This is a genomic window from Blastococcus litoris (assembly GCF_003075095.1).
GTDB lineage: Bacteria > Actinomycetota > Actinomycetes > Mycobacteriales > Geodermatophilaceae > Blastococcus_B > Blastococcus_B litoris.
Genome location: NZ_QCZF01000012.1, coordinates 56136 through 113806, shown reverse-complemented (window position 1 = coordinate 113806; position 57671 = coordinate 56136). Strand labels below are relative to the sequence as shown.

The window sequence follows — 57671 nt, the reverse complement described above, 5'->3', positions numbered from 1 at the left end:
CCCCGGGCGCCGCGGCCGGTGTCGTCACCGTCCACGACCTGTCCTTCCTGCGCACCCCTGCGACCGTCACGCCGGCGGCACGGGCCTACCGGCACCTCGTGCCGCGCAGCGTCGAGCGGGCGAGGACCGTCCTGACCCCCAGCGCAGCGGTCGCGGAGGAGCTGGTCGACACCTACCGCCTGCCGGCCGACCGCGTGCGGGTCACGCCGCTCGGTGTGGACGAGGACTGGTTCGCGACGCCGGCACCCGACCCGGCGCTCCGGCGGGCGCTCGGCCTGCCGGAGCGCTACTTCCTCTTCGCCGGGAACCTGGAGCCGCGCAAGAACCTGCCCGTCCTCCTGGCGGCCTACCGCGCCGTCCTGGCGAGCGAGCCGGACGCGCCCGCCCTGGTCCTGGTCGGACCGCCCGGGTGGGGCCCGGCCCTCGACCGCGGCGGCATCCCCGACGACCGGCTGGTGTTCCTCGGCTACCGCCCGGACGCCGAGCTGCGCGCCGCGGTGGCCGGGGCCGTCGCGCTGGTCTACCCCTCGTCCTACGAGGGGTTCGGCCTCCCACCGCTCGAGGCCTTCGCCTGCGGCGTGCCGGTGATCGCGTCGGACCTGCCCGTGGTGGAGGAGGTCCTCGGTCCCGACCGCGCGCTGTCCACGCGGGTGCCGGTCGGCGACGTCGATGCGCTCACCGCCGCGCTGCTCTCCGCATCCGCGACAGGTGGTGCGGATGGGGCTGGAGTAGCCCGGCGGGAACGCGCACGGGCTTTCACCTGGGAAAACACGGCGATGATTACGCTCCGCGCCTATACGGATGCAGAACGGTGCTAACTTTGTGACGGACCGGTGCACAGCACCGCCTCGACACTCCTCCTCCCTCGTCCGACCGGCCTGAGCACCACGCGGGCGGCCCTGGGCGGAGCTGCGTCGATGCACAGGTCGGTCGCCACGCAGTCGCGCGGATGACCGGGGGCGCGACGCCGGCACGGGCGTCGCGAGTCATCCACGCACCGCGAAAGGGTCGCGACCATGACCAGCACGATCTCCCGGACCCCGGACGACCTGGACCCCGGTACCGACGGTGTCGGTGTCGTCGCGATCCCGGCGCCCCGCAGCGGCGGGCCGCGGACCGACGAGACCCCCGCCGACGTCCGCCGCCCCGCCCACCGGACCGGGCTGCGCCGGCTGCTGTCGCCCTCGGTGCTGGCGCTGATCATCGTCACCGCCCTCAGCGCGGGCCTCGTCGCGCTGCACATCCAGGCCTACCAGCAGCTCTCCGTCTACGACGAGCCGCACCACGTCGACTTCGTGAACCACCTGCTCCAGGGCACCGTGCCGAAGTCGGGTGACGTCTGGCTCGCCCCGACGATCGACTCCGTCGCCTGCCGCACCATCGACTACCCGATGTCGGCCTACCCGCCCTGCGGCGGGCCGGCGACCCAGGAGGTCCTGCCCAACTCGGGGCTGATGACCGCCTTCATCCACTCGCCGCTGTACTACACCGGCCCCGCCGCCGCCGTCTGGATCGCCGACCAGCTGTCCATCGACGTCGACTCGGTCAGCGTCATGCGGGCGACCGGGGCGCTGTGGCTCGCCGTCGCCCTCGGGTTCATGTGGCTGCTCTGGCGCGAGCTGTCCGTGCCGTGGGCGGCCCGGGCCGGGCTGGCGCTGCTGCTCGTCGCCTCGCCGGTCGTGCTCATGGCCAACGCCACCGTCACCAACGACGCGACCGGGCTCGCCGCGGGGGCCGCCGTCACGCTGCTCGCGTTCCGCTGGGACGCCCGCCGGGCATCCACCTGGCTGGCGCTCACCGTCGCGGTCGTCGCCCTGCTGCTCAAGACCACCACGCTGCTCGTGCTGATCATGGCGTCGGTCTTCGTGCTCGTCCGCTGCCTGCAGCGCGCCGACCTCACCACCAGGCCGTGGTGGCAGGCGTTCAGCCGCCGCAGCATCGTCCTGGTCGGCGGCTTCGCCGTCGCCTCGGCGGTCGTCGGCCTGGGCTGGTCGATGTTCGAGAACGCCCGCGCCACCCTCGACCCGCGGGCGATCCCGCAGGTGATCGTGCAGTCCCAGACGGAGTTCGACCCGAGCTGGCTGCCGGGCTCCCTGCTCAAGGTGGTCACCCCGCTGGAGCCGCAGTTCCTGCAGTCGGCGCTCCAGGGGACCATCGGCTCGGGTGTCGGGGCACTGATCAACGTGGCCGTGCTCGCCCTCGCGATCGTCGGTGCGGTGCGCTCGGCCCCGGGCAGCTCGGTCCGTGCGCTGGCCATCGCGACCGCCGTCGCCGCGCTCGCCTTCCCGCCCATCCTGACGCTGATGAACTACCAGTCGCTCGGCATCCAGTTCAGCATCCCCGCGCGCTACGGGCTCACCCTCGTCCCGGCGATGCTGGCCATCGGTGGGACCGTCCTGCGCTCCCGGGCGATGCAGATCGCGGTCGTGGCCGTCGGCGTCCTGATGTACGCGGCGATCGCCGTCCGCCTGCTGGGCTGACCTCCCGACATCCCCGAGCGGATGCCGAGCACCACCTCCGTCCGGCCGAGGCCGGCGGCGCGTCCTCCGACCGCCGCCGGCCTCCGTCGTCCTCCGGGTCGAACCCCTCGGCCTGCGCGTTGCCACGTCCGGCGCTGAACGCCGTCGAGGCGCCCGGTCCTGATGACGCCCGTGGAGTGGTCCCGTTCCGTCGGAGACATCGACTGGTCGGAGCTGGACGACGCGTACGGCTCGACGGTCCAGGTGCCCGAGGCACCTACGAGCGCTCGTTGCCCCTGGACGAACGACCCGGCGTGCCGCGCTCACGGTGCTGTGGGGCACGGTGTGGCACCAGGGCCACCGTCTACGGCTGCACCCCTGTCGCCGTGCCGTTCCTGGCCGACATCGCCGCGTCCCCTGATGTGGATGACGCATCGCGCGCCGAGGTCGCCGCTCTCCTCGCGTCCATCGCGTCGGCGGACTCGTCCGTGCTCCCTGGACAGCGAGGGATCTCGCGGCCCCGCTGGTGGCCGGCCGTCCGACCGCCCCCCGGTGCACCGCCGGGTCGGACCTCGCAGAAGAGTGCCGCCTCGCTCTCGCCCGCGAACTCGATCAGCTGACCGCGGTCTTCGTCGACGCACCCCGCGCGGTACGGGCAGGCTTCCTGACGGTGTTCGCCACCGTCGCCGAGGAACTGCCCAGGGCGGTCCTCGTCGCGCTCGCAGAGCTGGAGCGCGATCGGGGTCCTCGGCCGCCCAGCTCGTCCGCGCCCTCGCCGCCGGCCACGAGCTCCCACCGGCGCGACCGGCCCAGCTGACTGCCTGCGCCCCGGACGTCGGGGACTTCCTCGGCGACATCACGCAGTGGCCCACCCGGGTCCAGAGATGGTGGAACTGGCACGCGAGCTGTGCTGCGACGCCATCTCCGGCAACCGGGCCCCGGAACGACTCCGGGGCGCGGCGCCTCTCGGCACCGCGCCCCGGAGGCGTCGTCCCCAGTGGTCAGCCGACGGTGCGGCAGCCCATCAGGGGGTTGGTCGTGCCGAGGCCGACGTTGATCGAGTAGACGCACACCTGGTGCCGGCCCGGCCCGACCACGACACCCGTGGTGAACCCGTGGTTGGCCCCCGCGGCCGGGAAGGCCGCCCCCACGTCGGGCCGGGAGTCGGTTGCCCGCACCTCGGTCCGCCAGATCCCGTCGACGTACACGTGGAGCATGACGCCGGAGGTCTGGACGTCGGGATCGATGACCCAGCCGCCGAGCGTGGCGGTCGTGCCGTCGGACGCCGCCCACTCGAGGTTGCCGAACGGGTTCCAGGCGGCCGGGTCCACGGTGACGGTCCGGCACCCGAGCGACGGGTTCATCGATCCGTACCCGCTGTTGATCAGGTAGAGGCACACCTGGTGCGTGCCGCCCGGCAGGTCGATCGGGATCTGGAAGCCGTGCTGGTCACCGAAACCAGGGAAGGCCGCCCCGACGTCCGGCCGGTAGGTGCCGGCCTCGTAGGCGCCGCCCCACCTGCCGTCGACGTAGGCGTGGATGGCCGTCGCCGTCGTGGGGGTGTCGGCGTCGAGCGCCCAGCCGGTCAGCGTCACCGTGCGGCCGCTGAGGCCCGCCCAGTCGATGCTGCCCAGCGGGTTCCAGCTGCTCGCGTCCACGGTCGCCGTCAGGCAGCCGACCTGCGGGTTGGTCGTGCCCTCCCCCTGGTTGATGGCGTAGGCGCACACCTGGTAGCTGCCCGGTCCGCCGAGGTCCAGCGACCAGTTCCAGCCGTGCACGCCGCCGGCTGCGGGGAACGCGGCCGCGATGTCCGGGCGCCACGCGTCGGCGGTCAGGGCGGTCCCCCACTGGCCGTTGACGTAGAGGTGCACGGCCACCGGGGAGCCGAGGGCGTCGGGGTCGAACGTCCAGCCGCCCACGGTGAGGGTGCGCCCGGAGACCTTGAGGACGTCCATGTTGCCGACCGGGTTCGGCGGCGGGCCCACGTTGATCGTCTGGCAGCCCAGCAGGGTGTTCGTGTAGCCGGCCCCGACGTTGATCGCGTAGGCGCAGATGGTGTGCACCCCCTCCGGCGCCTGGAAGGTGCCGAGGTAGCCGTGCGCCGCACCTGCCGTGGGGAACGCGGCACCGATGTCGGGGCGCCACTGGTCCGCGGTCAGGGCACCGGCGAAGACCCCGTCGGTGTAGAAGTGGACGCCCAGCGGGGTGGTGAGCGCGTTCGGGTCGAAGGTCCAGCCGCCGACCGTGACCTTGCCGGGGCCGCCGACGGCGCTGTCCAGCGTTCCGCCCGGGGCGTCGACGTCGCGGCCCAGGGTCTGGGTGCTGCCGAACCAGTCGGTGAAGTAGTTCCAGAAGTTCCGGTTGCCGTAGGAGGAGCAGCCGTCGCTGGCGGCGCCGTAGCCGGCCGCGAGAGCGGCCGCGTTCGGCTGGTACGGCGTGTAGTTGTAGAGGCTCGCCGTGGCCTGGTTCTCGATGTAGACGACCGAGCTGCCGCAGGCGGAGTTGGGGTGCCAGCGCACGTAGTTGTTCATCCGCGGCGCGTGGCCGTAGCCCGTGGGGTTGGCGGCGTAGCGCTGGAACTGCTTCGCGGCCGTGTAGAGCTGGTTGAACAGCCCGTTGTAGGTGCTGTCGCAGGTGCCGCCGGTGGTGTCCGGGCAGCCGTAGCCCATGGCCCGCGTGTAGGACTTCGCCGTCGGGGACGACGTGGTGACCAGGCCCATCTCCTTCTGCAGCGTCACCAGGAGCACGCGCGGGTTGATCCCGCAGGCCACGCCGACCTTGGCGATGATCGTCGCCGCGGACTCGCCCCCGGAGCCGTCGTACTGGCGCGTGCAGAAGCGGTCCGCCGCACGGGTGGGGGTCGCGATCACGTAGTCCTTGAGGCACGCCGTCCCGTCGGCCGCCGGCCGGCAGGACGCGCCCTTGGCGTTCAGGAAGGACTGGATCTGCCCGACGCTCATCGAGGCGCTGTCGTAGAAGACGGCGTCGCTGATGATGTTCCCGGCCCGGAACATGGACGTGTCCGCGGCGACCTCGAGCTCCGGCGTCCCGAGGCTCGTCCCGTCGGGGGCGGGCGCGACGGGCGAGACGAGACCGGTCAGGACGCAAACCAGCGCCAGCAGACCCCCGACCAGCACACGGGACAGGTGGACGCGGCTCATCGGGCGACCTCGATGGTGACGGGGTCGGACGAGCCGACGTGCTGCGGGGACTCGTAGGACAGGACGGCTTCCCAGGCGCCGTTCCCGAGCTGCGAACCCGGGACGACGACGGCGCCGCAGGCGGTCGACGCGGCGTCCGGTCGCGCGGTGGAGGTGCCGGTCACGGTCTGGCCCCCGAGGCGGAGGGTGAGGGTGCACGTGCCGCCGTCCTCGACGACCCCGGCGACGTAACCGCCGGCCTGGGCCTGCTGCGTCACCGGGTCCCAGCCGTAGAAGGTGATGCTGACCGGCGACTCCCGGGTCGTGACGACCACCGGGTCGTCGGTCGCCAGGGTCTGACCCGACATCGGGTCCGGCGTCAGCACGCTGGCGGCCCCACCGGCCGCGTCGCTGGGCACGCTGGGCATCGGAGCCGCGCTGGTCGATGCCGCGGCCGGATCACCGTTCTCCGTCCCGCCGTCGCCGGTCACCTGCCAGGCCACGACCGCAGCGACCGCGGCTGCGGCCGTCCCGGCGAGCAGCAGGCCTGCCCTTCTCGTCAACACGTCAGTGCCCTTCGTTGCCGATCGATGGTGGTTCCCCTTGCGAAGGACCACGCCTCGTCGAGGGTCGCTAACGCACAGTGATGCTCGCACCCGCCACGCCGCATCCGGTATCGACTTGTGCACGAATCGTGACCATCGACGTCTCCTGTCCCACGCGTCCCACCCGTCCCGGCGGGTCCGCACGGGACCGGCACCGGCCGCCGGGGCACGCGCGGGGAGGGTGTGACGGAACCGCATTCGTGTGCCGTCGACCTCGCCCGACGTCCACGGACCGGGCGCTTGCACGTCGTATCGTCGTGAGGACTCTCCGCCACCGGACGCCGAGCTCTCGCGCTCCGCCCGGGCAGGCCGGCCCTACGTGAGGACCCGCACGTGACCAGCTCCCACCCGCACGACCCCGAGCGGCCCCCGCTGCCCGCCCGGCTCGACCCGCGCGCCGGTCGCCCCTCGGCCCGCCGTGGCGGCGGGGACGGCGGCGGGCACGCCCCGACCGGCGAGCCGCAGCGGCGCAGCGGACGGGCCCGGGCGGCCGGCGTCACCCGCGCCCTCAGCGCGCTCGTCGCCGTCGCCGTCCTCGCCGCGAGCGGCTGGGGCTGGTACCTCGGTCAGGTGGCCGACGCGAGCGTGAACCGCACCGACGCCATCCCCACCGAGGGCAACGAGGGCATCGGCAACGGCGAGGCCATGAACCTGCTGCTCGTCGGGAACGACAGCCGGGCCAGCGCCACCGAGGACGAGCTCGACGTGCTCAACACCACGGCGCACGACGGGATCAACACCGACACGATGATCCTGGTGCACGTCCCGGCGGACGGGTCGAAGGCGTCGTTCGTCTCCTTCCCGCGCGACTCCTACGTGGAGATCCCCGGGTACGGCTGGGACAAGCTCAACGCCGCCTACGCCTACGGCTACCAGTACGAGGCTGCCGACAACGCGACCGACGCCGAGCGGCAGTCCTCGGGCGCCCAGCTGCTGATCCAGACGATCAGCGGCCTCACCGGTCTGCAGATCGACCACTACGCCGAGGTCGACCTCCTCGGCTTCTTCCAGCTCTCCGAGGTCGTCGGCGGCGTCGAGGTCAACCTCTGCGCCCCGGCGAAGGACGGCTACTCCGGGGTCGACCTCCCCGCCGGCGTCCAGACCATCACCGGCGAGCAGGCGCTCGCGTTCGTCCGCCAGCGGCACGGGCTCCCCCGCGGCGACTTCGACCGGATCATCCGCCAGCAGACCTTCATCGGCGGCATGGTCCGCAAGATGCTCAGCGAGAACGTGCTGCTCGACCTGGGCAAGCAGCGCCAGCTCGTCCAGGCCGCCGCGGACGCGCTGACGGTGGACCAGACGATGGACCTGCTGGGCCTCGCCACGCAGATGCAGTCGGTGACCGCGGGGTCGGTCGACTTCCAGACCGTCCCCTACGTCGGCGACGACACCGACGAGGCCGGGCGCTACATCCTCCGGCTCGAGGACGAGGACGCCCTGCACGCGTTCTTCGCCGACCTCTCCGCCGAGCCCGAGGCCCCGGCCGCACCGTCGGAGCCGGCCGCACCCGAGACGGTGGCCCCCAGCGAGGTCTCGGTCGCCGTCTACAACGGGTCGGGCATCTCCGGCCTGGCCTCCTCGACCGCGGCCTCGCTCGAGGCCGAGGGGTACGTGGTCACGAGCACCGGGAACGCCGACAGCAGCCAGTACACCGGCACCGAGATCCGGTACGCCGCCGGCGACCAGGCGCTGGCCAACACGCTGGCCGCCTCGATCCCCGGCGCGACGACGGCCCAGGCCGACGAGCCCACGCCCGGCACCCTCGAGCTGGTCATCGGCTCCAACTTCAACGGCGTCGGCCAGCCGGTCACCGCCCCGGAGCCGGTGGAGCCGGTGCTGGGCGAGGACGCCCGCACGGCGGCCGACGTCACCTGCATCAACTGACGCAGCCCGGTGCCCGTCCGCCGACGGCGGGCGGGCACCGGCATGTCAGGCTGGACGGGTGCCTCCCGCCGCCTCGACGCCCGCGGACCTGCTCGCTGCTGCCCTGCGCGACGCCCCCGCGGCACCCCTGCTCACGTGGTACGACGACCCGGCCGGCGAGCGGGTCGAGCTGTCGGCGGCCACCCTCGCCAACTGGGTCGCGAAGACCGCGAACCTCCTGCAGGACGAGTTCGACGTCGGCCGCGGCAGCCGGGTCGCCGTCCTCCTCCCCCCGCACTGGCAGACGGCCGCCGTCCTGCTCGGCGTGTGGAGCTGCGGCGGCAGCGTCGTCAGCACCGCCGGCGAGGACGTCGGGGCCCTGGCCGACGTGGACGTCGTCCTCGTCTCCCAGGACCGCCTCGAGGCCGTGACCGACGCCCTCGGCGAGGGGGCCGGGGACGGCACCCCGGAACTGGTGGGCCTCTCGCTGCACCCCCTGGGTGCCGGCATGGCCGGCTACGTCGGCCCCGCCCGCGACTTCGCCCTGGAGGTCCGGACGCACGGGGACCACTTCTCCCCCTACGACGCCCCCGAGCCGGGGTCCCCGGGTCTGGCGGCAGGCGGGCTCGAGCTCTCGCTGGGCAGCCTGGTCGCCGCGGCGCAGGAACTGGCCGGCCGCTGCGCCCTCGCCGCCGGCGACCGGGTGCTGGTCGACGGGGCGGCTGCGGAGGAGGCCGGACCGGTCGCCTGGCTGCTGATGCCGCTCGCGGCCGGGGCCTCCGTCGTGCTCTGCCGGGACCCGCGGCCCGAGCGGCTGGCCGGCCGCGCCCAGGAGGAGCGGGTCACCGCGAGCCTCGGCGTCCGGATCGACGGCGTCCGGGTGCTCGGCGCCGCCTGAGGCGGACCGGGACCGGTCAGCGCAGCAGGCTGCGCGCGATCACCAACCGCTGGACCTGGTTCGTGCCCTCGTAGATCTGGGTGATCTTCGCGTCGCGCATCATCCGCTCGACGGGGAAGTCCTGGGTGTAGCCGGCGCCGCCGAACAGCTGGACGGCGTCCGTGGTCACCTGCATCGCGACGTCGGAGGCGAAGGCCTTGGCCGAGGCCGACACCCGGGTGACGTCGGGCCGGCCGGCCTCACCCGCGGCGGCCGCGACGTAGACGAGATGACGCGCGGCCTCGATCTTCATCTCCATGTCGGCGAGCATGAACTGCACGCCCTGGAAGCTGCCGATGCTGGTGCCGAACTGCTTGCGCTCCTTGACGTAGGCGACCGACGCGTCCAGCGCGCCCTGTGCCACGCCGACCGCCTGGGCGCCGATCGTGGGCCGGGTGAAGTCGAGGGTCCGCAGCGCGGTCTTGAAGCCGGTACCGGGCGCCCCGATGATGCGGTCGGCGGGGATCGTGCAGCCGGTGAAGTACAGCTCGCAGGTGGGCGATCCCTTGATCCCCATCTTGCGTTCCTTGGGGCCGACGGCGAAGCCGGGGTCGTCGCGGTGGACGGCGAAGGCGGAGATGCCGTTGGCGCCCTTCCCGGGGTCGGTGACCGCCATGACCGTGTACCACTCGGAGACGCCGGAGTTGGTGATCCAGGCCTTGGTGCCGTCGAGCACCCAGGAGTCGCCGTCGAGGCGGGCCCGGGTCTTCATCGCGGCGGCGTCGGAGCCGGCCTCCCGCTCGGAGAGCCCGTAGCTGATCATCGCCTCGCCGGAGGCGATCGAGGGCAGCACCTTCTGCTTCACGTCCTCGGACGCGGACAGGATGATCGGCATCGAGCCCAGCTTGTTGACCGCCGGGATGAGCGAGGCGCTGACGTCGACGCGGGCGACCTCCTCGATGACGATGCACGTGGCGATGGCGTCCGCGCCCTCGCCGCCGTACTGCTCGGGGATGTGGGTGGCGTGGAACCCGGCCTGCGTGAGCGCTTTCTGCGCCTCGACCGGGAAACGCGACTCGGCGTCCACCTCGGCGGCATGCGGCGCGATCTCCCGTTCGGCGATGTCCCGGACCGCTTCGCGGATCGCCTCGTGCTCCTCGGTGAGGGCGTAGAGCCCAGCGTTGTTACCCACGGGTAGATCGTAAGCCCGGAACCCCTACCCGTCCGAGGCGAGCCGCTCCTGAAGGGTGGTGTCGCGGTCCACCACGGACTCGGCCAGCTCGGCCTGGAAGCGCTCGACCGCCCCGCGCAGGGCGTCGTCGGAGGCGGCCAGGATCCGGACGGCGAGCAGGCCGGCGTTGCGGCCGCCGTCAATGCTCACCGTCGCGACCGGCACGCCGGCGGGCATCTGCACGATGGACAGCAGGCTGTCCATCCCGTCCAGCCTGCTCAGGGACCGCGGGACGCCGATCACCGGCAACGGCGTGGCCGCGGCGACCATCCCCGGCAGGTGGGCCGCCCCGCCCGCACCGGCGATGATCACGCGCAGGCCGCGCCCGGCGGCCGACTCGGCGTAGTCGAGCATCCGCCGCGGGGTCCGGTGGGCGGACACCACGTGCGCCTCGTACGCGACGCCGAACTCCTCCAGCGCGAGGGCTGCCGGTTCCATCGTCGGCCAGTCGGAGTCGCTGCCCATGACGATGCCGACGATCGGGGTGTCGCTCGGGTCGGTCACGCTGCTCCTCAGTGGTGCTCGTCGAAGGCGAACGACGGGTCCACGACGCCGTCGGCGAGGTAGCGCGCGGCGGCGACCGCCCGGGCCCGCACCTCGTCGAGGTCGCTGCCCAGCGCCGTGACGTGGCCCAGCTTCCGTCCCGAGCGCTGGCCCTTGCCGTACCAGTGCAGCTTGACGTCGGGCCAGTGCGCCATGAAGTGGTGCACCCGCTCGTCGAGCGCCGGCCCGGCCCAGTCGGGTGCGGACGCGACCCCACCGAGGACGTTGGCCATGACAACCACCGGTGCGGTCATCTCCGTCGAGCCGAGGGGGTAGTCGAGGACGGCGCGCAGGTGCTGCTCGAACTGGCTGGTCCGGGCACCCTCGATGGTCCAGTGACCGGAGTTGTGCGGACGCATGGCCAGCTCGTTGACCACGATGCCGTCGTCGGTCTGGAAGAGCTCGACGGCCAGCATGCCCACGACCCCCAGGCGGTCGGCGATCCGGATGGCGAGCTCCTGGGCCGCCGTGGCCAGCGCCTCCGGGAGATCCGGCGCGGGGGCGAGCACCTCGGCGCAGACCCCGCTGCGCTGCACAGTCTCGACGACCGGCCACACGGCGACCTGGCCGAACGGGGACCGGGCCACCTGGGCGGACAGCTCGCGCACCATCGCCACCCGCTCCTCGACCAGGAGGGTGCCGTGCCGCTCGAGGAGGTCGGCCACCTCGTCGGGGCCGTCGACGACGAACACGCCCTTGCCGTCGTAGCCGCCGCGCGGGGTCTTCAGCACCACCGGCCAGCCCACCTCGTCGGCGAACGCGGTCACCTGGTGGACGGTGTGCGCCTCGGTCCAGGCCGGCTGCGGCTCGCCGGCGTCGGCCAGCGCCCGCCGGAGCACGAGCTTGTCCTGGGCGTGCACGAGGGCGGCCGGACCGGGGGCGATGCGGTGCCCCTCGGCCTGCAGGGCGTGCAGGTGCTCGGTGGGCACGTGCTCGTGGTCGAAGGTCAGCACCGTGGCGCCCTCGGCCAGGCGGCGCAGCGCCGCGAGGTCGTCGTGGGCACCGATCTGCACGTCGGCGGCGACCAGGGCGGCGGACTCGGCCTCGCTGCCGGCGAGGACCCGGACCGACTGCCCGAGGGCGATCGCGGCCTGGTGGGTCATGCGGGACAGCTGGCCCCCGCCGACCATGGCCACGACCGGCAGGCCGGTGCGGCTGTCGACTGTTGTGGTCATGGTGGTTCCTGAGGCTAGATCCTGGGTCCGCTCCGCCCGCCTGCCGGGGTGGACTCCCCCGTCACACCTAGCCTGCAGCGGTGACGGTGTCGACACTCAGCGTGACCTCGACGTCGGCGCGATCGTCCGCGCAGCGGATGGGCTTCCTGGACGGGCTCCGGGGTCTCGCCGTCGCCCTGGTGCTGGTGCAGCACGTCGGGGAGAGCCTGTTCCCGGCGTTCGGGGAGTTCACCCAGACCCGCTTGCTGCTGGGTCAGATGGGCGTCATGGTCTTCTTCCTGTGCAGCGGGTTCATCATCCCCGCCAGCCTGGAGCGCGGCGGCCGGGACGGGCGCCTCCGTGGAGTCACCTCGTTCTGGCGCAGCCGGTTCTTCCGTCTCTTCCCGCTGTACTGGCTGAGCCTCGGGGCGGCCGCCGTCCTCGCCGCCGTCGGCGTCTTCACGCCGGCCGTGCCGATGTCCTCGGGTCAGTGGCTGGCCAACACCGTGATGTTCCAGCTGCTCCTCGGGGTGCCGAACGTGCTGGTCGCCTACTGGACGCTGGCCTTCGAGCTGCTCTTCTACGCCGCCCTCTCGGTGCTCTTCCTCCTCGGCCTACACCGGCGCAGCACGGAGCTGTCGCTGGCCGCGTCCGCGCTGTGCGTCGCGCTCGCGCTGGGTGCGGGACCGCTGCTGTCGGCCACCCCGCCGACCGGCGCCTTCTGCGTGGCCACCATGTTCACCGGGACGGTCTTCTACCGCTGGCACCGCGGCGACGTCGGGCTCGCGACGCTGACGACCTGCGTCGTGGCCGCGATGGGCTCCGGGGCGCTCCTGCTCACCGCCGCGATCCCGGGCAGCCCCCAGGCCGGGACGCCCGCCTTCCTCGCGATGCTGACGGCCTGGCTCGGCGCCTACGCCGTCGTCGTCGCCGGCATGCTGCTGCGGAACCGGCCCGTGCCGGCGCTGCTGCGCCGGCTGGGCACCATCAGCTTCTCGGTGTACCTCATGCAGGCGCTCGTGCTGGCGGCCGTCCCCCCGCTCGGCGGTCCGGTCCTCACCGCGCTGCTCTGGGTGGCGCTCACGATCGCGGTCAGCGAGCTGACCTACCGGTTCGTCGAGGTGCCCTCGATCGGCCTGGGACGTCGGCTGGGCCGCAGGCGCCCCGCTCCGGCGACGACGACCGGACGGGTGCTCCCCGTGCCGCGGCGCTCGGTCGACACCCCCGCGTCGATCCCCGCCTGACGCCGGTCCGGCCGGCGCGGCTCCCACCGGCGCCGCCGGGACCCACGCCCCCGTCCCGCCGGCGGGCCCGGGCGGAGCAGCTCACCCGACGGCACCGGTCCCCATGCCCCATGGAGCCGCCGGGAGACGACGACGCCCCTCCCCCGTCCGTGGACGGGAGGAGGGGCGTCGCGGTCGGCAGTGCGCCGGGCGCCGTCAGCCGTCCGGCTGCCCCGGCTCGGCCGGAGGTGCGGGCGGAGGTGCGGGCGTCGCCGGCGCCGGGCCGCCCGGGGCCGGACCGGCGCCGTGGGCACCGGCCGTGCTGTTCGCGGAGACCTGGGTCCGCTCGGGAGCGGCGGTGCCGCCGGCCGCCGGTCCGCTCAGCACCGTGCGCGACTCCAGCTCCGCGGCAGCCCGCGCCTCCGCGGTGGCGGTGGCCGCGGCCTCCGCCATGCGCCGGTAGTCGATCGTCATCGGGCTGTCCGGGCTCTCCTGGATGTCGAGCATCAGTGCGTAGAGCAGCATCTGCACGCCGACGAGCAGCGGGGCCACGGAGAGCAGGACCGATCCCGCCGAGGCCACCGGCGGGCCGAGGGTGTTGACGATGACGAAGATGCCCCACCCCGTGCCGAAGAGGCTGAGGAAGAGCCCCGACAGGACGAAGAGCGCGATGGGTGAGAACGACCAGAGCACGTACTTGAAGAAGAACCTGCGCCAGAACCCGAAGATGAGCAGCCGCATCAGCTCGGGGATGACCCGTCTGAGGCTGATGCTCGACACCTCTTCGCCGTAGACGGCCGGGATCGGCACGTCGATGGCGGGTATTCGCAGGATGTTGAGGTGGATCAGCAGGTCGTTCTCGAACGAGTAGCGCGAGGCGATCCGGTCCAGCGGCAGGCGGCGCAGGGTGTCCTGCGTGATCGCCGTGTACCCGTTCTGCGGGTCGAAGAGGTGCCAGTAGCCCGACGCCAGCTTGGTCAGGAACGACAGGATGATGTTCCCGAAGATCCGGTACCGCGGCATGCTCTGGAACGACTGCAGCGAGAAGAACCGGTTGGCCTTGGCGAAGCCCAGGCCGCCCTCGATGATCGGCTCGAGCAGGTCCGGCAGGTACCTCGGGTCCATCTGCGCGTCGCCGGCCATGACCACGTCGATGTCGGCGCCGAGCTCTCCGGCCTTCTTGTGGCCGGTGATGATGGCGCCGCCCACGCCGGTGTTCACCTCGTGCCGGATCACCGTCACGCGGGGGTCGCCCACGGCGCGGGCGACCTCGGAGGTCCGGTCGGGCGAGCAGTCGTCGACGACGACGATGTGGTCGACGTAGTCCGGCATCGTCGTGATGACGGTGCCGATCAGCGCCTCTTCCTTGTAGGCGGGCACCACGGCGGCGATCGAGCGGTTGCGGTACATCGTCGGTCCTACCGGATCGGCGCCGCGGCCACGCGCAGCGCGAGGTCCAGTGCCCGCAGACCGTCCTGGCCGGTGACCCGGGGGGTCGCGCGGTTCGTGACGCACTCGGCGAAGTGGCGCAGCTCCAGCGCCAGCGGCTCGCCGCGGTGCTCGAGGAACGGCACCTCGACGACCCCCATCTGGCGGTACCGGCGGCCGTGGTCGGAGGAGAACTCGGACTGCTGCACGCGCTGGACGGTCACGTCCTGGCGAAGCAGGTCGAGCGTCACATAGTTCTCCGCCTGGGTGAGGTCGATCTGGCGGATCTTGTTCTGGCCGACGCGGCTGGCGGTCAGGGACGCCGTGATGCCGTTCTCGAAGGCCACGAGTGCCGAGGCGATGTCGGCCGACGCCGAGCGGGGCGCCCGGACGACGGACATGACCTCCGCCGCGGCCCCGCCGGCGATCATCGTGACCAGGTCGAGGTCGTGGATCATGAGGTCGATGACGACGTCGTCCCGGATGCGCGGCGAGTAGGAGCTGATCCGGCGCGCGTCGATGTGGATCACGTCGTCGAGCAGCGAACCGAGCTCCAGCACCGCGGGGTTGAACCGCTCGACGTGCCCGACCATGAGGACCCGGCCCGCCGCCTCGGCGGCGTCGACCAGCCGCTGCGCGGTCTCCACGTCGGGCGCGATCGGCTTCTCGACGAGCACGTCGACACCGGCCTCGATCAGCTGGTGGGCGATCGGCGCGTGGAACTCGGTGGGGGTGGCGACCACGGCCGCGTCCACCATGCCGGCGAGCTCGGCGATGTCGGCCGCCGCCGTGGCGCCGAAGCCGGTCGCGAGGTTCTCGGAGCGGTTCCGGTCGGCGTCGTACACGGCGACCAGGTCGAGCTCCGACATCGCCGACGCGACACGGGCGTGGTTGGTGCCCATGATCCCGGAGCCGATGACACCGAGGCGCAGGCGTCCGCTGTCAGTCGACATCGAGCGCACCCCGCACGGCACGGACGACGGTGTCGACGTCGCCGTCGCTCAGCGCCGGGTGGACGGGCAGCGAGATGACCTCGCGGCTGACCCGCTCGGTGACCGGGTGGTCCTCGACGATGACGCCGGGGTGGTCGCGGTAGCAGTCGTAGTCGTAGACGGGGCGCGGGTAGTAGAAGCCCGACCCGACGCCGCTCTCGGTGAGCCGGTCCGCGACCTTCTCGCGGGTGGTCCCCGACTCCTCGGTGATGCGCACCGTGTACTGGTGCCACACGTGCTCGCGCCCCTCGGCGACGGCCGGGAGCACGAGACCGGGGATGCCGGCCAGGCCCTCGGTCAGGCGCCGGGCGTTCTCGACCCGCCGCTTGGTCCCGGCCTCGAGGCGGGACAGCTGCGGGAGGGCGACGGCGGCCTGGAGCTCGGTCATGCGGAAGTTGTGGCCGGCCAGCTCGTACTGGTACCGGGCCCGCATGCCCTGGTTGCGGATCAGCCGCAGCCGGTCGGCGACCGCGGCGTCGTTGGTCGTGACCAGACCACCCTCACCGGACATGAGGTTCTTCGTCGCGTACAGGGAGAAGGACCCGACGCCGAAGGAGCCGACGCGGCGGCCGTCGATCTTCGCCCCGTGCGCCTGGGCGGCGTCCTCGACGACGGCGAGGCCGCGCGCCTCCGCGAGCGGCATCAACCGGGTCATGTCCGCGGCCTGGCCGTAGAGGTGGACCGGCATGACGGCGGAGGTGCGCTCGGTCACGGCGGCCTCGACCGACTCCGGGGTGAGCGCGAAGTCCGCGGGGTCGATGTCCCCGAAGCGGACCACGAGACCGGCTTCGAGGATGGCGTTGACCGTCGCCACGAAGGTGAACGGGCTGGTGACGACCTCCGTGCCCCGGGGCAGCTGGAGGGCCTCCAGCGCGGCGACGAGGGAGACGGTGCCGTTGGACACGGCGATCACGTGCTCGGCGTCGGACCACGCCCGGAACTCGGACTCCAGCTTCTCGACCATCGGTCCCTGCGCCAGGCGACCGGACCGGAGGACCTGGAGGACGAGCTCCTCCTCCTCGGTGCCGATCGCGACACTGGAGATGGGGATCATGAAGGCTCCTCCTGCTGATCGATTCCCCCGAAAGGCAGCGAGGGCGGACGCTCCGCATCCCGGCTGACCACTTCACCATGCACGTCGACCCAGCCCAGGGTGCGGGCCGGGTTCCCGGCGACCAACTCGTTCGGCCGGACGTCGCGCGTGACGACCGCGCCGGCGGCGATCGTGCAGAGCTCCCCGAGCTCGATGCCGCACCGCAGCGTCGCGTTGGCCCCGATGGAGGCCCCGCGCCGGACGAGCGTGCGCACTTCCTCCCAGGCCCCGAAGGCCCGCGGGAAGCGGTCGTTGGTGAACACCGCGCTGGGCCCGACGAAGACGTCGTCCTCGAGCACGACGCCCGAGTAGACCGAGACGTTGTTCTGGATCTTGCAGCGGGCGCCGACCACCGCACCGGCGTCGACGTAGACGTTCTTGCCCACGACCGAGCCTGGTCCGATCACGGCACCCGCGCGCACGTGCGCGTGGTGCCAGATGGAGGCACCGGCCCCGATCTGCGCGCCGTCCTCGACGATCGCGGTGGGATGGACCCGGTAATCACTCACGGAAGACCCACTGTCTGTAGGCGATGAAGTTCACGATGCTGAGCACGGCGACGGCGATGACCTTCGCGACCACCGCCGGCAGGCCGACGGCCACCAGGCCGGCGACGATGCCCAGGTTGGCCAGGTAGTTCAGGCCGACGAGGACGCAGTAGCGGATCAGCTGCCGCGCACCGTGGGCACGGGCACCGAAGGTGACGTACTTGTTGGCCAGGAAGTTGACGGCGAAACTCAGCCAGAAGCCCGCGGTGGTCGCCAGCCACAGGGAGGTGCCGGCGCCGTCGTACAGGAGCCACAGCGTCCCGGCGTCGACGACCAGGCTGAGGACGCCCACGGCGACGTAGCGGACGAGCGTCCCCGGGGTGTCCCGGCCGGCGCTCACGGGGGATTCGACAGTCACAACGGGCGCCACGTTAATGCACGCGGGAGCGCTGCGAGCGACTGCTCGGGGGACCTCGGCTCACCGCACCCATTCGTCACACAGGAACCACCTGGGACCCCTGGCGCCGGCTGGAACGGGTCCCGGGACGGGCCCGGGCCGCCTAGCATCGCGGCATGCCTGCACGGGGTGGCACGACCGCCGGCGCCCGCCGCGACTGGCGGCTGCTGGTCCGGGAGATGGGCATGTTCGGGGTCGTCGGCGCCGTGTGCTTCGTCATCGACGTCGGGGTCTTCCAGCTCCTGTACGCGGCGGCGGGCACCGCCGCCGTGGCGGCCAAGGCCGTCTCCGCGCTCGTGTCGATGACGGTGGCCTACTTCGGCCACCGGCTGTGGTCGTTCTCGCACCGCGCGCACACCGGCCTGCGCCGCGAGTACGGGATCTTCTTCGTCGTCAACGGCGTGACCCTCGCCGTCGGGGTCGTCGCGGTCGCCGTCGCCCACGACGTGCTGGGCCAGGACAGCGCCCTGGTCCTCCAGGCCGTGAACGTGGGGGCGATCGCGACCGGGACGGTGATCCGCTTCCTCGCCTACCGGCGGTGGGTGTTCGTGGCCGACGACGCCCCCGCGGCGGTCGCCTACCGGGAGCAGCAGGCGGTGCGCCGTTCCGCGGCGCCCGTGCGCCAGGAGGTCTGACCCGCGGGCTCGGCGCCTCGATCCGGTCACGTCACCCGGCGAGCCGCGAGCCGTGCCGCTCGCTCACGACCTCGAGCCGCGTCGGGATCCGCATGCGCAGCTCCTCGACGTGGCTGATCACCCCGACCGTCCGCCCGCCGCGGCGCAGCTCGTCCAGCACCGTCATGACCGCGTCGAGCGACTGCGGGTCGAGGCTGCCGAAGCCCTCGTCGACGAAGAGGGTGTCCAGCTGCACGCCGCCGCTCTCGGAGGTGACCACGTCGGCCAGCCCGAGCGCCAGCGCGAGGGAGGCCATGAAGCTCTCCCCGCCCGACAGCGTCTTGGTCGCGCGGCGGACGCCGGTGTGCTCGTCGAAGACGTCGAGGCCCAGCCCACCCCGTGCACCGTGGCGGCCCTGGGCGTCGCTGTGCAGGAACGTGTACCGCCCTCCGGACATCTCCAGCAGGCGCGCGCTGGCGACCTCGGCCACCTGCTCCAGGCGCGCCGCGAGGACGAAGGACTGCAGGCGCATCCGGAGCGCGTTAAACCCCCTGCCGTTGACGAGGTCGGCCAGCGCGGTCACCTGGTCGGCCCACGCGCGCAGCTCCGCGAGCTCCATCTCCGCCGCGGTCACGTCGCCGGCCAGGTCCTCGAGCGACCCGGCGCAGCGGCGGGCCCGCTCGAGCTCCGCGACCGCGACCTCCCGCCGTCGGGTCGTCGCGGCGCAGCGCTCGTCCATGGCCGGGAGGTCGGGCCGTTCGTCCAGGCCGGTGAGCTCGGGCTCCGCCAGCCGGGCCCGCACGAGCACCAGCTGCCGGTCGTGCCCGTCGAGCTCCCGGTCGAGCCGGGCCAGCCGGCCGGCGTCGAGCAGCGCCGTCCCGGCGTCCAGCACGTCGTCGAAGCCGGCGGACGCGGCGCGCTCCTCGGCGACCTCCAGGGCGGCTGCCGCGGCGTCCCGCGCCCGCGACTCCTCGGCGACGGCCGTGACCAGAGCCGCGCAGCGCGCAGCCGCATCGGTCAGGCGGGCCACCCGGGCGGCGAGATCCGCGTCGCCCCCGCGGGCAGCCGTGAGCCGCAGCTCCAGCTCCGCGAGCGCCGCGGCGAGCGAGTCCCGTTCGGCGGTCCGGGCGGTGAGCTCCTCCCGGTCCGCTGCCAGGCGTGCCGCGGACGACTCGCGCTCCGCCGCGAGCGCAGCGAGGCGCCCCTCCGCCGGGACGAGGGTCCCCGCGAGCTGCTCCAGCTCCCGGGCGGACGACGCCAGCCGGTCGAGCGCCGCCGCCTGCTCCTCGACCGGATCGGTCCCGGCCTTCGCCCGCAGGCTGACCAGCTCGCGCTCCCGGTGGTCGAGCTCCGCCGACGCGGCTGCCAGCGCCTTCTCCGCGGCATCGGCGGCGGTGTGCGCGGCCTGCTCGTCCTGGGCGGTGACCACCGGCCCGGTGTGGGCGGCCGGTCGCGGGTGCTCGGTGGCGCCGCAGACCGGGCAGTCCGCGCCGTCGGCGAGCTGCAGGGCCAGCTCGGCGGCCATGCCGTCGAGCCGCTGGGCGCGCAGATCCAGCCAGTGCTCGCGGGCGTCGGACCACGCGACCCGATGATCCTGCACGTCCCGGCGCCGGGCGACCAGCCCCGCCTCCAGCACCTCGGCGGCCCGCGCCGCCTCGAGGGCCGCGGCCGCCACCGCGCACGCGTCCCGGACGGCCGGGAGACGGACACCGGCGGTCCGCGCCGACGCCACCCGGTCCTCCTGCTCCGCGAGCCTCCGCGGCCAGGACTCCGCGATCCGGGCCGCCTCGTCGCAGCCGTCGGTCAGCTCGGTGATCCGGCGCTCCAGGACGGTGATCCGGCGGCGCAGGTCGCGGGCCCGGGCGACCTCCGGCAGCAGCGCCCGCGCGTGCGCCGCCGCGTCCCGCAGCTCGCCGACGAGGTCGTCGGTGGCCTCCCTGCCCTCGGCGACCTCGTCCCAGGCCGCCCGCGCGCGCTCGACGGCCGTGGCCGCCAGCTCGGCCGCCTGCGCGGTCCGGCCGGCGGATTCCAGGCAGTCCCGGAGGGGCTCGGCCAGTCGTCCGGCATCCCGCTGGGCCCGCACCGCGGCGAGCTCGGCCTCCCGCGCCGTCAGGGCGGCCAGCTCGGCGAGCGAGCGGTCCCGGCGGTCGTGCCGGTCGGCCAGCGCACGGGCCGCGGTCAGGTCCGCGTCGGCGTGGGCGGCCCCCTCGGCGGCCTGCTCGGCGTCCGTGACGGCCGCCGCGAACCGCTGGGCCGCCGTCGCGCGCACCGTGTCCACCCACGGGCCGATCGATGCGCCGCCACCCCCGCCGACCAGCTCGGGAGCGAGTTCCTCCGGCACGTCCACGTCGGCCACCTGGGCGACCCGCGCCAGCAGGGCCCCGACCCGCGCCTTCTGCGTGGTCACCCGTTCGCGGGCGGCCGCGCGCTCCTCGGCCAGCCAGTCCTCGGCGGAGGCGAAGCGCCCGACGTCGAACAGGGTGCGCAGGAGCTCACCGCGGTGCTCGGGTTCGGCACGCAGGAACCGCGCGAAGTCGCCCTGCGGCAGGAGGACGACCTGGCAGAACTGGTGGACGTCGAGACCCAGCCGGGTCCGGAGGTGCTCGGACCCCTCGTCGATGCGGGTGCTGACCGGCTCCCAGCCACCGTCGGTGAGCCGCTGGACGGTCAGCCTGGCCTGCTCGGTGGTCATGCCCTCGCCACGCTTCTTCGGCCGCTGCTGCTCCGGCCGCCGGGTGACGCGCAGCCGCTCCCCACCGAGGGTCAGCTCGCACGCGACCTCGGTGCGGACCGCCGCGTCGGCGTGGTCGCTGCGCAGCCGCTTCTCCTCGCCCCGGGCGCCGGGGACGGTGCCGTACAGCGCGAAGACCACGGCGTCGAGCAGCGTCGTCTTGCCCGCGCCGGTGGGACCCCAGAGGAGGAAGAGCCCGTCGCGGCCCACCTCGTCGAGGTCGACCTCCTCCGTGCCGGCGAACGGGCCGAAGGCCGTGAGGGACAGCCGGTGCAACCTCACCGGCGCACCTCCGCACGGTCGGCGGCGCCCAGCGCGAGGGCCAGCAGCTCCCGCTCCGCCGCGGTGGGGCCCACGCCCCGCACGTGGCCGACGAACTCGGCGGCCACGTCGAGGTCGCTGCGGCCGCGCAGCCGCTCCTGGTAGCTGCGCCCGTCGGCCACGGCCCCGGCACCGGCCCACTCGAGGTGGACGCAGTGCGGGAACCGCGTGCGCAGGCGGCGCATCGGGTCCGCGGGACGGACGGCGTCGGTGAGCCGGGCGGAGACGAAGTGGTCCTCCACCGCCGAGTGCGACGGGTCGGCGAGCAGCTCCTCGAGGGTCCCGGTCAGGACGCTGAGCTCGCGCGGGGTGGGGAGGACGACGGGGCGGACCTCCCCCAGCCCGTGGGCGTCGAGGTCGACGAGCCAGGCCTGCTTCTGCTGGCCCGCCTCGCCGAAGGAGTACGCGAGCGGGGAGCCGCTGTACCGCATGCGCGGCGACAGCGTCTGCGGCCGGTGCAGGTGGCCCAGCGCCACGTAGTCGACCCCGGCGAAGACCGATGACGGGACGAGGTCCACCCCACCGACGCAGATGTCGCGCTCGCTGTCGCTGGCCACTCCCCCGCCCACGAACGCGTGCGCCAGGACGACGGAGCGCGCTCCGGGCCGCAGGAACAGGTCGGCGCGGACCCGCTCCATGGCCGCCCCGAGCACGGCCTCGTGGCTGCGGCCGCCCTCGAGGCCGAGCTCGTGGCGGGCGACCTCGGGCTCGAGGAACGGCAGGCCGTAGATGGCGACCTCGCCGTGCTCGTCGGCCAGCAGGACGGGCTCGTCCAGCCGGGTCGTGGACGCCTGCACGTGCAGCCCGGCCGCCGACAGCAGACCGGAGAAGGTGCCGAGCCGCCGGGCGGAGTCGTGGTTCCCGGGCGTCATGACCACCGCGGCGCCGGCACGGAGGAGGCGACCGACGACGCGGTCGAGGACGGCCGTCGCGTCGGCGGAGGGCACCGCCCGGTCGTAGACGTCACCGGCGACCAGCACCACGTCCACCGACTCCTCCGCGACCACGCGGGCGAGCCCGCCCAGCACCGCCTCCTGCTCGGCGAGCAGGTCGGTGCCGTGCAACGTCCGGCCGAGGTGCCAGTCGGAGGTGTGCAGCAGGCGCATGGCCGGAAGGTAGGCGGCGCCACCGACAGAACCGGCCGAGGCGCGCCGTGACGGACCGGTCACAGGACCGGGCGGGGTCAGAGGTACGGCTGGGGAGCGGTGTCCCGCGCCTGCCACGTGCGGTCGTCGCGGTGGTCACCGACGTAGCCGGCGCTCTCCTGGGCCCGGCGGTCGGCGTCCTCCTCGATCATGTGGTTGAGGAGCTGCTGCACGCCGTCGCTGTCAGGGATCTTGCGGAGCACCGTCGCCCCGCCGTCGCCCGCCGACTCGATGGTCAGCGTCCCGGACCGGATGATCCGTTCCCACAGCGTCTGCCGGTAGGAGACGTCGGTGATCCGGGACAGGCCGAGGTCGCGACCGCGGCGGGCGAGGATCCCCTCCCGGAACAGCAGCCGGTGCGTGGTGACGACGTAGTGCGTGGTCCGCCAGCGGAGCAGCGGGACCAGGAGCAGGACCAGGAGCACGACCGCGACGGCGAGGACCAGCATCCGGAGGATGCCCTGCTGCCGCCCGTCCGGGATCGCGGCCAGGCCGAACGTCGTGGCGCCGACGAGGAGCAGGAGGCGGACGACGGGCCAGAAGAGCGTCGTCCAGTGCGGGTGCAGGTGCCGGACGACCTCTTCGTCGTCGACGAGCAGCTTGTCGGGATAGGCCATGCGCCGAGGATGGACGTCAGCGGGACGCGAGGACGGTGTCCGCGTCGTGCGTCGTGGAATCGGTGCCGCGCCGTTGCATGGGCAGCGGCTCCGCGACGGGGCGCGAGGCGGCGGCCGCGCGGTCCGAGCGGGCGGGCGCGGACCTGCGGCGCCGCTGCTCGGCCATGCGGCGCATCGCGAGCCGCGCGGGCTCCTCGACGTACCGCCAGGCGAGGTAGGCGACCGGGACCGGAAGCACCAGGACCAGCGGGAGCAGGAGGGCGACGAGCTCCGAGCCGGCCGCCAGACCGGGCACCTCGTCCATGGCCGTCCAGAAGACCTCGAACACGCACTGGTGCACGAGGTAGAGCGCGAAGGAGAAGCGCCCGGCCAGGTTGATCCAGGAGCTGCTCAGGAAGCGGGCGGGCCCGGCGTCGGCGAGCGAGAGGGCGCCGATCAGCACCGGGAACAGGACGACGACGACGGCGACCTCCCCACCGTGGATCGAGGCCCACCACAGGATGACCAGCACCGGGGCGAGCACGGCGGCCGCCAGGACCGACGCCGCGCGACGCACGCGCTCGGTCCGTTCGATCGTGCGCACGCACAGCGAGACGAGGGCACCGGCCACGAAGGCGCCGGCGATCCGGTAGAGCCAGTTCCACGCGAACACGTGGCCGTCGTCCGACACGAGGGAGGTGACGGCGTAGGGCGTCATCGCCAGCACGGCCCCGCAGCCCAGCACCACCGCGGGCAGCCGGCGCACCCGGTGCAACCCGAGGACGAGCACGGGGAAGGCCAGGTAGGCCAGCCACTCGGCGCTCAGCGACCAGCCGGGACCGACCGCGCCGCTGGCCCACGACTGCGGCTGGCTCCAGACCTGGACCATCAGGAGCTGCTCGATCAGCGGCAGCACCCCCACGCTGGGCTGGAAGACCTCGTGCAGGTGGTCGCCACCGATGGTGAGGTGCTTGACCACGAGCCAGCCGGTGAAGAGCACCGTCACGACGGCCCAGAGCGGCCACACCCGGCTCAGGCGGTTCCACCAGAAGGAGAGGCTCGCGCCGAGTCCCGGCCGGGGGCCGAGCTTCGCCGAGTAGGTGTGGCAGAGGACGAAGCCGCTGAGGACGAAGAAGAGGTCCACCCCGAGCCAGCCCGACTGGACCAGCGGGAGGACGTGGACGACGACGCCCCCCCAGGCGTCGCCCGGGGTCAGCAGCCAGAAGTGGTACACGACCACCCAGGCCGCGGCGACGGCGCGCAGACCGGTCAAGGGCCGGATCTCGTTCCTGATGCCCGTCTCGCCGTTCGACTTCACGTGCTGCCCCTGCCTACCGACTATCACTGGTTGTGACCGATCGGTAACGCTACTTGCAGCGTTGTGATTTGGCGGGACGACGACACGCTTCGGGCACGCTGCGCCCCGTCAGTCACAGGCGCCTCGCGGGTCACCCCGCCCCGGCGCGCCCCTGCCGCACGTGCCGCACGTCCCCCGACGCGAGTTCCACGACGCCCTCAGGCGTCGACACGACCAGACGCCCGTCCCAGTCGACCGCGGTCGCCGTCCCCTCGAGGACGGAGCCGTCCGGAAGGCTGACGGCGACCTCCGTGCCGACCGTGGCCGACCACGCGAGGTAGTCGGCCACCAGGCCCGAGGAGACCGGGTCACCGAGCGCCGCCGTCCAGCGCCGGTAGCGCCGCTCCAGCGCGCGCAGGAAGGCGAGGAGCACGGGGGCCCGGTCCACCGTCGCACCGGTCACCCGGGACAGGGACGTCCCCGTGTCCGGGAGCTCCGCCGCCGTGGTCGACACGTTCAGGCCGACCCCCACGACGACCGCGGTGCCGCTGCTCTCGGCCAGGATCCCCGCGAGCTTCCGCCCGTCGAGGGCCAGCAGGTCGTTCGGCCACTTCAGCGACGCCCGGACGCCGCTCGCCTCCCCGACCGCCTCGCCCAGCGCGACCCCCGTCAGCAGCGGGAGCCAGCCCCGGCGCGCCGCCGGCACGTCCGGCCGGAGGAGGACGGAGACGGTCAGCCCGGCGCGGGGAGGCGAGGTCCACGAGCGGTCGAGCCGCCCGCGGCCGGCCACCTGGTGCTCCGCCACGAGGACCACCCCCTCCGGCTCGCCCGCGGCGGCCAGGGCGACGAGCTCGGCGTTCGTGGACCCCACCTCGGGCACCACCTCGAGCGTCCGCCACAGCCCGGCGTCCCGGGTCAGCGCAGCGGTCAGCGCCCGGGCGTCCAGCGCCGGGCGCTCCAGGTCCGACCACGAGGAGGAGGACACGGCCTCACCGTACGGCGCCCGCCGGACGGCCACGGACGACTCGTCCGCTCCTCCCGTCACACGCGCGCCTCCGCCCCCACGACGCACGCCGGCAGGTGTATCGGCCCGATACCGTTTCGGTGAAGGTCCGGCGAGTGACGAGGTCCCGCGCGCCCGACTCGGCACACGGCAGCAACGGGGGAACGTCCAGTGGTGAACGGACTGATGGTGGGCGCGCTGGTCGCCGGCCTCGCGTACGCCCTCATCGGCACGGCCGGCTTCTGCCTCGCGGCGCGACGCCCGAGGGTCGGCCCCGTGCTGGCGACGGCCTTCGGTCTCGCGACGCTCGGCATCGTGGGCTGGGCGGTCTTCTGGGCCTACCTGCTGTCCCCCCTCGCGGGCCGCCTCCTGGGCTCGGCCGCGCTGCTGGGTGCCGCCGTCGTGGTCGCGATCTCCTGCCGGCGCTCCGCGGAGACCCGGCGCGCGCTGGTCTCGGTGCTGCCCGCGGTCGCGATGCTGCTCGGCATCTCCGTCGTCACCGTCGCCCTGATCGGCCTCTGGGACACCGTTCGCGACCCCTTCGAGCTGGCTCGTTCGCGCTTCTCGCACCCCCTGCCCATCGACAACGAGATCCCGCAGCTGTTCGCCGACAAGCTGGCCGCCGGCGAGGACCCGCGGACCTTCCTCGCCGGGTGGCAGAGCAGCGACCGGCCTCCCCTGCAGACCGGGCTCATGCTGCTCGCGCACGACATCACCGGCCGGCTGGGGCTGACGCGCAGCGCCGCCGGGTTCTCGGCCGGCGTCGTCGCCCAGTTCGCCTGGCTCCCCGGCATCGCCATCCTGATCCGTGCCCTCGGCGGGCGGGCCCGCGGCGTGCTCACCGGCATGCTGTTCGCGGCGATGACCGGCACGGTCCTGGTGAACACGGTCTTCACGTGGCCGAAGCTGATCTCCGCGGCCTTCGTGCTGGCCGCGCTCGCGGTGCTGGTCGAGCACTCGTCCACCGGGAGCCGGCTCTCCTGGCAGCGGCTCGGCCTGGCCGGCGTGCTCGTCGTCCTCGGGCTGCTCTCCCACGGCGCCGCCCTCTTCGCCGTCCCGATCGTCCTCGTCGTCCTGCTGTGGCGCCGGCGCGCGCTGACCCTCCGCGCGGCGGGCGCGGCCGTCGCGATCTCCGGTGCCGCCTACCTGCCCTGGGTGCTCTACCAGAAGTTCTACGACCCGCCGGGCACCCGCCTGCTGTTCTGGCACCTGGCCAACATCGGCTACCCCGACCCCGCGGACGGCGGTGTGGTCGACCAGGTGACCGCCGCCTACGCCGACGCCGGCTGGGACACCGTCCTCGCCAACAAGTGGGCGAACCTGACGATGCCCCTGAGCATGGGCCCCTGGCGCGGGATCGGCCTCCACGACCTCGACCTGGGTTCGCACCGCGCGGCGGAGTTCTTCACGTTCTCCGGCGCCATCGGGATCGGGTGGCTGGCCGTCGCCGCGGTGATCGCCGCCGTCGTCCTCGGGGCCGTCCGCGGCCGCCCGCGCGACGGCTTCGCCGCGCGCGTCGTGCTGCTGCTGGGCGCCAGCGTCCTCAGCGTGCTCATCTGGGCGATGGTCATGTTCGGGCCGTCGACGACCGTGGTGCACCACAGCACCCACGTGGTCATCCTCGTCGCGCTCGCGCTGCCGATGGCCTGGCTCGCGGACCGGCGCCCGTGGGCCGCGGCGCTGGTCACCGCCGCCGGCGTCGTCCACTGCCTGCTGACCTACGTCCCCTTCATGTCCTACGACGGGTCCTGGGTGCAGGTCGGCACGGTCACCGCGGTGCTGGGCGCCGAGGGGCCGATGTCCCGCCGCGCGATCGCGGTGGGACTCGTCGGTGCCGCGCTCGTCGCCCTCGCCTACTGGCTGATCGCCCGCCGCCGCCCGGACACGGTCGTGGGCGCCCCCGCCCCGGAGGACGCGGTCGCACCGTCCACCGGGGCCGGCGAGTCCCCCGAGGAGGACCAGCCGGCCGAGACGCGGCAGCTCAGCGCGGCGGGCGCCCGCTGAACCAGGGCTCTCCGGGCCCGGGGCCCGCGACGCCGGAGCCGGGCAACGCCGTTCCGGGGGGTCCCTTACGCTACGGCCCGTGAGCGCCGCCGAGCTGGAGAGCGCCGGGGAGAACGTCCCCGACGACATCGACATCCACACGACCGCCGGGAAGCTGGCCGACTTCGAGCGTCGCGTGCAGGAAGCCACCCACGCGGGCTCCGAGCGCGCCGTCGAGAAGCAGCACGCCGCGGGCAAGATGACCGCGCGCGAGCGGATCGACGCCCTGCTCGATCCCGGCTCCTTCACCGAGTTCGACGAGTTCGCCCGGCACCGGTCGACGAACTTCGGCATGGACGCCAAGCGGCCCTTCGGGGACGGCGTCGTCACCGGGTACGGCACGGTCGACGGCCGGCCGGTGGCGATCTTCTCCCAGGACGTCACCGTCTTCGGCGGCAGCCTGGGCGAGGTCTACGGCGAGAAGATCGTCAAGATCCTCGACTTCGCCATGACGAACGGTTGCCCGATCATCGGGATCAACGAGGGCGGCGGCGCGCGGATCCAGGAGGGCGTGGTCTCCCTCGGCCTCTACGGCGAGATCTTCCAGCGCAACGTGCACGCCTCCGGGGTCATCCCACAGATCTCCCTCGTGATGGGACCGGCGGCCGGTGGGCACGTCTACTCCCCCGCCCTCACCGACTTCGTCGTCATGGTCGACAAGACCAGCCAGATGTTCATCACCGGGCCCGACGTCGTGAAGACGGTGACCGGCGAGGACGTCACCCTCGAGGAGCTCGGCGGCGCCCGGACGCACAACACGAAGTCCGGCGTCGCCCACTACCTCGGGGAGGACGAGGCCGACGCCCTCGACTACGTCAAGGCGCTGCTGTCCTACCTCCCGAGCAACAACCTCGACCCCCTGCCGGCGCTCGACGTCCCGCCGGTCGAGACGGTGCTGCCCGACGCCCTGACCGACGAGGACCTCGAGCTCGACACGTTCATCCCGGACTCGGCGAACACCCCCTACGACATGCACACCGTCATCGAGCACGTCGTCGACGACGGCGAGTTCCTCGAGGTCCAGCCGCTGTTCGCGCCGAACATCCTCATCGGCTTCGGCCGCGTGGAGGGCCGCCCGGTCGGCATCGTGGCCAACCAGCCCACCCAGTTCGCCGGCACCCTCGACATCGATGCCAGCGAGAAGGCCGCGCGGTTCGTCCGCACCTGCGATGCCTTCAACATCCCGGTGATCACCTTCGTCGACGTCCCCGGCTTCCTGCCCGGCACGTCGCAGGAGTGGGAGGGCATCATCCGGCGCGGCGCCAAGCTGATCTACGCCTACGCCGAGGCCACCGTCCCCAAGGTCACCGTGATCACCCGCAAGGCCTACGGCGGTGCGTACGACGTGATGGGCTCCAAGCACCTGGGCGCCGACGTGAACCTGGCCTGGCCGAGCGCGCAGATCGCCGTCGTCGGGGCCCAGGGCGCGGTGGGGATCCTCTACCGCAAGGAGCTCGCCGAGGCGAAGGACCCCGACGCCCGCCGTGCCGAGCTGATCGCGGAGTACGAGGACACCCTCGCGAACCCCTACATCGCCGCCGACCGCGGGTACGTCGACGCCGTCATCCCGCCGTCCACCACGCGCGTCCAGGTGACCAAGGCGCTGCGGGTGCTGGCCAACAAGCGCCAGACCCTGCCGCCCAAGAAGCACGGCAACATCCCGCTGTGACGGCCGAGCAGAGCGAGCCGACCCGCCCCCTGCTGCGGGTGGTGAAGGGCGAGCCGACGGCGGAGGAGCTCGCCGCGCTGACCGTCGTCGTCGCGGCGCTGTCGCAGCGCCGCGAGCGCCGGCGGCCGGCCCCGGTCGGCGCGTGGGCGTCCTACGCCGACGGTCACCGGCGTCCCCTGGCCCCCGGGCACGGGGGCTGGCGCGCGTCCGGGAGGTTCGCGCAGTGAGCAGCGACCGCCGGCTCGTCCTCGCCTCCGCGTCCCCCGCGCGGCTCTCCCTGCTGCGCCAGGCGGGCCTGGCCCCCGAGGTCGTCGTCAGCAACGTCGACGAGTCGACCGTGACCGCTCCGCGGGTCGCCGAGCAGGTCGCCCTGCTGGCCGCGGCCAAGGCCGCGGCGGTCGCCAAGCAGGAGACCGACGCGCTGGTCATCGGCTGCGACTCCCTCCTGGAGTTCCACGGCAAGCCGCTGGGCAAGCCGGCCGACGCCGCCGACGCCCGCGACCGCTGGCAGCGGATGGCCGGCCGGTCCGGCGTGCTGCACACCGGCCAGGCGCTGTTCGACGTCCAGGACGGCGCCGTGGTCGGCCGCGACATCGCCGTCGCCTCCACGGTCGTGTACTTCGCGACCCCCACGCCGCAGGAGATCGAGGCCTACCTGGCCACCGGTGAGCCGCTGGCCGTGGCCGGCGCCTTCACCCTCGACGGCCTCGGTGCCCCGTTCGTCCGCCGCGTCGAGGGCGACCCCGCCGCGGTCGTCGGGCTCTCCCTGACCGTCCTGCGCACGCAGCTGGCCAAGCGCGGCCTGGCCATCACCGACCTCTGGCGCCGCTGACCAGCGGCTCCACCCCTGTCCGAACGCTCGACCCGAAGAGGAGTACCGACGGTGCAGAAGGTCCTGATCGCCAACCGCGGTGAGATCGCGGTGCGCGTGGCACGCGCCTGCAAGGACGAGGGCCTGACCAGCGTCGCCGTCTACGCCGAGCCCGACCGCGACGCCCTGCACGTGCGCGTCGCCGACGAGGCGTTCGCCCTCGGTGGGACGACGCCCGGCGACTCCTACCTCGTCATCGAGAAGATCATCGACGCGGCGAAGCAGTCCGGCGCCGACGCGATCCACCCCGGCTACGGATTCCTCTCCGAGAACGCCGACTTCGCGCGGGCGGTCATCGACGCCGGCCTCACCTGGATCGGCCCCTCGCCCGAGGCGATCGTCGCCCTCGGCGACAAGGTGCAGGCCCGTCACATCGCCACCGCGGTGGGCGCGCCCCTGGTGCCCGGCACCAAGGAGCCGGTGAAGGACGCCGACGAGGTCGTGGCGTTCGCGCAGGAGCACGGGATGCCGATCGCCATCAAGGCGGCGTTCGGTGGCGGCGGCCGCGGCCTGAAGGTGGTCCGCGACGAGAAGGAGATCCCCGAGCAGTTCGACTCGGCGGTGCGCGAGGCGGTCTCCGCCTTCGGCCGCGGCGAGTGCTTCGTCGAGAAGTTCCTCGACAAGCCCCGGCACGTCGAGGCGCAGGTGCTGGCCGACACCCACGGCAACGTCGTCGTCGTCGGCACCCGCGACTGCTCGCTGCAGCGCCGCAACCAGAAGCTGGTCGAGGAGGCGCCCGCGCCCTTCCTCAGCCCGGAGCAGCGGATCCGCATCCACGAGTCGGCCAAGGCCATCTGCAGGGAGGCCGGCTACCACGGCGCCGGCACGGTCGAGTACCTGGTCGGCCTCGACGGGTCCATCTCCTTCCTCGAGGTCAACACCCGCCTGCAGGTCGAGCACCCGGTGTCGGAGGAGACGTCGGGCATCGACCTGGTCCGCCAGCAGTTCCGCATCGCCCGTGGCGAGGAGCTGGAGATCACCGAGGACCCGGAGCCGCGCGGGCACAGCATCGAGTTCCGGATCAACGCCGAGGACGCCGGCCGCAACTTCATGCCGGCCCCCGGCCCGGTGACGCGCCTGGAGATCCCGCAGGGCCCCGGCGTGCGCTGGGACTCCGGCGTCGAGACCGGCGGCGAGGTGGCCGGCGCGTTCGACTCCATGCTGGCCAAGCTGATCGTCACCGGCGCCAGCCGCGGGCAGGCGCTGGAGCGCGCCCGCCGTGCCCTGGACGAGCTGGTCGTCGAGGGCATGCCGACGGTGATCCCGTTCCACCGCGCGGTGGTCCGCGACGAGGCGTTCACCACCGAGCCGTTCACGGTCCACACCCGCTGGATCGAGACCGAGTGGGACAACCAGGTCGCCCCCTACGACGCCGCCCCGGCCGAGCAGGACGAGCAGGCGCCGCGCCAGACCGTCGTCGTCGAGGTGGGTGGCCGGCGGCTCGAGGTGTCCCTGCCCGCCGGTCTCGCGGCCGGGGGCGGCGGCGCGGCCCCGGGTGCGGCCGCCAAGCCGCGCAAGCGCGGGGGCGGCAGCGGCGGCTCGGCGGCGTCGGGCGACTCCCTGACCTCGCCCATGCAGGGCACCATCGTCAAGGTCGCCGTGGAGGACGGGGCGACCGTCGAGGCCGGCGACCTGGTCGTCGTGCTCGAGGCGATGAAGATGGAGCAGCCGATCACCGCGCACAAGGCCGGGACGATCTCCGGCCTCGCCGCCGAGGTCGGCGCTGCGGTCACCAGCGGCGCGGTCATCTGCACCATCGCCGACGCCGAGTAGCCGCGGACGCGGCGCCCGCGCCAGGGGCGGGCGCCGCTGCACGGTCCACCTAGCTCAGCGGCCCACCGCAGAGGTCCTGGATGACGTGCTTGTGGTGGAACGCCGCCATCCAGAACGTGTTCCCGTTCCCGTCCGTGGCGCGGTACTGCCCGGTCGGGGGTCCCCAGCTGCTCGCCCCTGCCAGGTCCGCCTCGAACGCCACGAGGATGTCGCCGGAGAGCACGACGGGTGAGAAGCCGACGGACGTCGGCGACCAGTAGATCGCGCGGCCCTCGAAACCGCTCCCGCACGTGTAGACGGGCGGCCCGCTGCGCAGGTCGACGGCGTAGCCGTCCCAGTCCTCACCCCGGACCGACCGCACGTCCGACGCGGGGTAGCCCAGGACGGCGGGGCCGCCGGCGGCGACGTAGTCCGACAGGAACCGTCCGCTCAACCGGTGGGCACCGGTGCCGGGATGCCAGTAGAGCGTGCCGCTCTGGAACCGCTGGCTGCAGCCACCACCGGCCAGGCCGCACACCTGGTCCTCCGTGGCGTAGCCGAGCACTCCGGTCTCGTACCCCCGCTCCACCCAGGCGGTGTGGATGGCACCGCTGACGGCGTGGGCTCCGGTGCCGGGCGTCGTGTAGATGCGCCCGCCCTGGAACACCTGGCCGCACCCGGTCTGCTTCAGCCCGCAGATCAGGCCGCTGGTCGGGTAGCCGAGGGCCCCGCTCTCGCCACCGGCCCTCGCGTACGCGGCCGCGACGTCGCCGGAGACCGGGTACGTGCCGGCGGTGGGGTGGGCGTACAGGGTGCCGCCCTGGAACTGCTGCACGCAGCCCCCGCCGGCGAGACCGCAGACCTGGTCGGCGGTGGCGTAGCCGAGCGGCCCCAGCTCCCAGCGCTGCGCCACCCACGCGGTGTGGATCGCACCGGTGACGGCGTGCGCGCCGCTGCCCGGGCTGTCGTAGATCCGCCCGCCCTGGAACACCTGGCCGCAGCCGCCGTCCTTGAGCCCGCAGATCAACCCGCTGGTCGGGTAGCCGAGCGCGCCGCCCACGCCCCCGGCCGCCGCGTAGGCGGTGGCGACAGCCCCCGTGACGGCCTGAGCCCCCGTGGCGGGTGACGACCAGACGGTGCCACCCTGGAACGTCTGCGAGCACCCGCTCGCCGCCAGACCGCAGACCTGGTCGCCCGTCGGGTAGCCGAGAGGGCCGAGCTCGTAGCCCTGCGCCATCCACGCGGCGCGGATCCGGCCGGTCAGCGCGTGCACGCCGTTGCCCGGGCTGTCGTAGATCGTGCCGCCCTGGAACACCTGGCCGCAGCCGCCGTCCTTGAGCCCGCAGATCAGCCCGCTGGTCGGGTAGCCGAGGGTGCCGGCGGCCCCGCCGGCGGCCGCGTAGGCGGCGGCGAGCGAACCGGCAACCGTGCGGGTCCCGGCTACCGGGTGGGAGTAGAGGGTGCCGCCCTGGAAGGCCTGCGAGCAGCCGCCCGCGACGCCGCAGACCACATCACCGGTCGGGTAGCCGAGCGGCCCGGCCTCCCAGCCCTGCGCGATCCACGCGGACTGCACCGCCCCGCTGAGCGCGTGCGCGCCGGTGCCCGGTCCGGCGTAGATCCGCCCGCCCTGGAACGCCTGCCCGCAACCACCGCCCGCCAGACCGCAGATCAGGCCGGACGCCGGGTAGCCCAGCGGACCGTTCTCGTAGCCCTGCGCGACCCAGGCGTCCTTGACGTCCCCGGTCACGGCGTGGGTGCCGGTCCGCGCGGTGGAGTAGACGATGCCGCCCGAGAAGACCTGGCCGCAGCCGCCGTCCCTGAGCCCGCAGACCAGGCCGCTCGTGGGGTGCCCGAGCGGGCCCGCCTCGCTCCCGGCCGCTGTCCAGACCGCATGGACGGCGCCGGTGACGGTCCGCATCCCGGCCGTCGGGTGCGAGTAGAGCGTCCCGCCCTGGAAGCCCTGCTTGCACGCGCTCCCGGGCAGTCCGCAGACCAGGTCGGACGTCGGGTAGCCCAGCTCGCCGTTCTCGTAGCCCTGGGCGACCCAGGCGTCCTTGACGACGCCGCTGAGGGCGTGGGCGCCGGTGCGCGCGGTCGAGTAGACGATCCCGCCCTGGAACACCTGGCCGCAGCCGCCGTCCTTGAGCCCGCAGATCAGGTTGCTGGTGGGCTGGCCCAGCACCCCGCCGGCCCCGCCGGCCGCGTCCCAAGCGGTCGCCACCGCGACCGACGTGGTGCGGACCCCCACGGAGGCGTGCGCGTAGAGGAGGCCGCCCTGGAACGCCTGCGTGCAGCCGCCTCCGGTTCCGCACACCTCGTCGCCGGTGGCGTAGCCCAGCGGACCGCGTTCGTAGCCCTGCGCGACCCACGCCGCGTGGATCGCACCGCTGACGGCGTGGGCGCCGGCACCCGGGGCGGTGTAGATCCGGCCGCCCTGGAACACCTGGCCGCACCCGCCGTTCGCCAGCCCGCACACGAGCGCCGACACCGGCCAGCCGAGCGGGCCGGCCTCGTGTCCGCGGGCCGCCCATGGCGCGGCGATGTCGGCGCGGACGGCGAAGGTGCCCGTCGCGGTCCCGCCGGCCACCAGCCCCCGCTCGAAGGGCTGCCGGCACAGCCCGTCGACGCAGGTCCGGTCGGCGAGGGGATAGCCGAGAGCCCCCGCCTCGCGACCGCTCGCCCGCCACACGTCGGCGATGCGGCCCCTGATGAGGAAGCCACCCGTGCCGGGAGAGGACGCCCACTCGTCGGCCCCGGCGTCGAACGTCTGCACGCAGCCGCCGCCGACGCGGCCGCAGACGGTGTCGGTCGTGGGCATGCCCCAGTCGCTCGCCGTGCCGCCGGCCGCGACGTAGGCCGGGAGGACCGGAGCGGTCACGTAGTGGGCGCCCGACGACAGGCTCCAGTACAGGGTGCCGCGCTGGAACGGCCGCTCGCAGAAGGTCCGCGCCGAGCGGGTCACGCACGACTCCGGCGCGGTGGCCGGGCCGAGCACCCCCGCATCCCCTCCGGCCGCGTCGTGGGCGATGTCGATCGGGGTCGCGGGGGTCACCTCGACGATCGCTCGCGCGTCGGTGACCTCCTGCACCCTGACCATGAACGCCGCGGTCCCCGCGCTCGCCGCGTCGTCGATCCGGATCGTCGTCCCGACCGGGAGCCGCACCTCGTCGTCGGCGTCCCAGCCGGCGATCGGCGACGGAGTGGCGTCGAGCAGCAGCGACGTGTCGTTGCCGGCCGCGGCCCTGCGGAGCAGGACGCCCGGCTGCAGGCCGAACCAGTTGTCCGACGTGCCGAGCCACCCGTCGCGTCCGGTCGCCGGCCGGAACTCCAGCCAGTACTGGGTGCCGGCGGAGTCCCGCAGCACGATCGCGCGGACGCCGGACCGCTGCGACACGGGGGCGAGGGTCACCGTCTCGGGGGTGCTGCGCGGTGGGAAGACCTTCGGCGCGACGTCGTAGATCCGCGACGCCTGGGCCACGTTCAGGGAGCCCATCTGGTCCCAGGACGCGCCCATCACGTCGTAGAGGTCCCAGTAGGACGTCGTCCGGCACGTCCTCCCCTGGACCACCCCGTCGCACTGGACGGCGGAGGAGTGCCCGAGCCCGACGTTGTGCCCCAGTTCGTGGGCGATGATCGAGGGCTTGCTGCCCCGCACGTAGGTGTAGCCGCCGGACCCCGGGCCCGTGCCGACGGTTCCCAGGCCGTCCGAGCAGCCGGGGAGCGTGCCCGTCTGCGGGAGGTAGACCAGGAGGTGCTTGCCGGCGCCCGAGGTGAAGCCCACCGTCTGGGCGGCGGCGTTCCACAGCGCGTACGGGTCGGAGCAGCCCACCGGCAGGTCGACCCAGTCCCGGGTGGCGCCGATGCCGACGTTGACGACGCCGTTGCTCTCGGCCGACCAGAACTCGGCGACCGGGCCCTCCACCGCGGCGACGACCTGCCCCAGCGTGGCGGAGTCGCGGGTTCCCCCGGCCGGCACCGCCATGACCACGCTGACGGTGTGGTTGACCGGCGAGACGGCGGGCGCCACCGGGGCCACGACCTCCGCGGCGAGCACGTCGCGGGCCTTCTCGAAGCCCTCGTCGCGGGACGCGTCGTCGGAGAAGGACTGGCCGACCGTCACCTCGACGGTGGAACCCAGCGGGAGGTGGTCGACCTCGCCGGTGTCGACGCGCACCGAGCCGCCGTCCGCGGTGCGGATGAAGCTCAACGGCCCCTCCCCGCCGTGCTCGGCCGCTTCCTCCTGGTCGGCGTGCTCGGGCCACGCCTGCACCAGCTCGCCGACCACGGTGTCCGGCAGGACGCGCGGCCCGTCGGCGGCCGCCACACCCGGGACGGCCAGCACGGGCAGGGCGAGCGCCGCCGCGAGGACGACGAGGGACGACCGCGTGGCACGCGGACGGCGGGCAACCGACACGGACGACTCCAGCTTCCAGGGACCGCTCTGGTCATCGGCGTCCCGCGGCCCGGACGGCACCGGCCCGGGCCGAGGCGGCCCGCGACGTCAGCGCAGCCGTGCGGCCCGCAGCCGGCGGACGACGAGGAGAGCGGTGCCGGCCAGCAGCCCCCCGGCCAGGGCGACCAGGACGGTGCTGCCGCCTCCGTGGTCGGCGGCGGTGCGCAGGGGCGTGTCGGCGCGGTGGGCGGCTCCGGCGTAGCCCGGCGCCCAGAACGCGGCCTGGGGTGCGGGGGCGACGGTCACCGCGGCCTCACCGGCTCCGGGCATCACCTCGCCACGCGGTCCGGGTCGCGGCGCCGTCGCGGTGCCGGCCGCCGTCGCGGAGACGGCGGCCGGCGCGGTCGGCGTGACGCTCACGACCGCGCCGGCCGGCGAGACGCTCTGCACGACGACGGAGAAGTCCCCGCCCGAGACGGGCACGGCGGCACCCACGGGCAGGGCGGCGCCGAGGTCGCGGTCCCAGCCCGCCGCGGTCCCCGGCGTGCCGTCGAGGAGCACCGACGTGTCGGGCAGCCCGCCCGCGCGGCGCAGCAGCACGCCGGACTCGAGCCCGAACCGGTTGCCCGCGAGCCAGGTGTCCTGACCGGCGGGCGTCCGGTACTCCAGCCAGTAGGCGACGCCCTCGGCGTCGGTCAGCTGCAGCGCCCGCACACCGGTGCGGCCCGACAGCGGCGAGAGGGTCGCGGTGGTGGCGCTCCCCCACACCGACAGCGCCTGCTGCTGCGCGGCGGGCAGCACACCGAGGCGCGCGGCCTGGGGGGCGTTGAGCGTCCCGGTCTCCGTCCAGGAGACGCCCATGACGTCGTAGTAGTCGCGGTAGGCGACGGTGCGGCAGGACCCGCCCTCCACGGTGCCGTCGCACTGCTCCCCCGAGGAGTGCCCGAGGCCGAAGTTGTGCCCGAGCTCGTGCGCGATCACCGACGTCGTCGTGTCGCGGACGTAGAGCCGCCCGCCCGACGACGGCGAGCTGCCGACCTCGGCCAGGGCGTAGGCGCAGTCGGAGTCGCGCGAGACGTAGAGGAGCAGGTGCTTGCCGGGGCCGGGCACGAACCGCACGCGCGCGGCGACCTCGTCCCACAGCAGGGCCGGGTTGGCGCAGCCGACGCTCGCGGGCGCCCAGTCGTGGGTCGCGGTGACGTGCAGCGAGATCACGCCGCCGCTCTGCTCGGACCAGAACGGCGCGACGCGGTCGTCGACGGCGGAGACGACCTGCGCCAGGGTGGTGCCGTCCCCGGTCGGCACCGCGCCGGCGGGGGCGACCATGGCGACGGTCACCTCGTTGGTGACCGGCGCCGTCGCGGCGGCCGGCCCGGAGGTCACGGTGGCGTCGACGACGGGCAGCGGCTCGCCACCGGACGGCGCGCCGACGGTCAACTCGACGGAGGAGCCGGACGGGACGCCCTCGACGCCGGCGCTGTCGACGAGCACGGGGTCGCCGTCCGCGGGCTGGACCCAGCTGACGAGCCCGTCGTCACCGTGGTCGTGGGCAGCGCCGGGCTCGGCCTCCGCCCAGGCCTGCACCAGCTCGCCGGCGAGCGTGCGGCCGGCGACCTCGTCGGCAGACGCGCCGGCGGCGGGCAGCACGAGCGGCGCCAGCACGCCGGTGAGGACGGCGACGGCCACGGCCAGCGAGCGGGCGGGGGCGATCCGGGGAGAAGGCATCCACCGTGACATCGGCGGTGCCCGGCCCTGTCGGCACCGGATCCGCGATGTTGAGCGGAATTCCCGTCACATCGGGCGCAGGCGGAACTCCGCCCCCGCCCGCCCCGTCAGGCGAGGTGGTCGGCCCCCATCAGCCGGCGGCCGGCCTCGGTGATCGAGCCCGACAGCGACGGGTAGATCGCGAACGTCTGGGCCAGGTCGGCCACCGTCAGCCCCTTGGTGACGGCGAGGGCGATCGGCAGCACGAGCTCCGAGGCGCCGGGCGCGACGACGACGCCACCCATGATCACCCCGGTGGAGCGGCGGGCGAACAGCTTCACGAAGCCGTCGTGCAGGTCGCCCATCTTGGCGCGGGCATTGGTCGCCAGCGGCAGCCGGACGACGTCGATGTCGTCGTCCGAGGACAGCGACTTCTCCTGCACGCCGACGGTGGCGATCTCCGGGTGGGTGAAGACGTTCGCCGCGACGGTCTTGAGCCGGATCGGCGCCACCGCCTCGCCGAGGGCGTGCCACATGGCGATCCGGCCCTGCATGGCGGCGACGGAGGCCAGCTGGAAGACACCCGTGACGTCGCCGGCGGCGTAGATGCCGGCCACCGAGGTGCGCGAGACGCGGTCGACGACGACGTGACCGGACTGCGTCACCTCGACGCCGCACTGCTCCAGGTTCAGCCCGGCGGTGTTCGGCACCGTGCCGACGGTCATCAGCGCGTGCGAGCCCTCGACGGTGCGGCCGTCGGTGAGCTCGACCAGCACGCCCTTCTCGGTCCGCTTCACCGCGGCGGCCCGGCCCTTCTCGGCGATCCGCCCGCCGCGGGACTGGAAGACCTCCTCGACGACGGCCGCCGCGTCGGAGTCCTCGCCCGGCAGCACCTGATCGCGCGAGGAGACGAGGGTGACCGGCACGCCGGCCTCCAGGTAGCCGGAGGCGAACTCGGCGCCGGTCACACCGGAGCCGACCACGACGAGGTGCTCGGGCATCTCCTCGAGGTCGTACACGTCGCGCCAGTCGAGGATCCGCTCGCCGTCGGGCTCCGCGCCGGGCAGCACGCGGGGGTCGGCGCCGGTGGCGATGAGGACGACGTCGCTCTCGAGCTCCTCGCTCACCCGGCCGTCGGCGTCCACGACCTCGACCGTGTGGGCGGCGAGACCGCGCACCTCGTCGCTGAGCCGGCCCTGCCCCGCGAGGATCCGCACGCCCTCGCCGGTCAGCCGCGCGTGGATGTCGGCCGACTGGGCCATCGCCAGGCCCTTGACCCGGTGGTTGACCGACGGCAGGTCGAGGGTGACGGTCGCGAGCTCGGCGCCCTGCAGACCGAGGACGGCGGAGTCGCGGACCGAGGTCATCGCACCGGCGGCGGCGATCAGCGTCTTGGACGGGACGCAGTCGGTGAGCACGCTGGCGCCACCGATGCCGTCGCGCTCGATGACGGTGACCTCGGCACCGAGCTGCGCGGCGACCAGCGCGGCCTCGTAGCCGGCCGGTCCGCCGCCGATGATGACGATGCGGGTCATGGTGTGCCTTCTCCGGTGCTCGACGGACGTGTGGTTCCACCTGCTGGTGCCGCCATTCTCCCCGGTGCCGGGTCCGGGCGCTGTGACCGGCGTCCTCCGGCCTGCCGCACGGAGTCGTTAGGGTGCCGGGGATGGGCCTCTACGCCGCCTACGGGTCGAACATGGATCCCGCGCAGATGCTGCGCCGGTGCCCGTCCTCCCCGCACACCGGCACCGGCTGGATCCGTGGCTGGCGGCTCACCTTCGGCGCCGAGGAGCTCGGCTGGGAGGGCGCGCTGGCGACGCTCGTGCCCGCGGAGGAGGACCCCGAGCCGCTGTCGCCGGGGGTGTTCGTCGCGCTGTACGACCTCACCGAGGCCGACGAGCGCGCGCTCGACGCCTGGGAGGGCGCCGACCTCGGGCTCTACCGGAAGCTGCACCTGCGGGTGCACACCCTGGGCGGCGACGCCGTCGCCTACGTCTACGTCCTCGACGCGTTCGAGGGCGGCCTGCCGTCGGCGCGCTACCTCGGCGCGCTGGCCGACGCCGCCGAGGCGGCCGGGGCGCCGGAGGACTACGTGATGGACCTGCGGACGCGGGACTGCCGCTCCACGGGCGTCTGACTCACGGCTCGCGGGGAGCGTCCGCCGGGGCCGCCAGGAACGTGTCGAGGATCTGCCGGGCAGCCAGCGCCGGGGTGAGCTCGCCCGCCAGCACCGCCTTCTCCAGGTCCGGGACGGCGGACCGCACGCCGGGGTGCGCCCGGAGCTGGTGCTCGAGGGAGTCGCGGACCAGCTGCCACGTCCAGCGCACCTGCTGGGTGCGGCGGCGCTCGTCGAACCGGCCCGAGGCCGTCATGCGGTCCTGGTGCTCGACCAGCTTCGCCCACACCTCGTCGAGGCCCTCGCCGGTGAGCCCGGCGCAGGTCAGCACCGGGACGTCCCAGGTCTCGTCGTGGCCGCGCAGCATCCGGATCGCACCGGAGAGCTCGCGGGCGGCCTTCCGGGCGGCCGGCGCGTTCTCGCCGTCGGCCTTGTTCACGGCGATGACGTCGGCGATCTCGAGGATGCCGCGCTTGATCCCCTGCAGCTGGTCGCCGGTGCGGGCGAGGGTGAGGAAGAGGAACGAGTCGACCATCTCGGCGACCGCGATCTCCGACTGCCCGACGCCCACGGTCTCGACCAGGACGACGTCGTAGCCCGCGGCCTCGACCACGACCATCGACTCCCGGGTGGCCTGGGCGACGCCGCCGAGCGTGCCCGACGTCGGCGAGGGGCGGATGAAGGCGTTCGGGTCGACCGCCAGCCGGGCCATCCGGGTCTTGTCGCCCAGGATCGACCCGCCCGAGCGCGCCGAGGACGGGTCGACGGCGAGCACCGCCACCTTCGAGCCCGCCGCGGTGAGGTCGACGCCGAGCTGGTCGATGAAGGTGGACTTGCCCACGCCGGGCACGCCGCTGATGCCGACGCGGCGGGCTCCCCCCGCGTGCGGCAGCAGCTCGACCAGCAGTTCCTGCGCCAGCTCCCGGTGGTCGGCCCGGCGGGACTCGACCAGCGTGATCGCCCGGGCCACGGCGCGCCGGTTGCCGGAGAGGACGCCGTCCGCGAGGTCGGACGGGCCCATCAGTGACCGAGTCGGGACGACAGCGTGCCGAGCAGCTCCTGCGCCGCCTCGGCGATGACCGTGCCGGGCAGGAACACCGCGGCGGCCCCCATCTCCTTGAGCGTCGGCACGTCGTCGGGCGGGATGACGCCGCCGACCACGATCAGCACGTCGTCGGCACCGAGCTCGGCCAACGCCTCCTGCAGCGCTGGGACCAGCGTCAGGTGGCCGGCCGCCAGCGAGGAGACCCCGACGACGTGGACGTCGGCCTCGACCGCCTGCCGGGCGACCTCCTCCGGCGTCTGGAACAGCGGGCCCACGTCGACGTCGAAACCGAGGTCGGCGAACGCGGTGGCGATCACCTTCTGGCCGCGGTCATGGCCGTCCTGGCCCATCTTGGCCACGAGGATGCGGGGGCGGCGGCCCTCCGCCTCCTCGAACGCCTCGGCCATGCGGCGGGTCTCCTCCATGGGGCTGTCCTCTCCCGCCCGGCCCCCCGCGAGCGCCTCGTCGCGGTACACACCGGAGATGGTGCGCACCTGGCCGGCGTGCCGCCCGTAGACCTCCTCGAGCGCGTCGGAGATCTCCCCGACGGTCGCCTTGGCCCGGGCGGCGTCGACCGCGAGCTTGAGCAGGTTCTCCGAGAGGTCGTTCCCCCGCCGCCGCTCGGCGGCGGCACGGGCGGCGTCGGTGAGCCGGCGCAGCGACTCCTCCACCGCTCCGGCGTCGCGGGAGGCCCGCAGCTCCTCGAGCTTGGCCTTCTGCTGGGCGAGCACGTCCTTGTTGTCCACGCGCAGCACCTCGATGGCCTCGTCGGCCTCGACCCGGTACTTGTTCACGCCGATCACCGGCTGCCGGCCCGAGTCGATCCGCGCCTGCGTGCGGGCGGCGGCCTCCTCGATGCGCAGCTTCGGGATGCCGTCGTCGATGGCCTGCGCCATGCCGCCGTGCTCGGTGACCTCCTGGATGTGCGCCCACGCGCGGCGGGCCAGGTCGTAGGTCAGCCTCTCCACGTACGCCGAGCCGCCCCACGGGTCGATGACCCGCGTGGTCCCCGACTCCTGCTGGAGCAGCAGCTGGGTGTTGCGGGCGATGCGGGCGGAGAAGTCCGTGGGCAGCGCCAGCGCCTCGTCGAGGGCGTTGGTGTGCAGCGACTGGGTGTGCCCCTGCGTGGCGGCCATCGCCTCCAGGCAGGTGCGGACGACGTTGTTGTAGACGTCCTGCGCGGTCAGCGACCAGCCCGAGGTCTGCGAGTGGGTGCGCAGCGACAGCGACTTCGGGTTCTGCGCCCCGGCCTCCTTGACCAGCTTCGCCCAGAGCAGCCGCCCGGCGCGGAGCTTGGCGACCTCCATGAAGAAGTTCATGCCGATCGCCCAGAAGAAGCTCAGCCGTGGCGCGAACGCGTCGACGTCCATGCCGGCGGCCTTGCCCGCCTTCAGGTACTCGACGCCGTCGGCCAGCGTGTACGCCAGCTCCAGGTCGGCCGTCGCCCCGGCCTCCTGGATGTGGTACCCGGAGATCGAGATGGAGTTGAACCGCGGCATCTCCTGCGAGGTGAACGCGAAGATGTCGCTGATGATCTGCATCGAGGGCTTGGGCGGGTAGATGTAGGTGTTGCGGACCATGAACTCTTTGAGGATGTCGTTCTGGATGGTGCCGGTCAGCTTCGCCGGCTCCACCCCCTGCTCCTCCGCCGCGACGATGTAGAGCGCGAGCACCGGGAGGACGGCGCCGTTCATCGTCATGGAGACGCTCATCCGGTCCAGCGGGATGCCGTCGAACAGCTGCCGCATGTCGAGGATCGAGTCGATCGCCACGCCCGCCATGCCGACGTCGCCGACCACCCGCGGGTGGTCGGAGTCGTAGCCCCGGTGGGTGGGCAGGTCGAAGGCGACCGACAGGCCCTTCTGCCCGGCCGCGAGGTTGCGCCGGTAGAAGGCGTTGGACTCCGCGGCGGTGGAGAACCCCGCGTACTGGCGGACCGTCCACGGCTGCGTCGTGTACATGGTCGGGTAGGGCCCGCGCAGGTACGGGGCGATGCCCGGGTAGGTGCCGAGGAAGTCCAGGCCCTCGAGGTCGGCCGGCGTGTACAGCGGCGGGACGGCGATGCCCTCGGGGGTCTCCCAGGTCGCCTCCTCGACGCCCCGGCCCGTGGCCTCGGTGAACGCCTTCGCCCAGTCGTCGCCCGTGCTGGTCGCCGTGGGACGGCCCAGCTCGACGGAGCCGAAGTCGGGGATGCTGCTCATGCCTGGACTCCCAGCTGCTCGTGCGCGGTGCGCAGCACGTCGAGCGCGTCGCACCCGGCGAAGACGTAGCCGTCGACCCCGTCGACCCCCAGGTCGGGCTTGCCGGCCAGCCAGACCGACGTCGCCCCGGCGGCCCGGAGCTCCGCCGCCAGCGCGGCGGCCGACTCCGCGTAGTCCTCGTCGGTGCCGCAGATGCAGGCGACCGTCGTCCCGGCCCCCGCGAGGCCGGACGCGCCGTCCCCGGACGGCGTCCCCAGGCCGCCGGCCTGGAACAGGTTGCCGGCGAACGTGGCCCGGGCCGTGTGCTTCGCGATCGGTCCGATCGTGGCGAGGTAGACCGCCGGGCGGGTCTCCGCGGCGTCGGCGGCGTCGCGCAGGGCCTCGAACTCCTGCGCGGCCCGGACGCGCGGCAGCCCGCCGCCCGGCGCCGACCAGGCGTAGGGCTCGCGGGCCGGCAGCTTCTCGGCGAGGTTGGGGAACTCGCTGACGCCGGTGATGGCCTCCGCCCGGGTGGCCAGGCGCTTCGCCCGCTCGTCCCAGGCGGCGGCGAGGCGGTCGCGCACCAGGCCGGAGTCGAGTGCCGCCGCCAGGCCACCGGCCCGCTCGATCTCGGTGAACCAGTCCCAGGCCGCCTGCGCGAGCTGGTCGGTCAGCGACTCGACGTACCAGGAGCCGCCGGCCGGGTCGAGGACGCGGGCGAGGTGGCCCTCCTCGACGAGCAGGCTCTGGGTGTTCCGGGCGATCCGCCGGGAGAAGGAGTCGGGCAGCCCGAGGGCGGCGTCGAACGGCTGCACCGTGACGACGTCGGCGCCCCCGACGCCCGCGGCGAAGCAGGCGACGGTCGTGCGCAGCATGTTCACCCACGGGTCGCGCTTCGTCGTCATGACCGAGGACGTGACCGCGTGCTGCCGCTGGGCGCGGGCCTCCGGCGCGGCCCCGCTGACCTCGCCGACGCGGTCCCAGAGCCGGCGCGCCGCGCGCAGCCCCGCGATCGTCGTGAACTGGTCGGCGGTCGCGGGGTAGCGGAACTCCAGCTGCCCGAACGCCTCGTCGACGCCCAGACCGCCCCCGGTGAGCGCACGCAGGTAGGCGACCCCGGCCGCGAGCGAGCAGCCGATCTCCTCGACCACCGAGGCGCCGGCGTCGTGGAAGACGGTCGCGTCGACGACGACTGCCCGCAGACCCCGGTGGGCGGTCGCGCGTCGGGCGACGTCGGCGAGACCGGCCAGGTCCTGCGGCTCCCCCGTCGCCGCGTGCACGGCGAGCGGGTCGAGGCCGAGCGAGCCGCCGGGCGCGAGGTCGTCGCGGCCCTCGACCAGGTCCAGGAACGCCTCGGCGGCCGGCAGGCCACCGGTCACGGCCACGGGTGCCAGGTCGAGGTAGACGTCGGAGAGCACCGCGCCCAGCTCCTGCGCCGGCACCGCGCCCTCGCCGACGACGAGCCACAGCGACGTGACGCCGTTCTCGAGGTCGGCGGCGATCGCCTCCTTCGTCACGGCGACGTCCGGGTGCGCGTGCCGCTGGCGGACGTCCCAGCCGCCGGGCACCCCGCTCTCCGGATCGGCGCCGGCCCGGGACCCGCGCACGAACGGCGCGAGCCCGGGGACCCCGACGGCGGCAGGCAGGTCGGCGACGTCCTCGGCGGTGTACAGCGGCGCCACCCGGACGCCCGTGGCGACCGTGCGGCTCAGGGCGTCCTCGACCGGGTCGGGCAGCTCCTCGCGGCCGGCCTTGCGCAGCACGCCGGCCACCAGCTCGCGCCACTGGTCGCGCGTCGCCGCCTCGAACTCCGCGGCCAGCGCCAGGTCGCTGGGGACCTCGTGCTCGGCCGGCACCTCGGCGTCAGCGGCCGCCGGCGGCTCAGCCCGTTGGTCGGTGGAACTCATCGTCGGGTTCCCGTCTCTCCTCGGCTCGTCGGGCAGAAGTGTCCCCAGGAGCCCTCCGGCCGGTGCGAGGGGGTCCCGAATCGGCCTCCAGCGCGTGCAGCGCGGTGCGGGCCAGGAGCCGCACGCCCACGCCGATCGCCCGCTCGTCCACGTCGAACGTGCCGCGGTGCAGGTCCAGGGGCGCGCCGCCGCCGTGGGTGCCCAGCCGGGCGAGGGCGATCGGCATCACGTCGGCGAACCAGCCGAAGTCCTCGCCGCCCATCGACTGCGGCGAGAGGAGGAGGTTCTCGCTGCCGACGGTCTCCATCGCGGCGTTGCGCAGCAGGGCGACCGACCGGGGATCGTTCACGACCGGCGGCACGCCACGGATGTAGTCGACGTCCACCTCCGCGCCGGTCGTGGCGGCGACCCGCTCGACCAGGGCGCGCATCAGCTCCTCGGCACCCTTCCACGCGTCCCGGTCGAGGACCCGCACCGTGCCGCTGAGCCGGCCGCGCTGCGGGATGGCGTTGGCCGCGACGCCGGCGTTGACCGCGCCCCAGACCAGCGACATCCCGGCACGCGGGTCGACCTGCCGCGACAGCAGCCCGGGGAGGTCGGTGATGAGCCGCCCGAGCGCGTCGACGAGGTCGACGGTGAGCTGCGGCCGCGCGGTGTGCCCACCGGGCCCGGTCAGCGTGACGTCCATCCGGTCGCAGGCGGCGGTGATCGCGCCCGTCCGCAGGCCGACCTTGCCCGCGGGGACGGAGGGGTCGCAGTGCAGGGCGAACGCCCGGGAGGCCCCCTCGAGGACGCCGGAGGCCACCACCTCGGTCGCCCCGCCGGGCACCGTCTCCTCCGCCGGCTGGAACACGCAGCGGACCGTGCCGGGCAGGCCGTCCATCGAGGCGAGGGCGATCGCGACGCCGAGGACGACGGTGGTGTGCACGTCGTGGCCGCAGGCGTGGCAGAGGCCTTCGCGCGTGGAGGCGTAGGGCACGTCCTTGAGGTCGGCCAGCGGCAGCGCGTCGATGTCGGCGCGCAGGACGACGACCGGCCCGCTGCCCGAGCCGACGTCGACGGTCAGGCCGGTGCCGGTGGGGAGGCGGCGCGGCACCAGTCCGTGGTGGCGCAGCCGCTGCTCGAGGAACGACGTGGTCTCGAACTCCGCGTAGCCCAGCTCGGGGTGGGCGTGCAGGTGCCGCCGGGTGGCGGAGAGCGCGGCCTGGTTCGCGCTCACCCACTCGTCGACCCCCGCACCGAGCTTCTCGACGACCGGGGTCATGCGGCATGCCCTCCCGCGCAGTCGGCGGGACCGGGGACCGGACCGGACGGCGCACCGGCCGGGCCCGGGGCGGGGAGGCCGTCGCGCATCTCCGCGAGCAGGCTGTCGACGACGGGCTTCAGGTCGCCGCCGGACTGCAGCGCCACCGCTCGCTGCCGCTGGTAGGAGGCGCCGACGGCGAGGATCCGCTCGACGTCGGCGAGCTCGGCCTCGCAGTCGAGACGCCTCGCTGTGGGCGCCAGCTCCTCGAGCAGGTCCAGGATCGCCTGCCGGACCGGCCGGACCGTGCCCTTCTCGTCGACGACGATGTCTGCGTCGAGGCCGTAGCGGGCGGCCCGCCACTTGTTCTCGCGCAGCACCCAGCTCGCGGGGGTCGGGAGGGTGTAGCCGCGGTCGAGCTGGCCGTCGAACTGCTCGACCAGGCACTGCGACAGCGCGGCGACCGCGCCGATCTCGTCGAGGGTGGGCAGGCCGTCGCAGATGCGCAGCTCGACGGTCCCGAAGCCGGGGTGCGGGCGGATGTCCCACCAGACCTCGCGCACGCTCTCGATGGCGTTCGTGGAGATCAGCGTGGCCATGTAGTCCTCGAACTCGTCCCAGCCCGACAGCTGGTAGGGCAGCCCGGCGGTCGGCATGCTCTCGAAGACCTTCGTCCGGGACGACGCCAGCCCGGTGTCGCAGCCGACCCAGAACGGGGACGACGCCGACAGCGCGAGGAAGTGCGGGACGTACTGGCACAGCGCGTTGACGATGGGGATCGCCTTCTCCGGCGAGCGGACGCCGACGTGCACGTGCACCCCGAAGATCTGCAGCCGGCGGGCCAGCCACTGCATGCGCTCCACGAGCTGCAGGTAGCGCTCCTTGGGCGAGATCTGCTGGGACTGCCAGTCGGTGATCGGGTGCGTCCCGGCGCACATCAGGCCCAGCCCGCGCCGCTCGGCGGCGGCGCTCACCTCGGCCAGCGTGCCGGCCAGGTCGGCCTTGGCCTCCGCGACCGTCGTGCAGACGCCGGTGATGATCTCGATGGTCGACTGGAGCAGCTCGTGCTTGGCCTTGGGGTGCTCCTCGGCGCCCTCCGGGCGGATCTCCTCGAGGATCTCCACCGCGCCGGCGGTCAGCTCGCGGGTCTCGCGGTCGACCAGCTGCAGCTCCCACTCCACGCCGAGGCTGGCGCGCGACGAGGACTCGAAGGGGATCTGCACGTCGGAAGTCTAGGAGCGATCACCGCTCGCCACCCGGCGGCGGACCACGATCACCCGCGCCGGTGACGAGCGCGTGCGGGTCCGTATCCCGCCTCGGCCGCCCGGCCTCTCCACGACGTCGGAACCCACCGGCACGCACCGGGCGGAGACACCCGCCACCGGCGCCCATCCCGAGGCCCCCTCGACCACCCGCCCTGCGCCCCGCGCAGCCCGGACGGCCCGGTCCTCAGCCCCCAGGAGGTACGGCTCATGTCCACCCGTCTGCCCCGCCGCGTCCTGATCCCGCTGGCCGCCGCCGCCCTGGTGGCGGGCTCCGCCGGCATCGCCGCCGCGGACCCGCCGGCCCTCGACCGCGACCCCTGCTCGGTCGCCATCGCCGCGGCCGGCGTCTGGCCCGGCACGCTCGGCACCCACCACCACCAGTACCGGCTCGTCTCCGACGCCTACGACAGCTACCTGTCGCGGCAGCCCGAGTGCGCCCCCGACCTGGCCACCCGCTGACCCGGCGTCCCGGCACCGGACGTCCCGACGCCGTCTCCCGGCGGCCGGGACGTCCGCAGCCGCGCACCTGCGTTAGCGTCCGACCGTGAGCCAGCCGACCTCCACGACCGATCCCGCAGCCCTCGCCGCCCTGGCGGCCGGGGAACTCACCACCGCGCTCGGCGGGCCGCACGAGGTGGCCGTCGTCATGGGCTCCGGCTGGGCGCCGGCCGCCGACGCGTTCGGCCCCGCTCTCGGCTCCGTCGCGATCGGCGAGCTGCCCGGCTTCGCGGCCCCCACCGCGGTCGGGCACGGCGGTGAGGTGCGGTCGGTGCGCGTCGGCGACCGCGGCGTGCTGCTGTTCCTCGGCCGCACCCACTACTACGAGGGGCGCGGCGTCGACCCGGTGGTGCACGGCGTGCGCACCGCCGCCGCCGCCGGCGTGCGGACCGTCGTCCTCACCAACGCCGCCGGAGGTCTGGCGCCCGACCACCGGGTCGGGCAGGCCGTGGTCATCAGCGACCACCTGAACCTGACGGCGCGCTCGCCGCTGGTCGGGGCGAACTTCGTCGACCTCACCGACCTCTACTCGTCGCGGATCCGCGCGCTGGCCCACGAGCTCGACCCGTCGCTGGTCGAGGGCGTCTACGCGCAGCTGCCGGGCCCGCACTACGAGACCCCGGCCGAGATCCGGATGCTGCGCACCCTCGGCGCCGACCTCGTCGGCATGTCCACCGCGCTCGAGGCGATCGCCGCCCGTGCCGCGGGCGTCGAGGTGTTCGGCCTCTCGATGGTCACCAACGCCGCGGCCGGCATCACCGGCGAGAAGCTGGACCACGAGGAGGTCCTCGCGGCGGGCAAGGCGGCCGCGGGCCGGCTGGGCCAGTTCCTGGTCGAGCTGATCGGCCGTCTCCCGTGAGCGGCCTCGTCCTGCTCACCGGGGCGGCCGGCCGGATCGGGACGGTCCTGCGCGGCGGCCTGCCCGAGCGCGGCTGGGCGCTGCGCAGCCTCGACGTCGTCCCGGTGCCCGACGAGCGGCCGGGCGAGGAGCAGCTGGTCGTGGACGTCACCGACCTCGCCGCGATGGTCGACGCCACCCGCGGCGCCTCGGCGGTCGTGCACATGGCCGGCATCTCCGGGGAGTCGACCTGGCCGGCGATCTCGCACGCCAACATCGAGGGCACGTACTGCGCCCTGGAGGCCGCCCGGCTGACCGGCGTGCGCCGCGTCGTCCTGGCCAGCAGCAACCACGCCACGGGGTACACGCCGCGGCCGGACGGCGGGCTCCTGCGCGAGGTGGACGCGCCGCCGCGGCCGGACACGTACTACGGCGTCTCGAAGGTGGCGATGGAGGCGCTCGGCTCCCTCTACGTCGACCGCTACGGGCTCGAGGTCGTCTGCCTGCGGATCGGCAGCGCCTTCGCCGAGCCGACGACCACCCGGCAGCTGTCGACCTGGCTCTCCCCCGCCGACACCGTGTCGCTGGTGGACGCCGCCCTGCAGGCGCCCTCGCCGGGGTTCTCCGTGGTGTGGGGGGTGTCGGCCAACACCCGGAACTGGTGGGACCTCACCGCCGCCCGCGCCCTCGGGTACGACCCCCAGGACGACGCCGAGGTGTACGCCGAGGCGCTGGTCGAGGCGCACGGCGAGCCCGACCTCGGCGACCCCGTGCACGGGCGGGTGGGCGGCGAGTACACGACCGCCGACTTCGACGCCGAGAAGTTCCAGCGGCCGTGACCGGGGACCTGCTCGCGACCGCCCGCGCGTGGGCCGACGCCGATCCGCACGCCGGTGACCGCGCCGAGATCGAGGCGCTCGTGGGGGCCGGTGACGTCGAGGAGCTGACCCAGCGCTTCGCGGGGCCGCTGACCTTCGGGACGGCGGGGCTGCGCGGGCCGCTGCGCGCCGGGCCGGCCGGGATGAACGCCGCCGTCGTCACCCGCGCCGCCGCGGGGCTGGCGCGGTACCTGACCGACTCCGGGCACGCGGGCGGTGGCGTAGTGATCGGTTACGACGCCCGACGCCGGTCCGACGAGTTCGCCCACGTGTCCGCGGCCGTGCTGGCCGGCGCCGGGTTCGCGGTGCAGGTGCTGCCCAAGGCACTGCCGACCCCGGTGCTGTCCTTCGCCGTCCGGCACCTGGGCTGCGTGGCCGGGATCATGGTCACCGCCAGCCACAACCCGCCCGACGACAACGGCTACAAGGTCTACCTCGGCGACGGCGCCCAGCTGGTCCCGCCGGCCGACCGGCAGATCGAGGCCGCGATCGCGGCGGTCGGGCCGGCCCGCGAGGTCCCGCTCTCCGACGACTGGCTGACCGTCGGTGACGACGTCCGGGCCGACTACGTGGCGGCGGTGGTCGGGGCCCTCGACCCGGCGCAGGTGACCGGCCGCGACGGGCTGGTGGTCGCCTACACCGCGATGCACGGCGTGGGCGCCGAGACGACGCGCGCGGTGTTCGCCGCGGCAGGGCTCGCCGAGCCGGTGAGCGTGGCCGAGCAGGACACCCCCGACGGGCGCTTCCCGACCGTCGCCTTCCCGAACCCGGAGGAACCGGGGGCGACCGACCTGCTCAAGGCGCTGGCCGCGAGCACCGGCGCCGACGTCGCGATCGCCGAGGACCCCGACGCCGACCGCTGCGCCGTCGTCTGCGGCGGGCGGCAGCTGACCGGTGACGAGGTCGGCGCCCTGCTGGCCGACTGGCTGCTGCGCCGGGGGGTGCGCGGGACGTACGCGTCGTCCCTGGTGAGCGGCTCGCTCATGCACGTGATCGCCGCCGCGGCGGGGCAGCCCTCGGCGGAGACGCCGACCGGGTTCAAGTGGATCATCCGCGCCGGCTCGGACGACGCCCCGCTGGTCTACGGCTACGAGGAGGCGCTGGGGTACGCCGTCGCGCCGTCCGTCGCCCGGGACAAGGACGGCATCTCGGCGTCGCTGGCCGTGGCGCTGCTCGCCGCCGAGCTGAAGGCCGACGGGCGGACGCTGACCGACCGGCTCGACGAGCTGGCCGACGAGCACGGCCTGTTCGTGACCGGGCAGCTGTCGGTGCGGGTCGAGGACCTGTCGCTGATCTCCGACGCGATGGCCCGGCTGCGGGCGCAGCCGCCGTCGTCGCTGCTGGGCCGGCCGGTCGCCGTCACCGACCTCGCGCACCAGGACCCACCGGTGGACGCCGTCCGGCTGCTCGGGGACGGCATGCGCGTGATCGTCCGGCCGAGCGGGACCGAGCCGAAGCTGAAGGCGTACCTGGAGACGGTCGTCCCGGTGCACGAGGACGCCGGGCTGATCGCGGCCCGCGGCCGCGGCGAGGACGAGCTGGACCAGCTGCGGGCGGAGATGTCGGCGGCGCTCGGGCTCTGACACCGATCAGTTCTGCGGGCGGCGACGGTCAGCCCCGCGACGTCCACGAACGGAGGAACGGGTGCGCAAGATCGTCGTCCACATGGGGGTGTCCCTCGACGGGTTCTTCGAGGGACCCGACCGGGACATCAGCTGGCACCGCATGGACGAGGAGATGCTCGCGTCCGTCGACGAGTACCTGGCGACCACCAGCGCGTTCCTCTTCGGCCGGGTGACCCACCGGCTCATGGTCGACGCCTGGGCCACCTCCGAGCAGGACCGGGAGTTCCCCGACATCTTCCGTCGCGTCCCGCGGATCGTCTTCTCCCGCACGATGCAGCAGGACGAGTGGGCCACCTCCGTGCACCGCGAGGTCGACCCCGACGAGATCCGGGCCCTGCAGCAGCAGCCGGGCGGTGACATGACGATCGGCGGGGCCGACCTGATCGAGTCCTTCCGCAAGCACGACCTGATCGACGAGTACCGGCTCTTCGTCCACCCGGTGCTGCTCGGGCGGGGGCGGCCGTTGTTCGGGCCGGGGAACGCCCCCGACGACCTCGAGCTGGTGGGCACCCGCCGCTTCGGCTGCGGTGTGGTCCTGCTGCACCACGCCCGACGCCGCGGCTAGGTCAGTCGAGGGTCCCGCAGGTCCGGATCGCGGTCAGCACGAGCGTCTCGACGACGCGGACCACCTCGTCGATCTCGACCGCCTCCTCGGGTCCGTGCGCCAGCCGCACGTCACCCGGCCCGTAGTGCAGCGTCGGGATGCCGCTGCCGGCGTAGAGCCGGAGGTCGCTGCCGTACGGGGCGCCGCGCTCGCGCGGTGCCGGCCCGCCGGTCACGTCGGCGTGCGCGGCCGCCACCACGGCGCCGAGCGGGTGCCCGCTCGGGAACGCGCCCCCGGCGAACTGGCCGCCGGACCAGGTGACGACGGGCGGGTGGTCGCGCAGGTACGGGTCGGCCTCGGCGACGACGCCGACCCAGTACTCGAGCTCGGCGCGGGCGGCGGCCGGGTCCTCGTCGATGCGCAGCCCGAGCCGGCCTTCGGCGACGAGCCGGTCGGGCACGCTGCTCGACCAGTCCCCTGCTTCCACGCGCCCGATGACCAGGGGGTACGGGACGGGGTACTCGCGCATCAGCGGCTCGACGATCCTGTTGCGCTCGGCCTGCAGCGACTGCAGGCCCATGTGCAACCGGACGTAGGAGTCGATCGCGCTGGAGCCGGCGTAGGGCGTGGCCGCGTGGGTCGCCGCGCCGGGCACCTCGAGGGTGAAGGTGAGGGCGCCCGCCGCGCCGGTGATCAGGGTGCCGCTGGTCGGCTCGGTGATGACGCAGGCCTCACCGGTGTGCCCGCGGCGCAGGGTGCCGAACGCGCCGAGCCCGCCGTCCTCCTCGCCGATCACCAAGTGCAGGGCCAGGCCACCGCGCAGGCGGACGCCGGACTCGCGGATGGCCCGCACGGCCGCCAGGTTGGCCACCACCCCGGCCTTCATGTCGCAGGCGCCGCGGCCGTGGATGCTCCCCTGCCGCAGCGTGGGCTCGAACGGTGCCGTCCGCCAGTGCGCGAGGTCGCCGGCCGGGACGACGTCGACGTGCCCCTGCAGGACCAGCGCCGGGATCTCCGACTCCCCCGCCTGGGTGCCGACCAGCCCCCACGCCTCCGAGCGCGGCGCCTCCGTGCCCGGGAAGCCCTCGGCGGCGGTCAGCTCGGCGATGTCCATGGACCACAGGTCGACGTCGAGACCGAGCGACTGCACGTCCTTGGCCAGCCGGTGCTGCACGTCGCACTCGGCGTCGCTGCCGCTGATGCTGGGCACCGCCAGCAGCTCGACGAGGGAGGACACGATCGCCTGGCGGTCGACGACGGCGAGGGCCCGCTCCTCGGCACGGGTCAGCTCGGGCATGGGGCGCTCTCCTGGGCTCGGTGGGTACCGGCACCGTAGGGCCGAGCGACCGCGCCGGACCATTGCGAAACGCAGCGCCTCCACGCCGGTTCATTGCGTTCACACGGCTGAAACGCAATCATCCGGCGTGGCTTCTCCTGACGAACTGGACCACCGGATCCTGCGCGCGCTGCTCCGCGACGGTCGCCGCTCCTACGCCGACATCGGCGACGAGGTGGGTCTGTCGGCGTCGGCCGCCAAGCGCCGGGTCGACCGGCTGGTGCGCGACGGGGCGATCCGCGGCTTCACCGCCGTCGTGGAACCGCACGCGATGGGCTGGGAGATCGAGGCCGTCGTCCAGCTCTACACGAACGGGACCGTGCCGTTCGAGACGATGCGCGGCGACCTCGACCACGTGCCGGAGGTCGTGGAGGCCTTCACGGTGGCGGGGGCGGCGGACGCGATGCTGCGCGTGGTGGCCGGCGACGTCCCGCACCTCGAGCGCGTGATCAGCCGGCTGCGCGGCCTCTCCTACGTGCAGCAGACCGACACGACGATGCTGCTGTCGGTGATGGTGCGCCGTCCGAACGTGCCGCAGACGGCCTGAGCCCTCAGTCCGCGACGGGCTCCCGGCACCCGCTCGCCAGGGCCCTGGCCGCGGCCTCCAGCACGGCGACGACGTCCCTGCCGAAGGCGACGTCGCACGGGTGCTGCCCGCCGGCGACCGCCGCGGCGGTGAGCTCGTCGACCGCCACTCCGAACGCCTCCCGCGCGACGCCGTCCTCCGGCAGGAGGACCAGCCGCCCGGCGTCCCCGTGGACGAAGAACTCGTTGCCCGTCGACATCGGCGCCACCGTGTGGGAGACGGTCACCGTCGAGGCGACGCCGGATTCGTGCGTGAGCACCAGGTGCACGGTGTCGCGCAGCCCCGCGCCCGCCTGGACGGAGGTCACGGGCCCGAGCGCGGGGACGAGCAGGGACAGGGCGTGCGGCCCGATGTCCCAGAGCGCGCCGTGCTCCTGGCGCCAGGGCGAGGAGTCGAACGGCGACCCGGCGAGCGAGGACAGCCAGGAGCCGGACCCGCCCGCGAGCGTCATCCGCGTCGCCTGCTCCAGCCAGGTGGCCGTGGACGGGCGGAAGCGGAAGGTGAAGAAGACGACCGACGCGACGCCGGCGTCCCGGACGGCGGCGACGACGCGGTCGGCGGCCGCGACGTCGAGGGCGATCGGCTTCTCCAGCAGCAGGTGCTTGCCGGCCGCCGCAGCCTGCTCGGCCAGCGGCGCCTGCACGTGCGGCGGGAGGGCGATGGCGACCGCGTCGACCTGCTCCAGCAGCTCGTCGACCTCGGAGAAGCCGGGGACGTCGAACTCGGCGCCGACGGCCTTGGCCTTCGCGAGGTCGCGACCCCAGACGCCGACCAGCTCGGCGTCGGGGTGGTCGGCGAGGGCGGTCGCGTGGACCTCCTTGGCCCAGAAGCCGGTGCCGAGGACGCCGAACCGCATGGTCAGACCGCGCCGAACTGGCGGTCACCGGCGTCGCCGAGGCCGGGGACGATGTAGGCCTTGTCGTTGAGGCCCTCGTCGACGCTCGCGGTGAAGACCCGCAGCGGCAGGCCGCTCTCCTCGAGCCGGCGGATGCCCTCGGGTGCGGCCAGGGCGCACAGGACGGTGATCGAGGTGGCGCCGCGGGCGGTGAGCAGGCCGCAGCAGTGCACCAGCGAGCCGCCGGTGGCCAGCATCGGGTCGAGGACGAACACCTCCCGGTCGACCAGCGACTCCGGCAGCGAGGCCATGTACGCCTCGGGCTGGAACGTCTCCTCGTTGCGGGCGAGGCCGACGAAGCCCATCTGCGACTCGGGCAGCATGCCGTGCGCGGTGTCGGCCATGCCGAGGCCCGCGCGCAGCACCGGCACGATCAGCGGCGGCGCGGCCAGCCGGTACCCGGTCGTCGAGGTCACCGGCGTCCGGATCGGCTCCTCGGCGATCTGCAGGTCGCGGGTGGCCTCGTAGACCAGCATCTGCGTCAGCTCGCGCAGGGCGGCCCGGAACATGGCGTTGTCCGTCCGCTCGTCACGCATCTTCGTCAGACGGGCGCGGGCCAACGGGTGGTCGACGACGGTGAGCTGCACGCGCGACACCGTATCGGCAGCCGGGAACAGCCGGAGCGATGTCCCTCGGGCGGCCGTTCCGGCGCCGGTTCCGGCCGGCTGCGGGACGACGCTCCCGCTCCCGACGGGTGAGTGCGGCACCGGAGGCGATTGCCCCTCGGGGGATGATGGCTGCATGACCCACCTGCTGGATCCCGACGCGCTGCCCGACGACGCGCGCGCGTTGATGGCGCCGCTGCCGCCGTACGACGACGTCACCCGCTCCGACTCGGCGTTCCGCGCGTTCCTGCACGGCCTGCCGGGCGTCGACCAGGTCGGCGCGGAGTCCCGCGTCGCCGTGCTCGGCACCCGCTCGATCAAGACCACGTCGAAGGCCTGGGCCATCGACATGGCCATCTCCATGGTCGACCTCACCACCCTCGAGGGCGCCGACACCCCCGGCAAGGTCCGCAGCCTGGCCGCGAAGGCCCGCCGCCCCGACCCGGGCGACGCGTCGTGCCCCCAGGTCGCGGCCGTCTGCGTCTACGGCGACCTCGCCGGCGTGGCCCGCGAGGCGCTCGGCGACAGCGGCATCCACGTCGCCGCGGTCGCCACCGCGTTCCCCAGCGGCCGCGCCTCCCGAGCGGTGAAGATCGCCGACGTCCGCGACGCCGTGGAGAACGGCGCCGACGAGATCGACATGGTCATCGACCGCGGCGCCTTCCTCGCCGGCCGCTACCTCGACGTCTACGAGGAGATCGTCGCGGTCAAGGAGGCCTGCGGGGACGCCCACCTCAAGGTCATCCTCGAGACCGGCGAGCTGGTCACGCTCGACAACGTCCGCCGGGCGAGCTGGATCGCCATGCTGGCCGGCGGCGACTTCATCAAGACCAGCACCGGCAAGGTGAACCCGGCCGCGACGCTGCCGGTCAGCCTGGTGATGCTCGAGGCGGTCCGCGACTTCCGCGCCGCGACGGGCCGCCAGATCGGCTTCAAGCCCGCCGGCGGCATCCGGACGACGAAGGACGCCATCAAGCAGCTCGTGCTGATCAACGAGACCGTCGGCGCCGACTGGCTCGACCCCGACTGGTTCCGCTTCGGCGCCTCCAGCCTGCTCAACGACCTCCTGCTGCAGCGGCAGAAGCTGCGCACCGGCCACTACTCCGGCCCCGACTACGTCACGGTGGACTGACCGACGATGACAACCACTCCGCCCAGCCCGGCCCAGCCCGCCAGCACCCGCGCCCCCTTCGAGTACGCCCCGGCACCCGAGTCGCGGTCGATCGTCGACATCGCGCCGTCCTACGGCCTGTTCATCGACGGCGAGTTCGTCGACGGCACCGGGGAGTCGTTCAAGAGCGTCAACCCGGCCACCGAGGAGGTCCTCACCGAGGTCTCCGCCGCGAGCGAGGCCGACGTCGACCGCGCCGTCGCCGCCGCCCGCCGGGCGTTCACCCGCGTCTGGGGCCCGATGCGCCCGGCCGACCGCGGCAAGTACCTGTTCCGCATCGCGCGCCTGCTGCAGGAGCGCGCCCGCGAGTTCGCCGTCCTCGAGTCCCTGGACAACGGCAAGCCGATCCGGGAGTCCCGCGACGTCGACGTCCCCCTCGCCGCGGCGCACTTCTTCTACCACGCGGGCTGGGCCGACAAGCTCGAGTTCGCGGGCCTCGGGCCGGCCCCGCGGCCGCTCGGCGTCGCGGGTCAGGTCATCCCGTGGAACTTCCCGCTGCTGATGCTGGCGTGGAAGGTCGCCCCGGCGCTGGCCACCGGCAACACCGTCGTCCTCAAGCCGGCCGAGACCACCCCGCTGACCGCGCTGCTGTTCGCCGAGGTCTGCCGCCAGGCCGACCTGCCCCCGGGCGTGGTCAACATCGTCACCGGCGCCGGCGACACCGGTCGCGCAGTGGTCGAGCACGACGACGTCGACAAGGTGGCGTTCACCGGCTCGACCGAGGTGGGCAAGCAGATCGCCCGTGCGGTCGCCGGCACCCGCAAGAAGCTCACGCTGGAGCTGGGCGGCAAGGCGGCCAACATCGTCTTCGACGACGCCCCCATCGACCAGGCCGTCGAGGGCATCGTGCAGGGCATCTTCTTCAACCAGGGTCACGTCTGCTGCGCCGGCTCCCGGCTGCTGGTGCAGGAGTCGATCCACGACGAGGTGATCGCCAGCCTGCAGCGCCGGATCGGCACCCTGCGCGTGGGCGACCCGCTGGACAAGAACACCGACATCGGCGCCATCAACTCCGCCGAGCAGCTCGCCCGCATCAAGGAGCTGTCCGACTACGGCGAGGCCGAGGGCGCGCAGCGGTGGCAGCCCGCGTGCGAGCTGCCCGACCGCGGGTTCTGGTTCCCGCCGACGGTCTTCACCAACGTCTCCCCCGCGCACCGCATCGCGCGCGACGAGGTGTTCGGGCCCGTGCTCAGCGTGCTGACCTTCCGCACGCCCGACGAGGCGGTCGCGAAGGCGAACAACAGCAC

46 protein-coding genes (2 of these 46 cut by a window edge) are annotated in these 57671 nt (G+C 74.0%); 20 read left to right on the top strand and 26 right to left on the bottom strand.

Features of this window, described 5'->3' with window-relative positions; genetic code table 11:
- Both DCS98_RS20755 and DCS98_RS20750 read left to right on the top strand, forming a co-directional pair.
- Positions 1 to 818: the 3' portion of a glycosyltransferase family 4 protein gene (locus DCS98_RS20755; RefSeq protein ID WP_116453379.1), read on the top strand. Its footprint begins 310 nt before the window's first position; the window shows 818 of its 1128 coding nt (coding positions 311-1128); its start codon lies off the left edge, out of view; it ends in the stop codon at positions 816 to 818.
- A gap of 198 nt (positions 819 to 1016) precedes the next feature.
- The gene (locus DCS98_RS20750) at positions 1017 to 2480 is read left to right on the top strand and encodes a glycosyltransferase family 39 protein (RefSeq protein ID WP_116453378.1); all 1464 of its coding nucleotides are present in this window, start codon (positions 1017 to 1019) and stop codon (positions 2478 to 2480) included.
- A 980-nt stretch (positions 2481 to 3460) separates the two neighbouring features.
- On the opposite strand, the gene DCS98_RS20740 is transcribed toward DCS98_RS20750, so the two are convergent.
- Together DCS98_RS20740 and DCS98_RS20735 are read right to left on the bottom strand one after the other, a co-directional pair.
- Positions 3461 to 5620 (bottom strand): hypothetical protein, encoded by a 2160-nt coding sequence (locus DCS98_RS20740; RefSeq protein WP_116453376.1) that lies wholly within the window; start codon positions 5618 to 5620, stop codon positions 3461 to 3463.
- Positions 5617 to 6165 carry a hypothetical protein gene (locus DCS98_RS20735; RefSeq protein ID WP_164704686.1) on the bottom strand — a complete coding sequence of 183 codons (549 nt, stop codon included), beginning with the start codon at positions 6163 to 6165 and terminating at the stop codon, positions 5617 to 5619. Before DCS98_RS20735 ends, DCS98_RS20740 begins: the two co-directional genes overlap by 4 nt.
- 372 nt (positions 6166 to 6537) lie before the next feature.
- Here DCS98_RS20735 and DCS98_RS20730 point away from each other — a divergent pair, with 372 nt between their 5' ends.
- Positions 6538 to 8088: an LCP family protein gene (locus DCS98_RS20730; protein ID WP_116453374.1), complete on the top strand. Its 1551-nt coding sequence runs from the start codon at positions 6538 to 6540 to the stop codon at positions 8086 to 8088.
- A gap of 58 nt (positions 8089 to 8146) precedes the next feature.
- Complete coding sequence (locus DCS98_RS20725; RefSeq protein ID WP_116453373.1) at positions 8147 to 8965, top strand: TIGR03089 family protein; 819 nt, start codon at positions 8147 to 8149, stop codon at positions 8963 to 8965.
- Between the two features lie 16 nt (positions 8966 to 8981).
- On the opposite strand, the gene DCS98_RS20720 is transcribed toward DCS98_RS20725, so the two are convergent.
- The 3 genes from DCS98_RS20720 to DCS98_RS20710 are packed head-to-tail and all read right to left on the bottom strand — an operon-like array spanning position 8982 to position 11893.
- Positions 8982 to 10136: an acyl-CoA dehydrogenase family protein gene (locus DCS98_RS20720; protein WP_116453372.1), complete on the bottom strand. Its 1155-nt coding sequence runs from the start codon at positions 10134 to 10136 to the stop codon at positions 8982 to 8984.
- A gap of 24 nt (positions 10137 to 10160) precedes the next feature.
- Positions 10161 to 10679 (bottom strand): 5-(carboxyamino)imidazole ribonucleotide mutase, encoded by a 519-nt coding sequence (gene purE / locus DCS98_RS20715; protein ID WP_476727147.1) that lies wholly within the window; start codon positions 10677 to 10679, stop codon positions 10161 to 10163.
- A gap of 8 nt (positions 10680 to 10687) precedes the next feature.
- Positions 10688 to 11893, bottom strand: coding sequence for a 5-(carboxyamino)imidazole ribonucleotide synthase (locus DCS98_RS20710; protein WP_116453371.1), 1206 nt, complete (start codon positions 11891 to 11893; stop codon positions 10688 to 10690).
- A gap of 80 nt (positions 11894 to 11973) precedes the next feature.
- On the opposite strand from DCS98_RS20710, the gene DCS98_RS20705 reads away from it, so the two are divergent.
- Positions 11974 to 13116, top strand: a complete 1143-nt coding sequence (locus tag DCS98_RS20705) for an acyltransferase family protein (protein WP_164704685.1) — start codon at positions 11974 to 11976, stop codon at positions 13114 to 13116.
- A gap of 195 nt (positions 13117 to 13311) precedes the next feature.
- Here the strand turns inward: DCS98_RS20705 and DCS98_RS20700 are convergent, their stop codons facing one another.
- Genes DCS98_RS20700 through DCS98_RS20680 form a run of 5 tightly spaced genes read right to left on the bottom strand, consistent with a single transcriptional unit; the run spans position 13312 to position 17496 of the window.
- Positions 13312 to 14505, bottom strand: coding sequence for a glycosyltransferase family 2 protein (locus DCS98_RS20700; protein ID WP_116453369.1), 1194 nt, complete (start codon positions 14503 to 14505; stop codon positions 13312 to 13314).
- 8 nt (positions 14506 to 14513) lie between these two features.
- Positions 14514 to 15476, bottom strand: coding sequence for a Gfo/Idh/MocA family protein (locus DCS98_RS20695; protein WP_164704684.1), 963 nt, complete (start codon positions 15474 to 15476; stop codon positions 14514 to 14516).
- Complete coding sequence (locus DCS98_RS20690) at positions 15466 to 16569, bottom strand: DegT/DnrJ/EryC1/StrS family aminotransferase (protein WP_116453367.1); 1104 nt, start codon at positions 16567 to 16569, stop codon at positions 15466 to 15468. The genes DCS98_RS20695 and DCS98_RS20690 overlap by 11 nt, the downstream gene beginning before the upstream one ends.
- A complete protein-coding gene (locus DCS98_RS20685) occupies positions 16566 to 17117 on the bottom strand; it encodes an acyltransferase (RefSeq protein ID WP_116453366.1) in 552 nt (183 codons plus the stop codon). Before DCS98_RS20685 ends, DCS98_RS20690 begins: the two co-directional genes overlap by 4 nt.
- Positions 17110 to 17496, bottom strand: coding sequence for a GtrA family protein (locus tag DCS98_RS20680; protein WP_164704683.1), 387 nt, complete (start codon positions 17494 to 17496; stop codon positions 17110 to 17112). The genes DCS98_RS20685 and DCS98_RS20680 overlap by 8 nt, the downstream gene beginning before the upstream one ends.
- Positions 17497 to 17669: 173 nt before the next feature.
- On the opposite strand from DCS98_RS20680, the gene DCS98_RS20675 reads away from it, so the two are divergent.
- A complete protein-coding gene (locus tag DCS98_RS20675) occupies positions 17670 to 18188 on the top strand; it encodes a GtrA family protein (RefSeq protein WP_116453364.1) in 519 nt (172 codons plus the stop codon).
- A gap of 31 nt (positions 18189 to 18219) precedes the next feature.
- Here DCS98_RS20675 and DCS98_RS20670 read toward each other — a convergent pair whose 3' ends face one another.
- The 5 genes from DCS98_RS20670 to DCS98_RS23755 all read right to left on the bottom strand — a co-directional run bounded on the left by DCS98_RS20670 (position 18220) and on the right by DCS98_RS23755 (position 25242).
- Positions 18220 to 21180: an AAA family ATPase gene (locus tag DCS98_RS20670; protein WP_116453363.1), complete on the bottom strand. Its 2961-nt coding sequence runs from the start codon at positions 21178 to 21180 to the stop codon at positions 18220 to 18222.
- Positions 21177 to 22325 carry an exonuclease SbcCD subunit D gene (locus DCS98_RS20665; RefSeq protein WP_116453362.1) on the bottom strand — a complete coding sequence of 383 codons (1149 nt, stop codon included), beginning with the start codon at positions 22323 to 22325 and terminating at the stop codon, positions 21177 to 21179. Before DCS98_RS20665 ends, DCS98_RS20670 begins: the two co-directional genes overlap by 4 nt.
- A gap of 77 nt (positions 22326 to 22402) precedes the next feature.
- Positions 22403 to 22981, bottom strand: coding sequence for a PH domain-containing protein (locus tag DCS98_RS20660; protein WP_116453361.1), 579 nt, complete (start codon positions 22979 to 22981; stop codon positions 22403 to 22405).
- Positions 22982 to 22997: 16 nt separating this feature from the next.
- Positions 22998 to 24278 carry an acyltransferase family protein gene (locus tag DCS98_RS20655; protein WP_164704682.1) on the bottom strand — a complete coding sequence of 427 codons (1281 nt, stop codon included), beginning with the start codon at positions 24276 to 24278 and terminating at the stop codon, positions 22998 to 23000.
- A 130-nt stretch (positions 24279 to 24408) separates the two neighbouring features.
- Positions 24409 to 25242 carry a biotin--[acetyl-CoA-carboxylase] ligase gene (locus DCS98_RS23755; protein WP_116453402.1) on the bottom strand — a complete coding sequence of 278 codons (834 nt, stop codon included), beginning with the start codon at positions 25240 to 25242 and terminating at the stop codon, positions 24409 to 24411.
- Between the two features lie 192 nt (positions 25243 to 25434).
- Here DCS98_RS23755 and DCS98_RS23750 point away from each other — a divergent pair, with 192 nt between their 5' ends.
- The 5 genes from DCS98_RS23750 (at position 25435) to DCS98_RS20625 (ending at position 31616) form a co-directional block, all read left to right on the top strand.
- Positions 25435 to 27264: a hypothetical protein gene (locus tag DCS98_RS23750; protein WP_116453359.1), complete on the top strand. Its 1830-nt coding sequence runs from the start codon at positions 25435 to 25437 to the stop codon at positions 27262 to 27264.
- Between the two features lie 79 nt (positions 27265 to 27343).
- Positions 27344 to 28972: an acyl-CoA carboxylase subunit beta gene (locus DCS98_RS20640; RefSeq protein ID WP_116453358.1), complete on the top strand. Its 1629-nt coding sequence runs from the start codon at positions 27344 to 27346 to the stop codon at positions 28970 to 28972.
- Positions 28969 to 29199 carry an acyl-CoA carboxylase subunit epsilon gene (locus DCS98_RS20635; protein ID WP_116453357.1) on the top strand — a complete coding sequence of 77 codons (231 nt, stop codon included), beginning with the start codon at positions 28969 to 28971 and terminating at the stop codon, positions 29197 to 29199. Before DCS98_RS20640 ends, DCS98_RS20635 begins: the two co-directional genes overlap by 4 nt.
- Complete coding sequence (locus DCS98_RS20630; RefSeq protein ID WP_116453356.1) at positions 29196 to 29804, top strand: Maf family protein; 609 nt, start codon at positions 29196 to 29198, stop codon at positions 29802 to 29804. The genes DCS98_RS20635 and DCS98_RS20630 overlap by 4 nt, the downstream gene beginning before the upstream one ends.
- 51 nt (positions 29805 to 29855) lie before the next feature.
- Positions 29856 to 31616, top strand: coding sequence for an acetyl/propionyl/methylcrotonyl-CoA carboxylase subunit alpha (locus tag DCS98_RS20625; RefSeq protein WP_116453355.1), 1761 nt, complete (start codon positions 29856 to 29858; stop codon positions 31614 to 31616).
- A gap of 49 nt (positions 31617 to 31665) precedes the next feature.
- On the opposite strand, the gene DCS98_RS20620 is transcribed toward DCS98_RS20625, so the two are convergent.
- The 3 genes from DCS98_RS20620 to DCS98_RS20610 form a co-directional block, all read right to left on the bottom strand.
- Positions 31666 to 36009 carry a reprolysin-like metallopeptidase gene (locus tag DCS98_RS20620; RefSeq protein WP_164704681.1) on the bottom strand — a complete coding sequence of 1448 codons (4344 nt, stop codon included), beginning with the start codon at positions 36007 to 36009 and terminating at the stop codon, positions 31666 to 31668.
- An 87-nt stretch (positions 36010 to 36096) separates the two neighbouring features.
- Complete coding sequence (locus DCS98_RS20615; RefSeq protein ID WP_164704680.1) at positions 36097 to 37713, bottom strand: zinc-dependent metalloprotease family protein; 1617 nt, start codon at positions 37711 to 37713, stop codon at positions 36097 to 36099.
- A 107-nt stretch (positions 37714 to 37820) separates the two neighbouring features.
- The gene (locus tag DCS98_RS20610; protein ID WP_116453352.1) at positions 37821 to 39227 is read right to left on the bottom strand and encodes an NAD(P)H-quinone dehydrogenase; all 1407 of its coding nucleotides are present in this window, start codon (positions 39225 to 39227) and stop codon (positions 37821 to 37823) included.
- A gap of 131 nt (positions 39228 to 39358) precedes the next feature.
- On the opposite strand from DCS98_RS20610, the gene DCS98_RS20605 reads away from it, so the two are divergent.
- Complete coding sequence (locus tag DCS98_RS20605) at positions 39359 to 39829, top strand: gamma-glutamylcyclotransferase family protein (protein WP_116453351.1); 471 nt, start codon at positions 39359 to 39361, stop codon at positions 39827 to 39829.
- Position 39830: 1 nt separating this feature from the next.
- Here DCS98_RS20605 and meaB read toward each other — a convergent pair whose 3' ends face one another.
- Genes meaB through DCS98_RS20580 form a run of 5 tightly spaced genes read right to left on the bottom strand, consistent with a single transcriptional unit; the run spans position 39831 to position 47406 of the window.
- Positions 39831 to 40829 (bottom strand): methylmalonyl Co-A mutase-associated GTPase MeaB, encoded by a 999-nt coding sequence (meaB, locus tag DCS98_RS20600; protein ID WP_116453350.1) that lies wholly within the window; start codon positions 40827 to 40829, stop codon positions 39831 to 39833.
- Positions 40829 to 43054, bottom strand: coding sequence for a methylmalonyl-CoA mutase (scpA, locus tag DCS98_RS20595; protein ID WP_116453349.1), 2226 nt, complete (start codon positions 43052 to 43054; stop codon positions 40829 to 40831). The genes meaB and scpA overlap by 1 nt, the downstream gene beginning before the upstream one ends.
- The gene (locus DCS98_RS20590; protein ID WP_116453348.1) at positions 43051 to 44940 is read right to left on the bottom strand and encodes a methylmalonyl-CoA mutase subunit beta; all 1890 of its coding nucleotides are present in this window, start codon (positions 44938 to 44940) and stop codon (positions 43051 to 43053) included. The genes scpA and DCS98_RS20590 overlap by 4 nt, the downstream gene beginning before the upstream one ends.
- Positions 44915 to 46204 carry an amidohydrolase gene (locus tag DCS98_RS20585; protein WP_116453347.1) on the bottom strand — a complete coding sequence of 430 codons (1290 nt, stop codon included), beginning with the start codon at positions 46202 to 46204 and terminating at the stop codon, positions 44915 to 44917. Before DCS98_RS20585 ends, DCS98_RS20590 begins: the two co-directional genes overlap by 26 nt.
- A complete protein-coding gene (locus tag DCS98_RS20580) occupies positions 46201 to 47406 on the bottom strand; it encodes a glutamate--cysteine ligase (RefSeq protein ID WP_116453346.1) in 1206 nt (401 codons plus the stop codon). Before DCS98_RS20580 ends, DCS98_RS20585 begins: the two co-directional genes overlap by 4 nt.
- A 249-nt stretch (positions 47407 to 47655) precedes the next feature.
- Between DCS98_RS20580 and DCS98_RS20575 the strand changes: the two genes are divergently transcribed.
- From DCS98_RS20575 to DCS98_RS20555, 5 genes are all read left to right on the top strand, one after another.
- Positions 47656 to 47907: a hypothetical protein gene (locus tag DCS98_RS20575; RefSeq protein ID WP_116453345.1), complete on the top strand. Its 252-nt coding sequence runs from the start codon at positions 47656 to 47658 to the stop codon at positions 47905 to 47907.
- 85 nt (positions 47908 to 47992) lie between these two features.
- Positions 47993 to 48805 carry a purine-nucleoside phosphorylase gene (locus tag DCS98_RS20570; protein WP_116453344.1) on the top strand — a complete coding sequence of 271 codons (813 nt, stop codon included), beginning with the start codon at positions 47993 to 47995 and terminating at the stop codon, positions 48803 to 48805.
- Positions 48802 to 49623: an NAD-dependent epimerase/dehydratase family protein gene (locus DCS98_RS20565; RefSeq protein WP_116453343.1), complete on the top strand. Its 822-nt coding sequence runs from the start codon at positions 48802 to 48804 to the stop codon at positions 49621 to 49623. Before DCS98_RS20570 ends, DCS98_RS20565 begins: the two co-directional genes overlap by 4 nt.
- On the top strand, positions 49620 to 51245 hold the full coding sequence (locus tag DCS98_RS20560; RefSeq protein WP_116453342.1) for a phospho-sugar mutase: 1626 nt from the start codon (positions 49620 to 49622) through the stop codon (positions 51243 to 51245). Before DCS98_RS20565 ends, DCS98_RS20560 begins: the two co-directional genes overlap by 4 nt.
- A 61-nt stretch (positions 51246 to 51306) precedes the next feature.
- Complete coding sequence (locus DCS98_RS20555; protein ID WP_116453341.1) at positions 51307 to 51852, top strand: dihydrofolate reductase family protein; 546 nt, start codon at positions 51307 to 51309, stop codon at positions 51850 to 51852.
- 1 nt (position 51853) lies between these two features.
- Here the strand turns inward: DCS98_RS20555 and DCS98_RS20550 are convergent, their stop codons facing one another.
- Positions 51854 to 53128, bottom strand: coding sequence for an ArgE/DapE family deacylase (locus DCS98_RS20550; RefSeq protein WP_116453340.1), 1275 nt, complete (start codon positions 53126 to 53128; stop codon positions 51854 to 51856).
- A 127-nt stretch (positions 53129 to 53255) separates the two neighbouring features.
- On the opposite strand from DCS98_RS20550, the gene DCS98_RS20545 reads away from it, so the two are divergent.
- A complete protein-coding gene (locus DCS98_RS20545; protein WP_241038519.1) occupies positions 53256 to 53714 on the top strand; it encodes an Lrp/AsnC family transcriptional regulator in 459 nt (152 codons plus the stop codon).
- A gap of 4 nt (positions 53715 to 53718) precedes the next feature.
- On the opposite strand, the gene DCS98_RS20540 is transcribed toward DCS98_RS20545, so the two are convergent.
- Together DCS98_RS20540 and upp are read right to left on the bottom strand one after the other, a co-directional pair.
- Positions 53719 to 54609 (bottom strand): Gfo/Idh/MocA family protein, encoded by an 891-nt coding sequence (locus tag DCS98_RS20540; protein ID WP_116453337.1) that lies wholly within the window; start codon positions 54607 to 54609, stop codon positions 53719 to 53721.
- A 2-nt stretch (positions 54610 to 54611) separates the two neighbouring features.
- Entirely contained in the window at positions 54612 to 55235 is a 624-nt protein-coding gene (gene upp / locus DCS98_RS20535; RefSeq protein ID WP_116453335.1) for a uracil phosphoribosyltransferase, read from the bottom strand.
- Positions 55236 to 55389: 154 nt separating this feature from the next.
- Here upp and deoC point away from each other — a divergent pair, with 154 nt between their 5' ends.
- Complete coding sequence (gene deoC / locus DCS98_RS20530) at positions 55390 to 56385, top strand: deoxyribose-phosphate aldolase (RefSeq protein WP_241038518.1); 996 nt, start codon at positions 55390 to 55392, stop codon at positions 56383 to 56385.
- A 6-nt stretch (positions 56386 to 56391) separates the two neighbouring features.
- Positions 56392 to 57671 carry the 5' portion of an aldehyde dehydrogenase family protein gene (locus tag DCS98_RS20525; RefSeq protein WP_116453333.1) on the top strand. Its footprint extends 205 nt past the window's final position, so only the first 1280 of its 1485 coding nucleotides appear in the window; its start codon is at positions 56392 to 56394; the stop codon falls past the right edge of the window.

What these genes read in the sequence shown, in the direction of transcription:
- DCS98_RS20750 (WP_116453378.1), top strand. Translation starts at nt 1,017, where the DNA reads ATGACCAGCACGATCTCCCGGACCCCGGACGACCTGGACCCCGGTACC.
- DCS98_RS20740 (WP_116453376.1), bottom strand. Translation starts at nt 5,620, where the DNA reads ATGAGCCGCGTCCACCTGTCCCGTGTGCTGGTCGGGGGTCTGCTGGCG.
- DCS98_RS20710 (WP_116453371.1), bottom strand. Translation starts at nt 11,893, where the DNA reads ATGACCACAACAGTCGACAGCCGCACCGGCCTGCCGGTCGTGGCCATG.
- DCS98_RS20700 (WP_116453369.1), bottom strand. Translation starts at nt 14,505, where the DNA reads ATGTACCGCAACCGCTCGATCGCCGCCGTGGTGCCCGCCTACAAGGAA.
- DCS98_RS20695 (WP_164704684.1), bottom strand. Translation starts at nt 15,476, where the DNA reads ATGTCGACTGACAGCGGACGCCTGCGCCTCGGTGTCATCGGCTCCGGG.
- DCS98_RS20690 (WP_116453367.1), bottom strand. Translation starts at nt 16,569, where the DNA reads ATGATCCCCATCTCCAGTGTCGCGATCGGCACCGAGGAGGAGGAGCTC.
- DCS98_RS20675 (WP_116453364.1), top strand. Translation starts at nt 17,670, where the DNA reads ATGCCTGCACGGGGTGGCACGACCGCCGGCGCCCGCCGCGACTGGCGG.
- DCS98_RS20665 (WP_116453362.1), bottom strand. Translation starts at nt 22,325, where the DNA reads ATGCGCCTGCTGCACACCTCCGACTGGCACCTCGGCCGGACGTTGCAC.
- DCS98_RS20660 (WP_116453361.1), bottom strand. Translation starts at nt 22,981, where the DNA reads ATGGCCTATCCCGACAAGCTGCTCGTCGACGACGAAGAGGTCGTCCGG.
- DCS98_RS20615 (WP_164704680.1), bottom strand. Translation starts at nt 37,713, where the DNA reads ATGCCTTCTCCCCGGATCGCCCCCGCCCGCTCGCTGGCCGTGGCCGTC.
- DCS98_RS20610 (WP_116453352.1), bottom strand. Translation starts at nt 39,227, where the DNA reads ATGACCCGCATCGTCATCATCGGCGGCGGACCGGCCGGCTACGAGGCC.
- DCS98_RS20605 (WP_116453351.1), top strand. Translation starts at nt 39,359, where the DNA reads ATGGGCCTCTACGCCGCCTACGGGTCGAACATGGATCCCGCGCAGATG.
- meaB (WP_116453350.1), bottom strand. Translation starts at nt 40,829, where the DNA reads ATGGGCCCGTCCGACCTCGCGGACGGCGTCCTCTCCGGCAACCGGCGC.
- scpA (WP_116453349.1), bottom strand. Translation starts at nt 43,054, where the DNA reads ATGAGCAGCATCCCCGACTTCGGCTCCGTCGAGCTGGGCCGTCCCACG.
- DCS98_RS20590 (WP_116453348.1), bottom strand. Translation starts at nt 44,940, where the DNA reads ATGAGTTCCACCGACCAACGGGCTGAGCCGCCGGCGGCCGCTGACGCC.
- DCS98_RS20585 (WP_116453347.1), bottom strand. Translation starts at nt 46,204, where the DNA reads ATGACCCCGGTCGTCGAGAAGCTCGGTGCGGGGGTCGACGAGTGGGTG.
- DCS98_RS20575 (WP_116453345.1), top strand. Translation starts at nt 47,656, where the DNA reads ATGTCCACCCGTCTGCCCCGCCGCGTCCTGATCCCGCTGGCCGCCGCC.
- DCS98_RS20550 (WP_116453340.1), bottom strand. Translation starts at nt 53,128, where the DNA reads ATGCCCGAGCTGACCCGTGCCGAGGAGCGGGCCCTCGCCGTCGTCGAC.
- DCS98_RS20540 (WP_116453337.1), bottom strand. Translation starts at nt 54,609, where the DNA reads ATGCGGTTCGGCGTCCTCGGCACCGGCTTCTGGGCCAAGGAGGTCCAC.
- deoC (WP_241038518.1), top strand. Translation starts at nt 55,390, where the DNA reads ATGACCCACCTGCTGGATCCCGACGCGCTGCCCGACGACGCGCGCGCG.